The sequence below is a fragment of the Enterococcus sp. JM9B genome (assembly GCF_009933265.1).
In the GTDB taxonomy this organism is placed as follows: Bacteria; Bacillota; Bacilli; order Lactobacillales; family Enterococcaceae; genus Enterococcus_C; species Enterococcus_C songbeiensis.
Map to the genome: position 1 here is coordinate 115343 of NZ_MAEK01000028.1, position 57671 is coordinate 173013.

Here is a 57671-nt window from a genome sequence, read left to right on the forward strand (position 1 = left end):
GGTGAGTTGCCAAACCGCCTCGTGAATCATGGATGAATGGCATTACAAAACAATTAAAGTAGGTGACTTCCGAATTTGTTCCCGCACCATACAACACTCGACCCGCTGGAATCAAATTTTGTTCCACTAGTTGTTGATAAAAAGTTTGGAATAATTCTTCTTGTTTTTTACCATTTTCCATCTTTGCAATACCTGTCGCTACACGTTTTGCAATTTGTTCGAAATAAATTTCCATGGGTTTTTCTACTTCATTTTTGTGACGTTCAACCAGACCAGAAGCTGCTTCGAGAGGATCCGTCAACGCCATGCGAAATTCTTCTTCCACTTCGATGATTAATCGATCGTCTGTTTGATCCTGCACCACACCGATTCCTCTTGCCGGATATTGTGGATCTGGATGGGTCGTCAAAACAACCAAATCCCCTTTTGTGATCGTTTGACCGTTAGGATCTTTAAAGGCATAACGATCCAGCATAATCAGACGGGAAATCCCTTCAAAAGTCATGGTCATTTCTTTTTCGACGGGGAAGACACCAGAAAATTGTTGAATCGTTTGATTTAATTTTTCAATATATTGAAAGCTCAAGGCTTTTGGCACAAAAATCACTCCTAAATAAAAAAATTCGCGAACAGCACAATATCTTGTGTTCGAGAATAATTATCACACTATATATCGTATAATTCAACGTTGTAATTTATAATTTTTTTTGTTATAGTTGAGAATGTTTATCAGTTAAGCTTTTGTTTTTTCATAAAAAAAAACTCAGAATCAAAAAATTCTGAGCAAGTTTTTGCTATTAATTATTTTCTACCAAGAATAATTGTTTTGAGTAAACCGACGATAGGAATGCCGAACACAGCTGCCGTAGATAAGTAAAAAGACTCCCGCACCCACCGTGATGAAAAATCCTGAAATACCAATTGTTCCACCTGCATACATCGTCATTGATGCAAGAATTGGGAACAACGAGAATACACACAAACCGATTCCACCAATCAAAGAGAAACTAAAACTTTTACGATAAGCATCTTCTCTGAGTTGTGCTGCATGAATCACCTTCCCCGAAATCAATCGATTGCCTAAAAAACGATTCAATTCTGAATTTTTCATGCCGGCAACGATGAAAAAACCTACAGCAACAGCCGCTCCTAGAAATAAAAGCCCAAAAGCAATTGATAGTCCACCCAATCCGGCAAAAAAGAAGAAGCCGGCGATTGCTAAACAACTAATAAACACGCCACTAGCAATTTGAAAACTGGTTTTCTTCGCTTGACGCCAATATTCTTCTGCTTCTTCTAAGCTAATATTGTTCTCACCATCTGTTTCCGCAAATACCTTTTCTTTCTCCAAATTCATTTCATCCAGCAATTCATCGATGGAACCAAATGTTGCGATTACCGTACCAATTGCTTCGTGCTCATTTTTTCCTTCTTCAATTAGTTCATGATAATGATCTTCCATATTTGCCAATAAATCAGTCTTTAATTTTTCTGTTTCTCTGTTTCGTGGTACTTCAATAAAAAGACTTTCTAAATAATTGCGAATCGTATCCATTTAATTTCCCTCCATAAACTGATCAACAACTGCTTTTGTCAACTGCCATTCCTGTTTTTTGTCATTCAAATAATCCAAACCAACCTTAGTGATCTTGTAGTAGGTTCGTTTTTTCCCATGTGTCACCTCACCAGGATAGGAGGTAATAAGCTCATTTTTTTCCAATCGAGAAAAAACGGAGTACAGCGTGGTTTCTTTGATTACATATTTTTCCTTTGTCATTTCACGAATCGTTTTTGAAATTTCGTATCCATAGGAATCATTTTTTTTCAGGATTGACAAAATAATCGCATCATTGTAGCCGCGTATTCCATCGCTTGAGATCATTTTGATTCCCCTCCAAAAGTACTTCATCTGTCGTTGTAATTAGCATACTACGATTACCCCGACAGGTAAAGTACTTTTTTCTAAGACTTTAGTCGGATTTTTAGCTCTTGAATTTACATTCAAGTACAACAAAAAAGCCGAGAAATGGTTCTCGGCTTTTAAATAGAACAATTTGTTATTTACTCCCCATCAAGAAAATTCCATTGCATGAAATCTTCAAAGAGTTGTTCTTCCTGATTGCTTTGAAATTGCTGATCTTCCTCGTCGTCTTCTTCTGCTGCAAGCACAAACTCTTCCAACTCTTCTGATTCCTCTTCACCAAAGGGATCTTTTTCTTCAAAATCAGCTTCAAAAACTTCCTCGTTCATGGTTTCCCGCTCCTTTCAGAATTTGCTCCATTCTAAAAATCCCATTCTTCCGCTTGCTCAGCTTCAAACTTTTGATAAAGAACTTCTAAGAAAGCCATTGTCGTGACGGAATAATAAGGTACGACATAAAATCCAGCCAATCCATAGGTCATCCCATAAAGGAAAAACCAAAAATAAAAAGATGCTTGTAAAAATAGATATTCCAATTTATAACCCTTCATAATCTGCCGGCTCAAAGCGATTGCTTCCTTCGCAGATAATTCAGGTCGTTTTTCCAGCAGATAATTTGTCATTGCATAAGAAGCTTTTTTGATAATCCCTGGAATCACAAACAGCAATGACCATAAAAAAGTATACAGAGTAATCAATAAATTGGCCTTGATCACACGATTTTTCTGTGATTTCACAAAGTATTTGAAAATCTTTATACCATCAGCTTTTTGTCCTCTCAAAGTGAAAATACCGCTCCATTGAAGAACTGGTTCAATTTGACTTGAAAATAACAAAATAATCGCAAATAAAATCAGACTCAGCAATCCACCTATAAATAAATTAGAACCGGAATTAGACCGATCATATTCCACATAAGAATAACCCGAATAATCGCTGTAAAAATCATTTTCTGCGCCGAAATTTCCCATTACTAAAATCATCAAGAAAATAAGAACGACCAGCACAATACCGCAACCAATAATGGTCGGAACCCATTCTCCGTATCGACCGGACAGCTTTCTTTGCACTTCTTGTTTTAGCTCCGCTCGAGTAACCCCCAAACTGTTTGCTGCTTCCATTTGTAAAACGGTTGATTTCTCTTTCATTACCGGAGATAATTCTGCCTTGGAATTAGTCAAATCAAACCCACAATAGCGACAAACCTTATCACCCTCACTCACTTCTTTTCCGCAATTCGGACAATTACTCACTTCAATCCCTCCAGATTTATTATTTGTTTGATTATACTACGTTTGAAAAAAAGAAAAAACAAATACCCTCGCAAATCTGAATAGCCGGTCGCTACATTCCTAAGAAAAATATGACAGCTAAATTGCTTGAGCTTGTTTTACTGGTATTCTATTCTGAAATAATCTAGTTGTTTTTTAACCCTATCTTGAGCCGATAAGCAAGTATCCATCAGATATTCCTTATCCATCTCCCATTCCTTTAACCCACGATAGTAAAACAACTTTAGGTCTTCATTAATATAATATTGTTTCTCAAACATTCTTTGAACAATAGTAAACAACTTGACCGTTTCCATCTTGAAAAGGATGGGTAGAGTCAAATTCATCTGGTACCGTTTTTTAATAATGATAAAAATCATCCGTGTGCATATGAATACTTTTATCCAAAGTACTTGAATCTGCAACAAGTTTGGCTATCGTTGATTTTCCTGTCCCAGGTGCACCAGTAATAAGAATAATTCTTCCAGCCATAGCTTTAGCTCCTTTTAGTAAAAACAAAACCTATACTTTTTTTGCAGAAAAAATCAGCATCATTGGTCGGCGCATTTCCTCCATCATTCCTGGTTGATCCAGCATTTCTTTAGGAGGCATTGGTTCCACTAAATGTTTAATTTGAAAACCATTTTTTAGCAATCCTTCTGTATACGTTGTTAAACGAAAGTGAGTTTATTAATGATTAAGAGTATCGCAAGAGTAAAACCGGACTATAGGAAGCAGCGAATCGATTTTCGTGTCAGAGATTTAGTAGTAAGGTCACCACCATTATTTAGAGCAAACAAAAAAGGAAAGACAAGCCTTTCCTTTTCATGTAAGTTGTTTTTCAGCATATCTACAATCAATTTAATCAAAGCAATGGTAAACATGCCAAAACTTAGAATCAATTGAATTGTATCTAATGCGGACAAAAGGCTTTCTCCTTTCATAGATTTTAGCACTTATTCTCATAAGCACCACCACCCTTCAGAAGTAGCTACCGTCATAACTTTCTACTCTTGTTATTATACCATAAAAAAAGAAACTCAATTCTACGATTCCGACAAACTTTTGGCGTTTACTGGATAGAAAATCCCTGCCGCCTGGCAGTTTTTTTTACTATAGCTAATATCTCAATAACTCTACTGTCATAAGAAGTCTTTCAAAAAACTAAAAAGATAATTTCTCCACCGTCAAAATAATATCTTTTCTTAGTTGTGTATATCCTAAATATTCTAAGATATCTAATTCATTTTTGATGGAGTTAATTGTAAACGATTCTTTTTCCATATATATTTTGTAAAATATCAGATACGAGATTCTACCATACATATACACTAAATCTGTTGAGAGTTCTTTCAATTGTAGTAATACATCTTTATATAAATCAAATTTCCCTCTCTCAGTAAATAGGGTTGCGTCAAGAATTATGTGTAAATGGAGAATCCATTCCAGTATTTAAGTTAAAACATTGATTCTAATGTATCTTGAATTTCCTTAAATCCTTTATGCACTCTACCTAAAAACTTTTGGTTATATTGATTGAATTGAGAAACTAGGAATCTCTCCAGAGATTCTTCATTAGGAAATTGCTCTTTTCTCTTTGTATATTTTTTTAGTTGCTTGTTAAATCCTTCAATCAAGTTAGTTGAATAAATAGTTCTTCTAATTGATGGAGGAAAATTATAAAAAGTTAATATAGCAGGATTCATGAGTGATTTCACGACTCGTGGATACTGCTTTTTCCATTTATCTGTCATAAAAGCTATTTGAACAATCGCTTCTTCTTTTGAAGCCGCTTGATAAATGGTTTTAAAGTCATCGCAGATTTCTTTTCTATCCTTAACGCGAACTTTATGAGCAATATTTCTAGAGACATGGACACAGCATTGTTGAAATTGAGCATTTGGATAAACACTATGAATACTATCGTCAATACCACTTAAACCATCTGTTACGACTAATAAAACCTCTTCTAAACCACGGTCTTTTAGATCTTGAAGTATCTCTTTCCAAACATAAGCAGATTCAGTTGGAGCTATAGTAAATCCTAGAACCTCTTTAGTTCCATCCAACCTGATACCAATTACTATATAGACAGCTTCTTTTGATACGGTTTGTCTTTTTAAGGGAATATGAGTAGCATCCATAAAAATGACTGAGTATTTAGCTTCTAAAGTTCTTTCTTTAAATGCCGAAACATCTTCAGACACAATTTTACTCCTATTTGAAATAGTTTGTGGTGTGTAATAATGACCATACATTTTTTCGATTAGATCAGAGATTTCGGACATAGTAATTCCTTTTTGAAATAGCTGAATAATAGTCGTTTCCAAAGAGTCGTTCGTTCTTTTGTAAGCAGGTAAGGTTGGTTGAGAAAAGTCTCCATTCCTATCTCTAGGTATTACTAAATTCAATTCACCGTACTCTGTTTTAAAAGAGCGCGAATAATTCCCATTACGGGAATTACCTGAATTAAATCCAGCTCTATCATACTTTTCATAGTCAAGAAATACCGTTAATTCAGCTTGTAATAAAGCGCTAATAGCCAATTCTAGGTGACGACGAAACAAATCATCCAAATCACCTTTATTGAGTAGTGTTTCCATTATTTCTGTAGTAAAATTAGTCATGAGAAAGTCCTCCTATAAAATTTCGGTTGTGGTAACTTTAATTTTACAGAATGGACTTTCTTTTTTCCTATCCTAAACTTCTATTTACACAAAATATTTTACGCTATCTTCTTATCTGCGTCTAATACAGTTTCAACGTAATTGTCAATCATAGTTTTGATCTTTCATAAGCAAATTTATTATCTGTCAATTTCATTAGAATATCGATTTGATCTTTTGTTTGTCTTGAAATTTTTATATTGGAATCTTGGTTTTTACTACTAATTTTTACGATTTTTCTAGTTCTGTTCTGTAAAGATTGATTATTTTCTGAGGGCTGATTTGGCATAATTTAATCCCGCAACCTATAGCTCAAAGAAACTTCTAACTCAGTTCCTTCCCCATCATTAAAGTTTTATGGTATTTCGTCACCGGTTCTCCTAAAAAATGTGTGTGTCGCGGCCCTTCATAAAAATAATTATCTACTGGAAAATGGCAAATATTGCCCGCTTCGTCAGTTATCCACTCCTGAGAACCACTAGCGGTAAACACAGGATGTTCGACTGAGAAAATAAATTCACCTTCCTTCTTTAGAATGTGCTGAACTTTTTTGGCAATGTTTTCAAAAGAAGCTACATAATGCAGTGCAAGGGAACTAATAACGACATCAAACTGTTCTGCCGGAAAGTCAATATCCTCAATCGACCCTTGCAGATAGGTCACTTTATCACTTGTGTTTTTTTCTCTTGCAACAGCTAACATTTTTTTCGATAAATCAATGCCAATTACTTTTTCTGCCCCATGCTCTGCAGCATACAAACAATGCCAACCATAACCGCAACCCAAATCTAAAACACTCTTTTTTTCAAAGTCTGTAAAAGTTTTTTTAACGTTTTCCATTCACCGGCTCCTTCCAAACCTTTTTGGCTTCTGGTCATTTGACGATATTTTTCAAAAAAAGCTTTCTTATCGTATGGATTTTTCATTTCAGTCGCTCCTTGAATTCTTTTCTTCATTTTATCACTAATGTACTTACTGACGACCCATATTTTCTCCTAGCTCATTTGTAATCACAAAAAAAGCAACTGACCAAGTAGCAGTCAATTGCTTTAGAATTAATCAAGTTCCAGTGCACCAGTGTAGAGTTGATAATAGACACCTTTTTCTGAAAGTAAACTATCGTGATCTCCGCGTTCAATGATTCGTCCATGATCTAGAACCATAATCACATCTGAATTTTTGATAGTTGATAAACGATGGGCAATAACGAAAACAGTTCGTCCATGCATCAAGGAATCCATTCCTCGTTGCACGATTCCTTCTGTTCGGGTATCAATACTGCTGGTAGCTTCATCCAAAATCATGACTGGCGGATCAGCAATCGCGGCTCTGGCAATTGCCAACAATTGTCGTTGTCCTTGCGATAAGCCTTCTCCATCACCAGTAATAATCGTTTCATAGCCATTCGGTAGATTCGCAATAAAATCCTCCGCATTAGCTAATTTTGCCGCTTTGATAACCTCTTCGTCTGTTGCATCCAGTTTTCCATAGCGAATATTTTCTCTAACCGTTCCAGTAAATAAATGGGTATCCTGTAAAACGATCCCCAACGAATGGCGCAAAGATTCTTTTTTGATTTTTTTGATGTTAATCCCGTCATAACGGATTTTTCCTTCTTGAATATCGTAAAAACGATTAATCAAATTCGTAATCGTAGTCTTTCCAGCACCTGTTGCACCCACAAAAGCAACCTTTTGTCCAGGCTTGGCAAACAGATTGATGTCCTTCAAAATCATTTGATCATCCACATACCCGAAATTCACGGATTCAAACACAACATCCCCTGATACTTCTGTATACGTGATACTGCCATCTTCATGAGGATGTTTCCAAGCCCAAAGGCCGGTTCGATGAGGTGTTTCCACTAAAACACCGTTGTCCTCTTTTGCATTGACCAAGGTTACATACCCTTCGTCTGTTTCCGGTTGTTCATCCAGTAATTGGAAAATTCGTTCCGCTCCGGCTAATGCCATGATAACAAAATTGATTTGTTGGGAAATCTGTGCGATTGGATTGTTCAAAGATCGACTTAGTTGTAAAAAGGAAGCCAATTGTCCAATCGTCAATTGAATCGTTCCACGAACGGAAAGTAATCCACCAACCACCGCAATCAAACAATATTGGATATTCAACAAGTTCATCATGATTGGCATGAGGGAGTTGGCATGGACATTCGCATTCGTTGCATTGTCTCGCAATTCCTCATTTAGAGAATCAAAACCTTCGATTACTTTTTCTTCATGGTTGAAAACTTTCACGACTTTTTGTCCATGAACCATTTCTTCGATATATCCATTTAATTTCCCCAACGAATGTTGTTGAGCACCAAAATATTGACCTGCACGTCCTGAGATGACCCGAATTGTAGCCATCATCAGTGAAACCGACAAAATCACAAAAAATGTCATCGGTACACTAACTGAAAACATCGCAATAAAAACCGAAATAAATGTGACAAATGCCGCAAATAGGTTAGGAATACTTTGCGAAATCATCTGACGCAGTGTATCAATATCATTGGTATAGTAACTCATAATGTCACCTTGTGTTCGTTGATCGAAATAACGAATCGGCAGTGTCTCCATATGAGAAAACATGTCATCACGAATTTTTTTCTGAGTTCCTTGGGAGACCTTGACCATGATAATATTAAATGCCCAGGTTGCTAGAATTCCGACCAAATAAATAGCGCCCATTTGAATAATCGCTGTCATCAATCCAGAGAAATCTTGACTATTTCCTTGTAAAATCGGTGTAATGTACTCATCGATCACCGTTTGCAGGAATAAAGAACCACGAACATTGGCAAAGGCTGAAAGCAAAATACAAGCCACTACGACTAGCAAAGCCAATTTATAATCTTGCCACATATAACCAAATAATCGCTTTAATGTAGCGCCTGGCCGTTCAGAACGACGTGTATGGGTTTTAATTCGCTTCATAGCTTCCAAATCCTTTCTGCTGCGTTTCGTAGATTTCTTGATAAATGGCATTTGACTGCAGCAATTCGTTATGGGTTCCGATTCCGTTGATTTCGCCTTTATCCATAACAATAATTTTATCCGCATCTTCTACCGAAGAAACACGTTGAGCAATAATAAATGTCGTCGTTCCCGGAATCTCTTTCTTCAATCCTTGACGAATCAGTGTATCTGTTTTTGTGTCCACCGCTGAAGTTGAATCATCTAAAATCAAGATTTTCGGTTTTTTTAATAGTGCCCGTGCAATTGTTAACCGTTGCTTTTGTCCTCCAGAAACGTTTGATCCACCTTGAGAAATCGGTGCTTGGTATTTTTCTGGAAATTCTTGAATAAAAGAATCTGCCTGAGAAATTTTAGCCATTTTTTCAACTTCTTCATCCTTGGCTTGTTCATCTCCCCAGCGTAGATTGGAAGCAATTGTACCAGAAAATAAGACGTTATTTTGAAGAACCATTGACACACTATCCCGCAATGTAACCAAGTCGTATTCTTTCACATTGATACCTCCGACCAATACTTCGCCGTCAGTCACATCATACAATCGAGGAATCAATTGGACTAAGGAAGATTTCGAACTACCTGTTCCACCGATAATACCAATAACCTCACCGGTTTGTGCTTTAAAGCTAATATGTTTTAAAGCTAACTTTTCTGGATCATTTCCATAACTGAAGCTGACATTTTTAAATTCAACTTCCCCATCAGGAACATGAGTCAACGCATGCATCGGATTCGCCAAATCACTTTCTTCGTCTAAAACTTCTACAATTCGTTCACCACTTGCTCTGGCAATCAAGACCATCACAAAGATCATCGAAAGCATATTCAGACTCATCAAGGTTTGCATTGCATAGGTAAACATACTTACCAGTTCTCCAGTTGACATTTGATTCGCTACCACCAAATGCGCACCCAGCCATGACAACAAAAGCATTGTCGTGTACATACAAAATTGTAATAGTGGTGAATTGAAAGCCACCGTACTTTCAGCTTTGGAGAAAGTTTTGAAGATTTTCTCAGAAACTTTGTTGAATTTTTGTCCTTCATGTTCTTCCCGAACATAAGATTTCACCACGCGAATGCCTTGCAGGTTTTCCTGAACAACATTATTCATTTTGTCGTAAATCCGAAAAACTTTTTCAAATAATGGATGAGCGATTCGCACAACGACGAATAGACCAATCGCAAGAATCGGCAAGACAACAACAAAAGTTGAAGCCATTTCACCATTAATGGAAAAAGCCATGATTAATGAAAAAATCAACATCAACGGACTGCGAATTAGCATGCGAATCACCATTTGATACGCATTTTGAACGTTTGTTACATCCGTTGTCAAACGAGTTACCAGACTATTAGTTGAAAAACGATCAATGTTGGAGAATGAATAGCCTTGAATCTTTCTAAACATGGCTCCCCGCAAATTTTTGGCAAATCCTGCAGATGCAATCGCAGCAAAACGCCCCGACATTGCACCTAAAAATAGCGCTACCAGCGCACAAACAAGTAAGATCACGCCATAAAAAATAATTGCCTGCTGATTTCTTTCTTCGATCCCTTGATCAATCAGTGCTGCAATTACTAATGGAATAATAATATCTAACAAACATTCCCCTGTAACAAAAAGAGGGGTAATAATTGTTGCTTTTTTAAACTCTCCGACGTGTTGAATTAATTTTTTTACCATGATTTCCCTCCTTCTTCTTTAGTATAAACTATTTTTTCCTAAAACATCTAGGAAGAAAGTGTGAATTTTTTCCTTTTATATAGGAAAGAACTTTTTTAATCCCTAATTTTCTGTTTTTCGAAAAACTAAGTGCTGCCTACAATTATAATCATTTATTTTTAGCATTACTAAATAAAAGAAGCGTTCCTAGGCTTTTACTTGTTCGCTTTTCAAGTCTGTGCTACACTATCATTGAATTCAAAATGATATCAAAAAGATATCACAGGAGGAAAGAAAATGGAAAATAAAGCAGTTGAAGTAAAGGTTCCCACGGAAGAAATTATTTTTAACCCCCGCAATGGTCTTCCCATTCTTGTTTTAAACCTATTAGGCATCGTTTTATCAATTGTACTATTCGTGATGGGCATTTTATTTATTGAGGGTGGAGAAAATACTACTCTTGGCGGTCTTCTTATGGGTGTCTCAATTTTTTATTGGGCATTTCCTGTTTGGTTACTTTTTGCCGGACTAAAAGTTGTCCATCCAAATGAAGCATTGGTGCTGACTCTTTTTGGGAAATACGTAGGAACAATCAAAGGTGCAGGTATTTATTTTGTTAATCCTTTTTCAACAGCCGCACCGGTTCCAAGAGGTAGTATGCAAGAGTTGGCTTCCGTTCGTGACAATGAAACTGACCCTGTCACCGGAACGAAAAAAAGTAGTTCACAGCTTCCAAAAAAGCGGTTATCCTTAAAAACGATGGCATTAAGCAACAACAAACAAAAGGTCAACGATAAATTAGGAAATCCAATCATCATCAGTATTGTAGTTATTTGGCATATCCGCGATACTGCTAAAGCAATGTTTGATGTTGATAATTTTGTCGACTATTTGTCCATTCAATCGGATTCTGCTTTACGGAATATTGTTCGTTTGTATCCTTATGATGCAACAGATGATGAAGATGCGAATGAAAAGAGTCTTCGGGGATCTAGTCTTGAAGTAAGCGCAAAATTAACGGAAGAAATTCAAAGCAAGGTTAGCGTTGCTGGAATCGAGATTTTGGAAGCCAAGATTACTCACTTAGCTTATGCACCAGAAATCGCCGCAGCTATGTTGCAGCGCCAACAAGCCTCTGCCATTGTTGATGCACGTCAACTAATTGTAGAAGGAGCGGTTGGCATGGTTGAAATGGCAATTGAAAAGTTAAACGAACAAAGTGTTGTGGAATTAGATGAAGAACGTAAAGCGGCAATGGTCAGCAATCTTATGGTCGTCTTATGTGGAAATCGCGAAGCACAACCCATTGTAAATAGCGGTTCATTGTACTAAAATTTCAAGTAGATTCACAAGTCCCAAAAAGAAAGGAGCGGTATCTTGTGAGCGGGGAAAAAAGCAAAGGTAAAAAGCAAGTACCGTTGCGCCTTTCTGCTGAGCTGTACGAAGATCTTGCAGCTTGGGCTGAAGACGAGTTTCGTAGTGTCAATGGTCAAATTGAATATCTATTGAGTGAAGCAGTAAAAAAACGCAAGAAAAAAGAGCAGAAATCTTGACCCTTTACCTTACAGCGGCACCCTCATTGAGGTACCTGCTTTCAATTATTTTATCAAAAAAATTTCTCTACTAAACCCAACACATTGGAGGTGCAACAATGGACGAAAAAAATTATGCTTTTGAATCCCAGATTTATTTCTCAGAAGTGGGTAAAGGTGGCGCCTATGTAATTTTCCCATACGATGTTCGCGAGGAATTCAATAAGGGGCGCGTTAAAGTCCACGCAACGTTTGATGGAGAACCTTATGATGGCAGTATCGTAAATATGGGGCGAAAAAATGACGATGGATCAATTTGTTATATCATCGGTATTCGAAAAGATATCCGAAAAAAAATCGGAAAAGATATTGGCGATCAAGTAAATGTAACCATTCAAGAACGACTAGACTAAAAAACTTGCTGACGCACCTAGTGAAATGGTGGTCAGCAAGTTTTTTAGTCTATCTTAATTTAGCAACAATCATAAACCGATGCTCCAGATTATAAATATAGCCGTTTCGTTTCAATTCTTCTCGAAGAAAATACAGTTGCTCTTTATGCGTTGCCACTGAAAATCTGGGAAACTCCCACGGAATCGTTCGACAATAATAAATCAATCCGTCCATATCAAAAAACTTTTGTACCGGATAAGCTTCATTTTCGTACAAAATCTCAAACCCTTGTTCCGTTAATGATCGAACAACTTTTGATAAATGCAAATCAAAGCGCGGTTTTGTATAATCATCAATCAATTTTGTCGATAATGGCAAGCCATTCAAATCCCCCACTTGTTGCGTAATGAAATATCCTCCCGGTTTCAATACGCGCTTGACCTCCGAAAAATTAAAAAAAGCATGCGAGTTGCTCACAAAATCAAAGTGCTTATCCTTAAATGGTAACAATTCGCCGTCCTGAACAAACCGAACATCTACTCCTTTAGGTTGTAGCCGTTCCAATAAAAGGCGATAATTATTTCCCCAGCCTTCGGTTACAGATGTGCGTTTATAAGGATGATGGAAAGTTTCCAATAATTCACCGCCACCGGTCCCCATATCTAACAACTGCATTTCAGGTTGAAGATACCTTTTTACAAGCTCATAATAATTCCAAGGTGTTTCGTCTTGAGCATATTTATTTTCAAGATAAGAAAAATCCCACCCCGAAAAATTTTGTTGATTTTTTTCGCTTTGAAGCCATTCATTTTCTATTTGATTCATTTGACTAATATCCTCCTTGTTTACTCCTAATAAAAACGCGGCAAATGATATAGTCAATGTTGATAGGAAATCGTTTTATCTTGATATAGTGCCTACCAAACTCAACTATACCAAGTAGTTAATTCGTTTCATTCCCTTTCCCCCCTATTGATTTAAAGAAATAGCCTGTTGAATCAAGTATTTGATTGCTTGCGGCTGAATTTCTTCGAGTTTTTTTATACGAATATGACGCATCGTTTTTGCTTCCCCTTGTAATAAATGAGCTTGATCCACTGCCTCCAGCTCACTTCCCCGATGAAAGCCGAGGCTGACATGGGCTTTAGCAACCTGTATGAAACAAACCAAGCCATTGGAAGAATAATTGGGCATCGACCATTTGAATTCCTCAATGAGTTCTGGTGATGACTCAAAAATTAATTCTCGTAATGAAACAGCAATTTCTTTAGTAGCTGCGGGTAATTCTGCAATAAAGTGATTAACGGCAGAGATTTTACGATGGGTTGCCATGATGCTCCTCTTTTCTATCAATAAATTTTTAACGTTTTTTCAACGAATTACCTTGGTTTTTTACGATTCTTTTTTTCTGCTACAGCTTGCAATTGTTGGATTGCTTGTTCTATTTCTTGAAGTGCTTCAGGATCCTCTTCCTTCAACCGCAAAACTTCCAACTGAGTTAGCCATTCTTCTGGTTCACGATTGCCTAATCTTCCAATTGCCCAAGCCGCCGTCCCGCGAATCACCGGACGAACATCCTTTTGAGCACACACCAAAATTTCTGGTAATGCGCTGCGATCGCCAAGGTTTGCCAAAGCAATCAGGGCATTTCGTTGCAGTGGTTTTTTCCCTCGCCAAGAACCGGCTAGATGACCAAACTGTTGATTAAATTCTTTATTGGATAAATTCAACATTGGTTTTAATTTTGGATAAACTTCGTCAACTTTTGGCTCCATCTCTTCGTGAAAATGGAAGTCTTTTCCCTGATTATAAGGACATACCAACTGACAAATATCACAACCGTAAACGACATTTCGGATTTTCTTGCGGTATTCTTCCGGCATCATGCCTTTTGTTTGCGTTTGGTAGGATAGACAGCGCTTGGCGTTCATCCGACCATCTCCTAACAAAGCATTGGTTGGACAGGCAGTCACACATCTGGTACACTCTCCGCAACCAAAAGGAACCGGTTCATCTGCTTCAAAACGAATATTGGTGACAATTTCTCCCAAATAAACAAACGAACCATATTCTTCTGTAATCAACAGGCCATTCCGCCCGATAAATCCTAATCCTGCTCGTTGAGCAACAGCAACATCGACAAGTTCCCCGGTATCTACTTGCGGTGCAAAACGCCAATTTTCAGCTTCTTCTAAATCTTTTGCCTGTTCTTGGATGAAAGCAATCAGTTTTTGCAAGCGATCTCGCAAAATATCATGATAATCGATTCCCCATGAAGCTCGAGCAAACATTCCTCGTTTTTCATCATTGGGTATCTCTTCTCTGATTTTTGTTGGGTAAGCTAATGCGATCGCAATGATTGTCTGAGGATCTTCGAATGTCTTTTCCAGATAAATTCGTTCCTCAATAACTTTATGCTCAAACCCAGAATTATACCCCCGTGCTCGCTGTTCCTGCAACGAAGCCTCTAATTCATAAAATGGTTCTGCCGTAGCAAAACCGATTTTATCGATTCCAATTCGTTTACTTTCTGCAATAATTTTTTCCTTTAAAGTTGGCATGGTGTCACCTGCTTTTGTTTTTAAATCATTGAATTTTCTATCTTCAAAACGACATTATAATTACAGCCGTTCGCATTTCAAACTCTTGAAATTATTTTATCATATGTTCTGCTTTGACGATAGGTTGTAGACTTTTTCTGTAAAAAAAAGCTAGATTAAATTGACGACCCAAACTAGTTTTTATTCTAGTTCGAGAGTCACTTTAATCTAGCAGATGTTGTTATCATTGAGAAAATCTAATTAGCTACAGATAGCTCCTGAAAATTCTGCAACAATTGATAAGTAGTTCGATACCCTTCACAAGCATCTTCTGGTACTTCATAGTTATTGGTAACTTGAGCCAATCGAGTCAACTCGTTCGTCACGTCAGCTTCAGGATTCAAACGGGTCTTGTCTTTCATTGCGACAAAAAGTTCACGCACTTCCGCTAGTTCAGGATGATGTCCGCCATGAACTTTAAGGATTCGATCAGTAAAAAATGCTAATTTGGGAAATTCTTCTTCGATAAATTCTTGTTTTGTCATGCTGATTCCTTCTTTCTTCTTGTTGAATACAGCATACAAGATTTTCCGTTGAAAAAAATTGATTTCTATCAAGATTTGATAAAGAAGTTTTTTACACCTTTTCTTTATTTGTCAGCTTAACAAATGGTAGGTAGATCAAAATACCGATAAGAATCAAGACAACTTGTAATAAAGAAGCTCTCCAATCGCCGTTTGTTGCAAGATAACCAGAGATAACTGGCGGAGTGGTCCAAGGAATCAAAACAGATGTTTTTGCGATGAGTCCAAGAGAAGTTGCATAATACGCAATCGTTGTAGTAACTAATGGTACTACGACTAACGGGATCCCTAGTAATGGATTGAAAACAACAGGAATACCAAACATCATTGGTTCACTAACATTGAAAAGTGCTGGAATCGTTCCTACTTTGGTAATTGAACGATAATCTTCGCGTTTTGAGCCGATGTAGATTGCGACTACTAGACAGATTAGCATGCCGCCTCCGCCCATCCAACCAAAGGAATCTAAGAAAGGTTTCGTCACGATATTGGGCATGTCTGCACCATTTTTTAAGGCGTCCATATTTTGTTGCAAGGCAGTCAGCATGATTGGTTCTCCAACTGATCCTAAAATAAATGTTCCGTGTAGACCGAAAGCCCATAGTAAATTACTCAAAAAGACATAGAGTAAAAGACCACCAATCGATTGGAAAGATGCAACTAACGGTGCTTGGAAAAATTTTGCAATCAAAGCTGGAAGGTCAGTATGTGCTCCCCAAACGACCAAGACTTCGACCAGACCAAAAATCAATGTCACTAAGAATGCTGGAATCAAAATGTTAAATGATTTTGCAATGGAAGGCGGTACACTTTCAGGCATTTTAATTTTTAGCTTATCTAATTTAGAGAATTTGCAAAGTAAAGTTACTGAAAAAAGCGCAGCGATAATAGCCAAAAACATTCCTGTAGCACTTGTTTGAGTTTGGGTCAACACTGCACCTGCTGTCACAGTGTTTCCTTTGATATCTGTCAATGCCGTTTGTGCTGGTAAAACCAACACTGCAGAGATCAGACCCACAACTCCACCAAAGAGACCTTCTTCTTGATAGCTGACAGCTAATTTATAACCAATCGTCATAGCAATCAGTAAAGCAAGAATACCTAACGTCGAGTTGTACACTTGATTCCCTAGATCCATCCATTTTGCAGCGCCAGCAAAATTTTTCAGTAGACCATTTGTAGGACTTAAAACTAGGTTATTGATTAATACCCAAAAAGAAGCAATAATCGTTACGGGAATCAACGTGACAAAACCATCACGAATCGCAGTGATATGACGTTGAGATGAAAATTTGTTTGCAAAGGTTAACATTTTACCGATAAATTGATTTGAATCGTTCATTTTTTTCTCTCCTTCTTTTGAAAAACTCTAACATCACAATAAATTTCAAACATTCGATTCCATGGTGAAGATAATTTCTGTATTTCTAGAGATTGATTTGAAAAACTATTCGGCAAATAGATTTCTGCCATTGTCATCATCTTCTGATGAATCTGTTCCATTACTTTTGCTTCCTCAGTTTTTAAATCAAAATAGTTCAAGCCAAGACTGGGTAGTAGTGTTTTTGTCAGATCCATACGAATAGCAGCTTGATAGAATCCATCTTCAAAAATATTTGAGATCAAATTATCCATCATTGCTTTTTCATCCACTTCATTCTGAGCAAAAGTCAGGGCAGAAAGAGTGCTTCCCAATGAATTACAATTCGTATTCCACGCTTTGTAGCAGATCAATTGCTCGATTAAATTTTTCTGATCCAGCATCTGCAATAGCTCTAAATCTCCACCATTGGCAAAAGCGCTGTCACAAATGCCCACTTTTTTTCCTTTTTGAAGTGCTCTTTCGATTTGATCAACAAAGGTTAACAAATGCCGATAGCTGTCGTAAGTGACATCTTTATTCTTAAACTGATCCCAAGATTCCTGCATTTTTTTTCCAGGAACATTATAAGCTAGAATAAAATCGGCTTCCGATTCGTTATCGATCAGACGCATACCTGCAGCCATGACATGAGCTTTTAAACTTTCATTGATTATTCGGTCTTCATACAAAGGAACCAAGGTTGGACCTAATGTAGAAGCATACCGAACAAAAAGCGTTGGCTGTGTATTTCGCCAGTCATTATACGCCCGCGCTAGCAACGTGAAGCCTACCTCGTCTGCTCCAGGATAGACCATGACTTTGCCTTTTAATCCCAATTCCTGGATTGTTCCATAAACTTTTTTTTGATCAATTGCCGTGTAGCCATATGGGGCAGAATCGTCTTGCGGAATACTCAAGAAATCAATAATTCCCTCTTTTACCAATTGAATATTGGTTAAATTAGCGTTTACATTAAAATGCCGTCTCGTTTCATAATCTGAAATAACTTCTTGTGGCAGCTCTTTTTGTAAAGCTTCTAATTCCTGCTGTTCGCTTTCCATCAAATTTTCACGGTTTGCTTTATCAGACAACCAACCGAAGCGAAAAATTCTTTCCCCATAAACTTCATAATAGTCAGGCTCTTCATCTGAACTATTATATTTTGGTGTACGCATAATTAAATTTGATAAGAATAGTTTCTTTTCCGGATAGTTTTTTTTCAACGTTCGTAAATTGGATTCATATTCTTTTAAATCCGCAAGTGTCAAGTGATGCAACCTTGAAGGCAATAGTCCTCCATATAATAGCATTTCTACTGATATAATCAGATAATCAGTACGAGCGATTTCCTTTTGGATAAATTGCCAGATTCTATTTGTATCAGCGGCGTTTTTTTTATAGCCCATTTCTTCCGCCGGCAAAGAAATGACCTCTACATCACGAGCAACCTTAGCAGCTTTGATTGGGTAAACCGCATTGCATGGTCGCTCATCTAAAGGAACATAAAGTATACGCAAATTTTTTACACTCCCTTCACGTTTACGTAAATTTCATCGACAATATGACCCACCGTTTTTTGATAATGCCCTGCTTGTTCAATAATATCTGAATGTGCCTCTCTGACTGCATACGCATGGTCTGTTAAGTGAAACATGGAAACATCACTCTCCGCATCGCCGGCAACATAAACATTTTTTCTAGAAACTGCCAATTTTTCCATGATAAAAGAAACAGCATTTCCTTTTGAAACCTTTGCAGAAAAAACTTCCAAAGATGATGGACTTGTTTGCACAATGCCCACTTTGTCTTTTCCCAAATTCTTTTCGATTCGTTCCTTAATGGTAGTGAATTCATTTGTTGTTCCAAAAGTCAGATAAATCGTTGCTTTTCCGGCATGTTGTAAAACATAATCAGGCAAATTTTTAATGACGATAGAGGTATCGATAAATTCCGCCACATTTTCTGGATCTCTTGGGCTAGGAAATAATCGATTTTCCAATGTTGAAACCTCGGTTCGCAAGTTCATTCCAAAAATAGCTTGATTTAAAGAGGCGATATACTCACTTGGGATGCTTTCAAAGAAAACCGTTTCCTCTTTGGCGTTTTTTATGACAGCACCATTTTGGCTAATACGAAATTCGCCCTTAAATCCCAGTTGTTGTTCAACATATTGGATATCGCTGTCCATTCGACCGGTACAAATAACGAAATGTCCACCGTCTTCACAAAATTTTTTTATTTTTTCCAAGCTATCATGATCTACTTTTCCATTAGCATCCAATAAGGTACCATCTAAATCGCAGATCAATAATTGATTCTTCATTAATTTCAAAGAGTTTCTTCCTCCTGTGCTTTCTTTGCGGCTGCCACATATCGTGCTGTGATTAGTTGCGGACGAGTAATGATTGACCCAACTACCACCGCAAATGCACCTAATTTTAGTGCTTGGGTTACTTGTTCTGGCTGATCCGTATGCCCTTCCATAATTACAGGCACTTTGCTGTTTGCAATAATTTTTTGCAAGAGTTCAAAATCCGGTGTTTCTGTTTTTTTTGAATAGTCTGTGTAACCTGCCATCGTCGTTGAAATAAGATCAAAGCCAGTTTTTTCAGCAACCATTGCTTCTTCAAAAGTAGAAATATCCGCCATTGCTAATCGTCCTGCATCGTGAATTTGTTTTACTAAATCACTGATTTTTTCGTCATGAGGGCGTTTCCTTTTTGTGGCATCCAATGCAATGATTTCTGCACTTGTTGTTAATAATTCAGAGACTTCTTTTTTTGTTGCAGTGATATAAACTTCTGAATCCGAATAATCTCTTTTGATTATACCAATCAAAGGTAAATCAATTTCTTTCTTGATTTCTTGGATATCCTCTACAGAATTTGCTCGAATCCCTGCGGCACCACCCTGCTGAGCAGCTAAAGCCATTTTGCTCATAATAAATGAACTGTACAATGGTTCGTCTGATAAGGCTTGGCAAGACACAATAAGTTTACCTTTTAGTTTTTCCAGCATACTGACTCACCTCACTTTTCTATTTTTCTATACAAATCAATGATTTCCTTCGCCAAGTCGGTAAAAGCAATGGCAGTCATCAAATGGTCTTGACTATGGACTGTCAGCAGTGTAACTTCCATGTGATTGCCTTGCGCTTCTTGCGTCAACATATTGGTTTGGGAATGATGTGCTTCGACCAAAGATTTTTCTGCGTCTTTGATTTTTTCTTCCGCTTCCTCAAAATTGCCGGCTTTGGCAGCTTGGATTGCTTCCATCGCATCGCTTTTTGCATTACCGCCGTACATAATCAAGCCCATGATGGCTTCTAGATTTTTTTCATCCATGTGTCTTACTTCCCTTCAATCAATTTTTCTGCTTGTGCTAAGACCTTTTTACCGTCCATCATGCCATAATCTGCCATATTGATGACATCAAAGGGAATTCCTTTTGGCGCTAATTTTTCAGCAAATTGGGTTTTCATGAAGCGTACTTGTGGACCCAACAGTAAAACATCCACCGGTTTTGTTGCCAAATGATTGTCTGCATCTGAGGCAGCAACGGCGAAAATGTCTGCTTCCATCCCTTTTTCTTCTGCGGCTTTTTGCATTTTTGTCACTAATAAACTGGTACTCATGCCTGCCGAACAAACCAGCATAATTGTTTTCATATGCTCACATCCTTCTTATGGCATAATATTACACCTTTTTTTATTTTTTGTAAATGTTTTACATTATATTTTTTATTTTGGTTCGTTTTGCCATAATTCAAAATTCACCCACCCAGCAGGAAAATACTTCTTTCCTCAAGATAAACAGGCTATAATGGTACTAGCACATCGATTCACCATTTTTAGAAAAGAGGCAAATCATGGATATTTTAGCGATTATCAGCAGCTACCTCCCTTCCCTAAGCAAATCTGAACAAAAAGTAGCCCAGTATATTCTGAGCAATTCAGATGAAGTTGTAAATCTTTCCATCAACGAATTAGCATTATTATCTGAAGTTGGCGAAAGTACGATTGTTCGTTTCACTCGAAAAATTGGTTTTGCCGGCTTTCAAGATTTCAAAAAAGAATTGATTCGGTTTGAATCAATTCAAACCAAGGTTGATGATCAGCTTGATGACACACCAAAAGAAATAACCTATAGCCACATCCTCAAAAGTCTTACAGAGACCAAGGGATTCATCGATACAGAAGACATTGACAAGGCCGCCCAATTACTTTATTGCGCAAAAAAAATCTATATCTTTGCAGTCGGTACTTCAGGGATTACGGCACAACATATTAGTAATCGACTAAAACGATTGGGTATGACGGTGGAATATGTTCAAGACAGTCATCTGCAAAGTATTGATGCTGCTTTGACAAAAAAAGAGGATATTGCACTAGCTATCAGTACTTCGGGAAACACGAAAGATGTTTTGCAGTGTGTTCAACTATCAAAGCAGAATGAAACCACCATCATCAGCATAACTAATTATCTCAAATCTGCGATCTCTCAAGTCGCTGACATTTCCCTCGTCGCTTCATCCAAAGAGTTTTCGTCGGATTCTGGCTCATTTAGTGCAACGATTAGCCAGCTTTATTTAATCGACATCTTGACAAAATATATTATCGAACAAGACACCAGCTATTTTCATGAAATGAGACAAAAAACCAATCAGGCATTAATCAAGCGGATATAAAAAACCAAGTGATTTGATTCTTAAAAAATGGAATCAATCACTTGGTTTTTGCTGTTATTCATTTTAAAAACGTCTTACTCAAAACGTCCTACTTCACTACTATGAGTAACCTTACCTTCAGTTACTTGAATTTTTTTATCTTTTGCATCAGGAAAAACAACTAAAATCGTACTTGGTTTCCCTTGTTCGGCTAGAAAGTCTAAATCAATGGTTGCCAACTGGTCTGCTTCGCTGACTGCTTGCCCTTCAGAAACAAGGATTTCAAATCCTTGTCCTTTAAGCTCTACCGTATCAATTCCCATATGAACCAACGCTTCAGTACCATCTTTCATCAAAATGGTGATTGCATGCTTGGTTGGAAAAATCGCCGTAACTTTTCCACTCACTGGTGCAAAGACTGCTCCTTCTGATGGTTCAACACCAAAGCCGTCTCCCATCATTTTTTGAGAGAAAACAGGATCTTTGACCTTATCAATTTTAATCAAGTCCCCAGTAACTGGAGCAAATAGTGCGCTTTTTTTCTTATTGAATCCAAACATCTTAATTCCTTCTTTCTTCTTCTAATAATACATCAATTTGATCTAAAACAGCATGCTGATTGTTTGTTCCAATGATTTTATATGCAACATCTTTTAGTTCTTCTCGAGAATTTCCCATTGCGAACGAATAATTCACCAATTCAAACATCCCTAGATCGTTTAAATTATCTCCAAAAACTGCAATTTGATCTTTTTCCAACTGCCATCTTTTCATTAAGAAAGTCAGTCCCGCTTCTTTTCCCACACTAGGATCGATAAGATCAACTGCCTCATGGCCGCTTGTTACTGCTTTAACACGTTGAAATAGATTTTCCTGAATTGTCTGCACACAGGTACCCACTGTTTCAGCAGGGAAATTCAAAGCAAATTTATAGATTGTGTCTTCTACAGTGCGATAATCTTTTATCGCTTGTAATTCTTGGTAAAAAAATTGGGCTTTTTTCATATATTCGGGTGCAGATTCTTTATAGATATATGCATGTTTTTTTCCAGACATAACTAGACGAAAATCCTTTAAATCCTCGTTTCTTTCTAAAACATCCAATATATCGGTGATTACTACTTTAGGAAGTGCCCGTTCAAAAACGACCTTCCCTTTTTCTATGATACAAGCCCCATTTTCAGCGATAAACGTGATTTCCTCCGCAATTTCAGGAAAATACTTTTTCAAATGCCAATATTGATTTCCCGAAGCAACAATAAAAGCGATTCCGTTTGCTTTCATCTTTTCATATTGCTTTAAAAATCGTTGCTTATCATATTCTTTCTCATCTGTTAAAAATGTTCCGTCCATATCTGCTGCGATTGCTTTAATCATTTTGTTTCCCCCAATAAAAGACATTCGCCAAGGACGACGCAGTCAATCCGATATTTTTCAACGTTGTTTCTTTTTTCATCGCCTCTTCAAGAGAAACAGGCGATTGTTGGATACTAAAAACGCCTAAGAACAGTTCTGCTAATTCACCAATGTCTTCTGCCCGACTACCACATACTCCAATCACAGGAATTTGTTCTCGTGTTGCCAAAGTAGCTACTCCAAAAGGAACTTTTCCCTGTGCCGTTTGCGCATCCAATCGTCCTTCTCCTGTAAAAATAAGCGTTGCATCTTTTACTTTTTCTTCTAATCCTATTAAACGACTAATGGTTGTAAATCCTGGTTGAATTTTTCCGTCTAACGCTAGAATTGCACCGCCTAAACCGCCGGCGGCTCCGGCTCCTGCTTCATTGGCTAAATCAATTCCATATTTTTCAAGAATTTTCTCTGATACTTTTTTTGCCTGTTTGTTCATTTCCTTGATTGTTTCAGTTTCAGCACCCTTTTGAGGGCCAAAAATTTCAGCAAAACCATTTTCTCCCACGTAGGGATTCGTCACATCTGCCAATGCAATCAATGTAATGCCTGTAACTTCCTGACGAGCTGGTTCTAAGTCAAAATCTGAAATGGTTAATAATGGATTACCCTCACTTGCCGTCTTGATTTTTCCACCCAACCCCTGCAAAAGACCCAATCCTCCGTCAGAAGTTCCGCTACCACCTAGGGAAACATAAATTACTTGAGCCCCGTGCGCTATTGCATCTTTAATCAGTAAACCCAAGCCATAAGTGGAGCCCTGTCTTACTGCTTTATCAGAAGGTTGAACAAGATGGATGCCAATGATTGCCGCAGATTCAATGAAAGCCGTTTGTTGTCCTTTGAAGTCTGTCATTAAATACCGACTAACCACGGGTCTACCCAACGGATCTAGACTCGTGAAAGAAATCAATTCTCCTCCCAAGGCGTGTCTAAGAGCTTCGATGGTTCCTTCTCCCCCATCAGCAATCGGAACATTCAGTTTTTCGGTCCAAACATCAGCTGGCAAAGCACTTAAAACTGCCCTATTTAATTCTTCTGAAGATGCACTCCCTTTGAAGGAATCAATCGCTGCTACAACTTTCATTTATTTCACGTCCTCTTTTATCCAAACATAGTCATACGGATCTAATTCAAGCGTTCCCTCAATTCGTCTACCACTAACCAAATCAACACCACTGATTTGATTGACAGTAACAGGTGTATTGCTGACATTGGTCAATGATAAAATCGATTCTTGTTGATTTATCCGTCTTAAGGCAAATACCCGAGAATCCAATTTGATAACCTTTTGTTCACCATAAGGATCAAAAGCTGCTTGTTCTCCACGAATTTTAATTAATTGAGTAATCCCTTCATAGATGGCTTGTCGATAGCTATCTTCATTTAAGTCTTTTAAAAGTTTTTCTTTTTCTAGTTTTTCTCGATTGATTCGTCGATTAATACCTGTCTGCTCGACAGCAGCCGCATCATTTTTTGATCCAAAAATTGAATGGTAGTATATAGCAGGCACGCCAATGACTGATAATAAAATATGATGCGCTGCAATCATTCTTTTTTCGGTTGATACAACATTCGAATTATCTCTCAAGGCTTCACTATAATTGATATTCATTTCATAAACGGATTGGCTTCCATCGGGATTATTTTTATAGGAAATCTTTCCACCATTTTCAATGACACGATCTACTAACAGTTGTCTCTCTGCATCCGTTAAAATACCTTCTGTTGGCCTTAAGCCAATACCATCATGGGATGCCAGAAAATTGAAATAGGTACCTGTATCAGATACACGATGAATACTTTCTGCCCAAGTAGTTAGTTTATCAGCATTTCCAGTAATGAAACTAAATAGTGTCAAAGGTGGTAACGGAAATTGATACACTTGGTTCGCTTCGTCCTCTCCATTACCAAAATAGCTGATATTGTCCTGATGAGGCACGTTTGTTTCTGTAATAATTTGCATATTTGGCACTAATTCATCTAACATGGTCCGCCATAATTGAATAATTTCATGGGTTTGCGGCAAGTGCATGGAGGTTGTTCCGCTTTCTTTCCATAAAAAACCTATAGCATCTAGTCGAATTGAGGCAGCACCTTTTTTTGCATATTCTAATAAAACTCTTGTTAAACGAACAAGCATCTTAGGATCTTGCGCATTTACATCGACTTGATCCTCACTAAATGTTGTCCATGCTTGAATTTGTTCACCTGCTTTGTTCTCGTATTCATGGAACAACGGTGATGTCCGTGGTCTTGTGACGTTTTTGCTATCAAAGGTAGGATCAAAAGTGATGAACGCTTCCTTAAAGTCAGGATCATGTTCCAGAAAATGTTGGAACCATTCACTTGATTTGGACATATGATTTGCTACAAAATCAAACATTAATCGTTTTGAAGCCGCTAATTCAGCGATATTCGACCAATCACCTAGGTCCGGGTTGATCTTCAAGTAATCCACAACTGAAAAACCATCATCAGAAGTATAGGGAAACATCGGTAAAAGGTGAATATCAGTGATAGTATCTGATAACGTCTCAGATACTATTTCGTTCAATACATGTAATGGTGCTTGGCCTTTTTCATAGAAACTATCTCCATAGGTAATCAGGTAAACATTTTTTTCCGACAGACGTTCTTTTGCTTCGAAATCTTTTTTGTTATACTCTGTAAGTAATTCCTGAAAAAGCTTTTTTGCTGCTTCTAATTTCTGATCACTATAGATCTTTTCTAAGTGGCTAGTGATTGCTGTTTCTAGATTCATTTTAGTATGTCCTTTCATTTCAAAAAATTGAGGTGTGTCAATCATGTATTTTTACGAACTCTTAAAGAAAAATCGCCATCTTCTTAATGATAATGAAGAGCAGTTGCTAAGTTACTTCTTAGACCATGCAACGACTATACAGCAGCTGACGATTCGTGATGTTGCCAAAAAATTTTTTACTGCACCAAATACAATTACTCGTATGTGTAAAAAATTGGGCTTTATTGGTTACTCCGATTTTAAAGAGGCTCTTTATATCACCACTATTGAGGAACAAAGCTATTCTGATTTTACTTCTCTTGATGATCAGCTTGTCCGCACAAAGCAATTATTAAATTTGGATACCCTAGCTCAAATCAACAAAGTCATTTTTGAAGCAGAACAAATTTTAATCTTGGGCGTTGGATTATCCCGATTGCCTTCAGAAGAGCTTCATAATTATCTGAGTGTTTTAGGAAAAAAAAGCCAAATTTATCTTGATCCGCATTTGATGCGGCATGCTGCAAAAAAACTAACGAAAAACGATGTCGTGATTGCTTTTAGCATCAGTGGAGAAATCGAAAATATCATTAATCCGGTTCATATTGCTAAAGTATCGGGAGCCACAACGGTTAGTATCACTGGATTTTCCCAAAATCAGCTTTCGAAAATCACCGATTATCAATTATATGGAATGACCTCCCGAGTGATTATTGATGGTATCGATGTTTCTGATCGCCTAAGTTTTCATTATTTGGTAAATAAACTATTTACCGAATATCTAAAAACATACTACTCTTCCGCTTTTTAAGATTTAAGGTAAAAAGGATTAAGTCAGGATAGGCTTAATCCTTTTTACTATTAGTCATTCATATTTGCAGAATCTTTTACTTTCAAGGCAATTCCTTCTACCTGAGGTCCATAAACGACTTGAACATTTTTATCATCCAATTTCATGACACCGACTGCTCCAGTCGTTTTTAAGATGGCTTCGTCGATTTTATTTGTATCTACCAAAACTAATCGCAACCGGGTAAAACAATTATCGATTGATTGAATATTTTCCCGGCCACCGAGTGCGTTTACGATAATACTACCCAGTTCGGAAGGATCCGCTACCTTCGCAGGTGTAGACACTTCGTCTGTTTCTAATTCTCGACCAGGTGTTTTGACATTTCTTTTTAAAATAACGTAGCGGAAAACAAAATAGTAAGCAGCTGCGTAGAATATTCCGATTAAAACGGCAAAGAACCAGTTTGTACTTGTTCCTCTTAAGGCTCCAAAAACGATTAAATCGATCGCACCACCCTGAACATTTCCAATGGAGACGCCTAACAAACTCATCAACATAAAGGACAATCCTGACATCAATGCATGGAAAATAAATAAGATTGGTGAAACAAAGATAAATGAAAATTCGATAGGTTCAGTGATTCCCGTAGTAAAACTCGCAATGGCTGCTGCCAATAACAAGGCTTTGACCCGTTTCTTTTCCCCAGGACGTGCTGTTTGGAACATGGCAAAACAGGCTGCTGGTAATCCGAAGACCATAAAAGGAATTTTTCCTTGCGCTAGGAAACGAGTCGCTTCTCGCATCACAGACATATCTGGATTTGATTCTGTTAACAAGCGATTGAAAATATTTAACGCACCAACAATTTGTTCACCATCAAGCATTGCTACACCGCCAATTGGCGTAAAACGAACAAGCTGGTTTAAAATATGATGCAAACCTGTCGGTACAAGTAATCGTTCGATGAAACCAAACAAGAAGACTCCAAATGAACCTGATTCTGCAATAATATTTCCAATTCCTTCAATACCTTGCCCTAAGATTGGCCACACGTAATACATAAGAATACCAAGAATTGGAACTGTCACAGTAGTCATAATAGGAACCAATCGTTTTCCACCAAAGTAACTGATTGCCATTGGAAGTTCAGTCTTGTAAAACCGATTGTGAACTGCCGCTACAAGAATTCCCACGACGACTCCACCAAAGACGTTCATGCGGTAAGTAAAGACACCTAAGACCGTTTCATATAAAGAAGCTGTTCTTGTCGCTTCTAATGTAGAGCCTCCCCCAGCAACCAACGCATCGACAGACATCGTTGTTGCATTGATTTCATTAAGATTAAGAAAATAGCTGATCGTTATGTGGAATAAAATGAAACCAATGATTGCTGAAAATGCAGCCGTTGTTTTTTCTCCTTTTGCCAGTCCAATCGCCACTGAAGCGGCAAAAAGAATAGGCAGGTTTCCAAATAGTGCACCAACAATTGCTCGGATGAAACCAATTACATTTTGTACTGCACTCATTGATGTAAACATTTCTCCAACGATTGCTGGATTTTGTAACACTGAAGCTAAACCTAAGAAAATACCTGCTGCCGCAATAATTGAAATCGGCATCATTAATGATTTCCCTAATTTTTGTAAATATTCCTTCATGTTTTGTTGCTCCTTCCATTTGATAAATTGAGTATATAAGGAGTTGTAAGCAGATACAATAACTATAGATAAAATGCGAGAATGTGTACAGAAAATTATCTTGTACACATTCTTGTGTTTTTGTTAATTATTAACACTCTGTATCTAAATCCAATGCTAGGGTAACAAAGTCTTTCTCTCCTAATTTCGATATATCATTAAATTTTTTTTCATCTAAGGTCCTAATATGTTGTCTATATTCTACTGGAAGGGTTATTTTTCTATCTTCGGGATTAAAGAGCCTAATAATTATCTCCCCTGTATTCTCAGCTTTTTTTAGAGTTGCTACAAAAAATTCTTTAGGCACTTGATAAAATATTTTCTCACTAGGAAGATTGATCAGATTCTCTGGTTGAGGTAATTCAAATCGCTCAACTCGTTCTTCATAACTATTTAAATACTGAAGCTGATAGGTTAATTGCTGACAGGAAAAGTCTTCATAAGCGGTATATAATTTTTCTGGTTCAAGATTCTCATTTCCCCAACGATACCCTAAAGTAAATTGAAGTTCTCCCAACATCTGAGCATTGGGCGTTTCAATAGTCTTATTATTGATTCCAGAAGCCCTACCTGGGCGCCATGCTAAGTTGTCTTTACCCAGCAATCCGACACTTCGAAACAATGTAATAGCCAAACTTTCTCCTTTTGCCTCATATTCTTTCAACCCTTCTGTAAAAACTGTTACGTTTCCATCCTTTTCAGGTATCGAAACAAAGCGTTCAAGAGGGTAAATTGGCTGAGGTGCTTCAACAAAGCCCTTTGCTTTCCAATTATCTAAATAATCATTCTCATTGGTTCTCTTAATTAAGGAATATCCCTGATCTGCATAATTAACTTGTTCTTCGTTAGTAGTAAAAAAGCGCATTCGAACGCGATGATCTTTCATCTCATTATTTAATGTATGCTGAATACGAATCACATCAGAGCCTTTAATCAGTTTTAATTTTGATACAATTACTAACTTCTTCTTTTTTTCATCAAAATGTGCCAAGTCATTCGCTACATTAAGATTTGTTTCTACCGTAATTTCGCTTTCTTGAGCAGACTGTCTCACTTCGATTACTCTAAATAATGAAGAGTAATTAGGTTTATCATTAGCTAATGGAGAAAAGTCATAGGAATCTCCCGCATCTGCTCTATTTTCAAAATCAAATAGGTTCTTTTTCTTTTTCCCATCGAATCGTTCTACTTGAATTTGACCATTGATAACCTCGATTCTATAAAACTCGTTACTAATACTACCCGTTGAACATATTTTTGGAAGTTGATTCTTTTCATCAGAAATATTCAACCGACGATAACCAAATCCAGAAAAAGAAACTTGGGCAACAATACTCGTTCGGTAATACCCCGGTAAAGCAATTTGTTTTTCTCCATCGGCAGTAACTTGTACCTTTGTTCCACCTGAAATATATTCTTGACTTTTTATTACTTGTGAAAGGGTTTCTCCAAAATTGTCTTTTAAAAGGACATGCTTATTTTTTGTGAAGAGAATGAATTCTAGTTGCTTATTTATCGCTTTAGGTAATAAATTGAAGGCAATTACACCTTCTTGATTCTTTAAAATACCTCGACTAATTTGTTTTTTTAAGATATTTATATAGTCGTCTATGATTCGTTCTATTTTCCGTAAACGATTGATAATTTCGCCATTTGTCTCATCTGAGTTACAACCACCGATCGAATCATGGGCATGTACGTCAAATAGTAATTTCAAGCAATGGTTTATCCATGTTTGTGGATAATTCCCTCCAAGCTTTTTACTTAAAACAGCCAATGGTTCTAATAGTTTATAAAGCTTATCTTCAACACGAGAATTTAGTTGCTTAATATCGACCCTTTGGGATCGGATTGTATTATGGATTCTAGAATTTTGACTAGCAATCAGCTCTCCAGAAATTGTTTTTCGATTTGTATCCATCCATGCTTGCTCCATGAAACTTTCATAATCACTTAAAATAAATTCGTAATCAAGATTAAGATGATTTAACTCTTGAATAACTTTTGGAAAGTGAGTCCGTATGAATACTTGGTCTCCACCAGCAGGAAGAAGAACTGGTGAATCTTCCTTCGTTCTCATTTCTAATTTTTTCAACATGGGCAATAACGTTTCTTCAACATATTTTTTATCGCTTGCTAAAAATTTTCCTGGTCCATAACCCAAAAAAAGATTGTTGGTTGGAATCCTTTCTCCATTTGGAGATTGCCACCAAAAATTTAAATCATCCGAGAGTTGATTATTATAAATACCTCGTTGTAATATGCTGTACCCAATTCCAAATCGTTTAAAGATACTTGGGAGATAAGAATTTTGACCAAAAATATCTGGTAAGTAGCCAATATTCATAGAATGGCCCATTTTTTCAGCACCTTGTTTTCCTAATAAAAGATTACGAATGATCGATTCCGTTTGTACTAATAAGGTATCTCCTTGAGTGTACCATGGACCAATATGTAGTCTTCCTGATTTAATCAACCGGTGTACCCTTTGGCGGTCCTCAGGTTTATACTTTAAATATTCTTCAATTACTGAATACTGACCATCAAACGTATACGTTGGAAATTCCGAATGATTTTCTAAATAAGTAAGTAATTGAGACATGTTTTCCGTTAATAATACATTGGAATCTTCAATTGAAAAATACCACTCTCTATCCCAATGACTATGTGGAACTACAAATACTTTTTTCTTCATATAAAATTCCCACCTATCCTTGTAACTCTACAATCCATAAATCAAAGTCTACGACTGAAATAATCTTCATCTTTCAGTCGTAGTCTCTTTTTAGTTATATTTATTTTGCTTCTTCTCGTTTTAACAATGCATATCGAACAAAAATGTTTGCCAATGCAATAACTAAAACACCTATCGTAAGCCCAATAAGGTAAGCTGGCAAATGGGTAACCAATGGCCATCCCCAAACTGCAGGAAGTGGTAACCATTGGACTGCTCCTAATGCTACAGCTGTACAAGCACCTATGATCGATCCAATAATGTTAATAGGAATCGTGATAAGTGGATTTCTTAACATAAATGGAATTGCACCTTCAGAAATCGCTAGAAAACCTAATAAAAATGAAGTACCACCAACAACTCGTAAATCTTGAGGATAAACTCTCCGTCCAACAACAAAACGATCAATCATCGTAGATAAACCAAGACCTAGTGGTGGAATAACAATAGCAAGGACTCTAGGCGTCAATGGAAATATTTTATCTGCTGATAAGCCAATCGCAATTGCACCAGCGGCTTTATTTACTGGACCGCCTAAATCAAAAGCTGTTGCAGCGGCAATAATGGCTGACAAACCTAACTTACCAGAACCACTCATACTCGTGATACCATCAGAAATAATTTTGTTCAATCCACCAAAAATTGGATCAACAATGAACAGGTTCAATATAAAAATTAATAATACAGATAACCCTGGGATAAGGAACATTGGTTTCATAGCATTAAGATTTTTACTTAGCTTAATTTTTTCATTCAAAAATCGTGAAATATAACCAGCACTTATCCCTAATACTAATGCACCCAAAAATCCACTAGGAATTCCACCTTCAATTCCCCAAAAAGTATAATGCAATCCACCAGCAAATAAACCGCCAGCAAAACCAGCAATCAGTCCTGTACGATCAGCAATTGAATAGGCAGCAAACATAGAGAAAACTGGATAAATAAATTTAAACAACATATTTCCAAAATTATCTAATAAATGAAGAAAGCCAACTAGTCCATCCGAATTATTATATTTTACATCTCCAATTAATCCTGGATCCATACCTAATCCTAATATCCAAATCAATTTTGCTATTCCCAACATCAATCCAGCCGCAACAAGTAACGGAATCATATAGGAAATACCCGTCATCACAGCAGACATCAACTCTGATTTAAATCCTTTTTTATTTATTTCTTCTTTATTTTCTGTCCGTTCACCGTCAACCATTCCATCGGGAGAATTCAACACCCGGTCCAATAATTTTTGACTGTTCTTTAGTGGTTCTGCAACTTTTACTTGAACATATGGAACTCCAGCAAATCGTTCACGATCCTTGATTTTTGTATCGACAGCAAAAATAATTCCATCTGCCTTCTTAATCATTTCTGTTGTGATACGATCTTCTATTCCATTGGCACCCTGTTTTTCAACATGTATTGCTATACCCTTTTGATCTGCTGCTTTTTCTAACGCTTCTGCCGCCATGTAGGTATGTGCTATACCCGTCGCACAAGAAGTAATCCCCAAAACAAACTTTTTGGATTCAGCAAACTTTGGAGATGCCTTTTCCCCATTCTCAGACAAAAGTTCGTAGAATTGTTTTGCTGTTGAGGTGCTTTTTAATGAAGCAACAAACGAATCATCCATTAAACGAGTACTGAGTTCGGATAATAATTTTAAATGTGTTGTCCCAGCTTCTGTTTCAGGAATAGCCAATAAAAATATAATTTCAACTTGGTTCTCTGGATTTAGTGATGCCCATGCCTCTTTTTGGAGCGGTTTCGTTAATGTCATTGCTGCGAAGCCAGCCTTTTTAACTGCTTTGCTTTTTCCGTGAGGAATTGCTAGACCATTTTCCATACCAGTTTCAGAATGATGTTCTCTTTCGTATACTGCTCTCAAAAATTCTTTTGAATCTGTCACATAACCGTTTTCACTTAAACATTTTGTCAATTCTTCTAATATTTCTTCTTTTGTAGAAAAAGACTTTTGAATTTGCAATAATTCTGGTTGCGTCATCGTCTCAATTTTCATATTTTTTTACCTCCATATTTTCTTAACAAAGCAACTATAGCAATAAAATGAAATCCATTTCATTCAACAGTTGGATAATTATCCAGATTGATGTAGAATGAGAGAAATTAGTTTTTTAGGAGAAGGATATTATGGGTCTACTGATTGAAAATTATGGAAATAAACTTTCCGAATTGAGCGAGGCCGAGCGCTCTGCCTTTTATGAGCTGGATAATACTCCAGAATTAATTTCCCGATTAAATTTGACCGCTTTAGCACAAAAAATCGCCTCATCCAACTCGACAATCATACGTCTTTCTCAACGTCTAGGATTCCAAGGTTTCTCACAATTTAAGTATGAAATCAATCGACTTCTAACTCAAACCGTTTATATTAAAGAAAAAGATTTGCTCCTGCAATATCAAAATTTTTTCTCACATTCTCTTACCTTAATTACCCTAGAAAACCTTGAGTACTTTGCCAAAAAGATTCAAGAAGCAAATAATCTCTTTCTTGTTGGAGTCGGTTTAACAAAACCGATTGCTGAATACATGAGTAAACGTTTATATCAATTGAATCGTCCATCTATGTATATCTATGAGTCACATATGTTAGATCTTTTACCACAATTACTAAAATCAGATGATTTAGTTATTTTTGTCAGTATGAGCGGGGAAACACAAAGCCTGCTCGTTTCAGCAAGAAAAGTAAGGCAGAAAGGAAATACGATACTGTCAATCACCAACTCGCCAAACAATTCTTTAAACAATCTTACAAACAGAAATATAAATAGTAATATTCCTACAAATGTTTTTCACAATTATGATATTACATCAAGAGCCTTTTTAATGGTGCATGTTGATCTCATTCTTGAAATCTTTTTAAAAAGATACAGTGACCATGAAAAGTAAAAAAGATGAACGTTAATCAACCGAATGGTTGGTTAACGTTCATCCTAAGTATTTTTGTCTTTAACTCATAATTTTACAAATCATTTTCACGCATAATTCAACTGCCAATTTACACCAAAGCGGTCGGTGACCATGCCGTATAATTTTGCCCACGGTGCTTCATCCAGCGGCATTTCGACTTTTCCGCCTTCTGAAAGTTTGATAAATAATTGTTTCGTTTCTTCTTCTGTTTTGGGTTGAATAACTAAAGAAATATTATTTCCCACAATCAATTCTGGAGCGACCCCTTCAGGATTGTCGGCAAACATAACTAAGGTTCCGTTGATTTCCATACGGGCATTAATAATCATGTCCTTAACCTCATCCGATAGATGCATTTCTTCTGTTCCCGGCATTTCACCATACGTTGTGATGTCCGTAGCTTTGGTTTCAAAAGCTTTTTCATAAAAAGCAATTGCTTCACGGGCTTCCGCTTTAAAATTCAAATAAATATCCACTAGAAACAGCCCCTTTCTTGTTATCAAAATAGCATAAGAAAGCGTTTTTCACAACTGAGATGTCTCTAGAAGGAATCACTTATTCTTTCCCGACCGTTTGACCTGCGATTCGACCAAAGGTAATGATATCCGTGATTGCATTTCCGCCTAATCGGTTGCTTCCTTGGATAACACCTGTCAATTCACCAGCGGCATAGAGTCCAGGGATTGCCTTGCCATCTTCATCAAGTACTTCTGTTTTTTCATTGATGACAACACCACCCATCGTATGATGGATCGAAGGAACTGCTTTTTCTACATAATAAGGACCATCGGCTAAGGAAACTAATCCCCCACGATGATGGAAATCTTTATCATCTCCACTTTTTGCGTATTCATTGACTTTTTTAACTGTGTCTTTCAAATTATTAACATCAATATCGAAAAATTCAGCTGCTTCTTCCAATGTATCTGCTTTGACCAATAATTTTTCTTTGATTAATTCATCGTATTCATCTTTATGAGCAGCCTTTGTTTTAGAAATTGCATCGATATCGTCGTTCCAAATTTGGTAACAATATTTTCCAGTTTGTTCTAAAATAGCATTAGAAATCACATCTCGACGTTCCAATTCTTCGACAAACCGTTTGCCTTCTTGATTGACTAAAATTGCTCCGTCAAAACGGGTATCCGCTAATAAAGAAATCATGCCCGTCTTTGGATTGGCGATTGGATAAGTTTGAATGCTCTCCATATTGGTTAAGGCTGCACCGACATTTTCTGCCATGACAATCCCGTCCCCAGTTGTTCCTTCCGTATCCGTTGATTTATACCGTTCATCGTATTCTTTGTTATATTTTTTACGCATTTCCACATTCGAACCAAAGCCGCCGGTTGTTAAAATAACGGCATCTTTCCCATGGAAAGTAATTTCATTATCTTGATTGTCTTGTGCTTTCACGCCGGTTACTCGTCCATCTGCATCTTGGATCAATGTATTTGCCCGTGTATTCAATACGATTGGAATTTTTAATTCATCCGCTTTTTTCTTGAGTTTCGTAATCAGTTCTTGCCCAGTATGTCCTTCCGGAATCAATGCCCGTTTGTAAGAATGTCCCCCAAATTGGAACAATTGGTCATCCAAAAATTTTACGTGGATGTCATCTCTTAACCATTCAGCCGATTGCAATGCGCTTTCTGCCATAATCCGAACCATTTTAGGATCTCCTAGATTATCGCCGCCCTTCATTGTATCTTCGTAGTAGGCTTCAACAGAATCCCCTTTGATTCCCAAATCCTTTTGAACCCAATTTCCTGGTGCGTTCATTTCCCCACCAGAAATCAGTGTATTCCCACCGACTGTCGGCATTTTTTCTACGATCACAACATTTTTTCCTGCTTCTTTGGCTTCGATTGCTGCACTAAAACCAGCACCGCCAGAACCTACAACTACCACATCATAGGATTGATCTGTATCTACTTTGGCTTCCTTCGTTTTTTTTGCCTTAACAGCAGCTAAAGTCACGCCGGATTTTTCAATAGCATCTTTAACCGCCGCAATATACCCTTCACTTGTTGCACTAGATCCGCTGACAACATCAACATCGATTGAATTTCCAGCGATAATCGTATCTTTTAATTGATTATAGACAGGCTCAGATAAAACTTTATTCTCTCCTTGCTTAACTACTTTAATATCTTGAATCTGATCGTCCTTGAGCTTTACCTCAACTTTTATATCGCCATGCTTTCCTTCTCCAGTTCCTTCAACCGTTTGTTCTTTTGCCGATGAACCACAGCCGGCAATCAATAAAACAGTCATGAAACTTGCTAAAAATAGCCCAATCTTTTTCATTTGAAACGCTCCTTATCTTTTTGTGATACCATGAGTATAATTAGTTACCCCAAAATTTTCTTTGGACTTTTCCAACATTAGGTGGATATTTCAGTCCAAAGTGATAAATTACACAAGGAAGTGCCCCATGCGTTCTATAAAAAAACAACTATTTTTTCTCTTTATTTTTGTTGCGACGATTCTAACTCTCTTGATTTTTGGTGCCATGCGTTTTGAATTGTCACGAAATGTTTTGCCTTTGAATCAGTCCATCACACAACAGTTTGTAGATAATCGAACAAACCAAATCAACAGTTGGTTCGGTGAACGGATTGCGGAATTACGTTTAATCGCAGATTTACCTGCTCGTCACAGCTATACCCGTGAATCACTGTTTGATGAAACGTTTGCTCTTGAAAATCAAAATCAACGGAACTATTTATCAATTCGATTAGTTTCTCGTGAAGGAGTTTCTTATTCTCGATTTTATGAAAATTTCTCTGTTAAGGAACGTTCGTATTTTAAGGAATTGGTCCAACATCCTGAATTGGATTATACAGTTAGTGACCTATTGCATTCCAAAGAAGATCAACAGGCTGCAGTGATTATTCTCTATCGCTTAAATCGCCCATTACAAGATGGCACAAATTTTATTTCAGCGGCGATTCCATTATCAAACGTTCAGACACTAGCCAAAGATTTGGCGTTATATGATGGAAAAGGAACCTTAGTGGGCGCAGACAATCAATCACCAAAAATTAATGAAAAAAAGGAAATCCTTTTTACTAGCGGAATCGATCTCCTTCCAGATTGGAAAGTCAACTACATCGTTCCTAAAAAAAGTTTAGGAGGAACCACTAATCAGCTATGGCGTCTATTGTTCATCATTACGGTTATTGTCCTTTCCCTTCTAGCAATTTTACTATTGCTTTTATCAAGAAAAATCATTGCGCCGATTCTTGCACTAAGTAACACCATGGCTGAGGTACAAAAAGGAAATCGGAATATTCGTGCAGATATCCAATCACCTCAGGAAATTGCCCAGTTAGCAACGACCTTTAATCAAACCTTAGATAAGGTTTATGAAAACGAAGCGCTTTATCGCCAAGCCTCCGTTCAGGTGTTGCAGACGCAAATTCAGCCGCATTTTCTTTACAATACTTTGGATTTGATTCAGTGGCAGGTTTTAGGTAATGATATCGATCAAGCGGTTACGACGATCGAATATCTCAGTACTTTCTTCCGAAAAGGCTTGAATCGTGGGAATGAATTGATTACGATTGAAGATGAATTGGCGCATGTAGAAAGCTATTTACAAATCCAACAATTGCGTCACGAAGAGTTACAATCCTTTACGATTCATGTGCCAGAAGAATTACGACAACAAACCATGCTGCATTTTCTATTGCAGCCCTTAGTTGAAAACGCCATTAATCATGGGATTCGTCCCTTACGAGAACGTCCCTCTAGCTTAGCAATTGAGGTGACAAAACTGACAACTGAAACTATTCGGATTCAAGTAAAAAACACTGGCTTACCAATTCCGGAAGAGAAGCTAATTCAACTTAATTCATCAACAAAAACGCCAACTTCTACTGGCTATGGAATTGCCAATATCCGACAACGACTCCAACTTTTTTATGGATTAAATGCTCATCTACTCTTTTTTAGCTCTACCGAAGAAACCATTGCACAAATCGACCTACCAATAGAAAAGGAAGAAAAAAATGACGACACTATTAATCATTGATGATGAAAAAGCACTGCGGGAAGGATTAGCCGGCTATATCCGCACGATTCCTTCTCCTTTTCAACAAGTACTCACAGCAGCCGATAGTCAAGAAGCACTCACCCTTTTTGAAAAACAATCTGTTGCAGTCGCTTTTGTAGACATCAATCTTCCTGACATGAACGGGCTGGATTTGATCCACTTACTCAACCAGCGGTACCCGGACACGATTATCATCATCATCAGCGGATTTGACGATTTTGATTTTGCTCGACGGGCAATCACATTAAATGTCTATGATTATTTATTAAAGCCGATTCCAAAAACTGATCTAAAAAAAATTCTCACTCAATTGACACAGCTATTAAAAAAGCAACCTGTTACTGTTTCAAAACTTACTCTCCCACAGGAAGCAAAAATGATTATCGATACTCATTATTCAGAAAAAAATCTTGCCCTGAATACCGTTGCTGCTCGTTTATTCGTCAGTGATACTTATCTTAGTCGACAAATGAAGAAAGAATTGGGCTACTCTTTTTCAGAATATTTGATTCAGCTTCGGATTCAAAAAGCCAAGGAACTGCTTGCCGATCACCAGCTTCTTTATTCCATCTCTGAAATCGCAACAAAAGTCGGCTACGAAGATCCCCATTATTTCAGTCGAATTTTTCGAAAAAAAGTTGGTGTTTCCCCCATTGAATTTCAAAGAGAAAACAAAAAACTAGATAATTAGAACAACAACCCGTATCCAGCATTGCCATTGATTCAAGTAGGGCAACAATCTCATAACTTTATAAGGCAGTTTCTTTTTTCAACTTCATTGATTTTTTTGGCTTCAGTGATGCCTAAAGAAATGCAAAACAACCGCAATCACTTCAGATTACGGCTGTTTTGCATTTTTCATTAATCAAAATACGTCTCTTTTTTTATCCTTTTAGAATTTGTTGGATCTGCTTATTTTCTTCTGCAGATAACAAGGCGTTTTCTAATGTTTGTAAATTATCATCTAGATGATGCACCTTAGTTGCTCCCACTACAACAGAAGTGATTTCCTTTTGATTGAGCAGCCAAGCCAAGGCCAACTGAGAAAGTGTCTGATTCCGTTGATGAGCAATCTCAGCTAATTTCCGTAGTTTTTGTTGTGTTTTTTCTCTTGCAGGACCATCAAGAAGTTGCTTATTTGTGCGATGAATTGGTAAATCTTCAGAAATATGTTCACTCATTTTATCAGTAAGCAACCCTTCTGCCAACGGTCCATAAGCGATACTGCCAATACCATTCTCATCTAAAAATTCTAATAGTCCACTGTCTCTTGCTTCCCGATTCATCATATTATAAGACATTTGATGAATCACAAAAGGTGTTCTTCTTTCTCTAAATAGACGAACCATTTCAGCGGTTTCTGTTGGATTATAGTTAGAAATCCCCACATAATAAGCTTTTCCTTGCCGAACAATTAAATCAAGTGCCTCTGCGGTTTCTTCAAAAGGTGTATTGGGATCTGGCCGATGGGTATAAAAGATATCGACATAATCTAAATTCATCCGTTGCAAGCTGTGATCCAAACTGGAGGCAAGGTATTTTTTCGAACTCCATTCCCCATAAGGTCCAGGTCCCATATGAAAACCTGCTTTTGTTGAAATGACTAATTCATCCCGATAGGCAGCCAAATCTTCCTTCATGATTTTACCAAAAACTTTTTCTGCATCGCCAGGTGTCAGACCATAATTATTTGCCAAATCAAAATGAATGATTCCCTCATCAAATGCGTGCAATACCAATTCTCTTGTTTTTTCGTGGGTGGATAATGCGTGACCTCGCCACAAGCCTAAGGAAATCGGTGGCAGTAAAACGCCGGATTTTCCACTTCTAGTGTAGCTCATTTTGTTGTATCTTTGTGAATTTGCTTCATACATATTCTCATCCCTCTCCTTTTGATACTAAACAATAACTGCTTGAACACGGCTGATTTCTTGTGGTATTTCTGTAAAGTTCATTGGATACTCAAAAATAACAATTTTCTGATTTTTCACAACCAAAGGCCAATTAGCCAGTTTTTTATCCAGCAATACTGCTTCTCCTTGTGCATCCATATTTTTTAAATGGATCACATCCACATACTGGCTGACTTCTGCCCAGGCTTTTTCTGGATCTTCCTTCATAATCTGCCAATTTCCCAAATCAAAAGTATAATCAATCGGTAATTTTTCTGCCTTGATTGTTTCCAATACCCTTTTTACATTGGCCAGTTTTCCATTTTCAGGTGTCTGATCATTTTCAATTCTAAGCTGAATCCCAGAATCACCCATTTTTTGAGTGAACTGTTGTGCTGCTTCTTTTGATAACGTACAAAATTCACCCGTATTAACCTTCATGCTGATGCCCTCAAATGAAGCGAGTTCCTCCAGCCAAATATCCAGCTCCGGATTTATTCCTCTTGATAAAAATAAGGATTCTGGAACAGAATACATCATTTTCCAATCATACTTTTTCTTTAGTGACCGAACTGTTTCCATTTCTTCTTTTCGTTTTGCAGCATCTGCTGAAAACATTTCTCTACGAACTTCTACACCCGCAATTGGTAAATTTTCCTCTCCTAAGCGGCTCAAAAATTCAATTTGACTAGTGCCCGGTTCGCCCTCTTTTACAATCGTGTTTATCAACAGTTCCGTCATGTATTTACTCCCTCGAATCAAGAAATTTTTATTTATTGAACCCAAAATAATTCTCCGCATTCGTATAAGCAATTTTTGCCAACTTCGGTCCAAGAACAGTGACGTCACTTGGTAATTGGTCCTGTTCGACCCATTCACTGACTAATTCACACAAGATTCGGCGGAAATACTCATGTCGTGGGTAGGAAAGAAAACTGCGAGAATCTGTCAACATACCGACAAAATTGCCTAAAATTCCACCTTCCGCAAGCGTTGTCAATTGATGCCTCATGCCAGAATAACTATCATTGAACCACCAAGCTGCCCCCAACTGAATTTTTCCTTTAACATCTGATTGGAAACATCCCATCAATGTTGTCAGAGAGATAAAATCTTTTGGATTCAAGGAATACAAAATGGTTTTTGGTAATTTGTCTTCCCGATTGACATAATCAAATACCTTTGCAATGGCAGCAACGATTGGTTCATCATTCATGCCATCTCCACCAACATCTGGCCCAAGTTTTTCAAACAATTGGCTATTGTTGCTACGGGTTGCCAATAAATGCAATTGACAGGTCCAACCTTGTTCAGCATACAATTTCATTAAATCACAAAGTAAACCAAAGTGATAGTTTGCGATCTCTTTCTCGGTTAAAGATTGATTGTTGCAGCGTTTTGCAAAAATTTCTTCTAAATCCTTTTGAGAAACATCTGCCCCAACCAATGCGGTAAAGCTATGATCCGACAAACGACAACCTGCATCATGAAAGAACTGGATTCGATGCTTCAAAGCGGCAATCATTTCTTTATAGGTAGTCACAGAATGACTCGTTAATTCCGCCAATTTTTCCAAATAAGGAATAAACTCTTCGGCATCAATAGCAATTACCTTGTCTGGACGAAAGGTAGGAAATACTTGAAAAGCTGATTCTTCTTCCGCCAATTTTTTATGATAAGTCAAATCTGAAATTGGATCATCCGTCGTACAAATAACTTTAACTTGCATTGCTTTGATAATATTTCGAGTCGTCATTTTTTCAGAAGCTAGGGCTAGATTCGCTTTTTCCCAAATTGTTGGTGCTGTTTCCTTCGTTAGAAGTTCTTCAATCCCAAAAATTCGTTTCAATTCTAAATGGGTCCACACGTATAATGGATTGCCAATACATTCTTCAATTGTTTCTGCCCAAGCCAAAAACTTGTCATAGTCAGAAGCATTTCCTGTAATCAGCTCTTCATCTACCCCATTTGCACGCATCAAGCGCCATTTGTAGTGATCGCCACCTAACCAAGCCTGTGTGATATTCTTAAATTTCCCATTGTCATAGATCTCTTTTGGCTCTAAATGACAGTGATAATCAATAATCGGCATTTTTTCCACATAGTCATGATACAATTTTTTCGCCGTATCATTTTTCAATAAAAAATCTTGATCTAAAAACATAACGATTCCTCCTACAAAGCTAGACTAGATAAATTGATTGCCCAATTCACCTAGCCTGTTTTGATTATTTCGTTTTTTCTAATGCTTCCCATAAACCAATCAGATAAGAAGCTCCGATTGCCCGGTCGTACAGACCATATCCCGGACGTCCAGTCTCACCCCAGATCATCCTACCATGATCTGGCCGAATGTACCCATCAAACCCGTTGTCATGCATTGCTTTTAAAATTTCAAACATGTCTAACGAACCTTCTGTTGAAAGATGTGGTGCTTCATAAAAATCTTTTTCTTTGCCTAAATATTTGATGTTACGAATATGAGCAAATGGAATCCGATCTCGTTTACAAAATTCTGCAAGAATTTCATAAACATTATTTTGTGGATCTTCGCCAATTGAACCAGTACATAGTGTAATCCCATTTGAAGGACTGTCCACGACGTTGCAGATCCAGTCTAAGTCTTCTCTATTTTTTACGATTCGTGGCAAATCGAAAATGGAGTAAGGCGGATCATCTGGATGAATTGCCATTTTAATGCCAACTTCCTCACAAACCGGAATGATTGCTTTCAAAAAATAGGCCAAATTTTCCCGTAGTTTTTGATCATTTACGTCTTTATAGACTTCAAATAATTCTTTCACATGGACCAGCCGTTCCGGTTCCCAGCCTGGTAAAGAATAATCACCACTAGAAGCTTCGACATCCTTAATAATTTCTTCCGGACTGCGTTCAATTCCAGCTTTTTCAAAAGCCATCGTGATGGAGCCATCCGGTAACACATATTCCAAATCTGTTTTGATCCAATCAAAAATCGGCATAAAATTATAACAGATTACTTCAATTCCATATTCTGCGAGGTTGCGGATCGTTGTTTTATAATTTTCAATGTATTGATCTCGGGAAGGCAAACCAATTTTGATATCGTCATGGATATTGACACTTTCAATTACTTTTAACGTCAATCCAGCTGCTTCAACTTCTTCTTTTAATGCTTTGATTCGTTCCTTTGGCCAAACTTCTCCTGCCGGAATATCAAACAAAGTCCCTACAATTCCCTTCATTCCGGGAATTTGACGAACTTCTTCTAACTTTATTTTATCATCATTATGTCCATACCATCGAAATGTCATTTCCATCGCTTATTTCTCTCCCAACTCTTTTTTTAATGTTTGGCGGACTGCCCCAGGTGCTGCTAAAAGTTTAGTGACATATCCTTCAATCACTTCTCCTAAACCTGCCTCATAGAGATCCACACCAAAGATTTGTTCATTGCTTAAGATTGGTTGGATCGTTTCTTTTACAAGCAAAGCACTGGCGCCAAAGGTCAATTGACTGGTTCTCGCCTGCAAATCCGACAATAGTGGATCCGGGCTTAAAGGAAAGGCTTCTCCCAAATCATCCAATCCAACTAAATAACGGATCCAACCAGCGATTGCCAATGGAATATAGGTCAATTGACTGCTATCTTTTTCTGGATCTTCCATATATTTTCGAATGGTTTCTCCAAAACGGATCGCCACTTTTTGGGATGTATCGGTAGCAATTCGCTGTGGTGTATCAGGAATCATTGGATTTGGCAAACGCTTCGTGATTAATTCATCAATAAAGTCTTGTGGATGAATGATTTTTGGATCATCAACGACTGGCAACCCTTCTATATAGCCGACTCCTTTGATTAGTTTTACTAATTCTACATCTTTCATTTCCTCAGCGATTGACTGGTACCCAAGCACACAACCATAAACCGCTAACGTAGTATGCAGCGGATTTAAACACGTGGTCACTTTCATAGCATCTGCCTTATCCACCGTGTCACGATCAGTCAAAATCACGCCAGCTTTTGTAAAATCTGGACGTCCATTAGGAAAACTATCCTCAATTACTAAATAATGGGTTTCCTCAGTATTTGAAAATGTTGCAATGTTCGTCCCCTTTTGTGTATGAAAAATTTGGGTTTCTTCGACTCCCGCTGCTTTTAATTGTTGAGCCACTTTTTCTGACGGAGCGGGTGTAATTCGATCAATCATCGTCCAAGGAAAACTTACTTTCTGATTATTCATTACATAATCGATAAATTCAGCTTCCACCAAATCATTTTTTTGCCATACCTTGGCAATCGTTAAAATAGCCTGCTGGAATTTCAGCCCATTTTTAGAAAAATTATCTGTTGAGACTAGTGCGATCGGCGCTTGATTTTTTTTGTATCGAGCAAACAATCCACCAGCGATGATACTCATCGTATGAAATGCGCTGCTTGGCCCTTTAAGCATATCTTTTTCAACAACACCGATAAAGTCCCCTGTAGCATTCACTAATGAATAACCTTTTTCCGTAATCGTAACTGTCACCAGCTGCAAAGAAGGATTTTCAAAAATTTCTTGCACAGCCTGATACTCAGCAGGACGATCAGGAACAGCAAAATAACTTTCTACTGTCGATAAAAGCAGTGTTTTTTCCAGCACGTCATGGTCTTTCATTACGACTTCAAGAATTTGATTTCCATATGGCTGGTAGACGTTATCAATGACTTCCTCATCAAACGTTTCACAAACAACCACACCACTAGAGAGTTCCCCTGCTTCAATCAATTTTTGAGCAATTTCTGCATGGAATGCTCGGTACAAATTTCCTCCGCCAAAATGCAGCCACTTAGGTGAAATTGCGGTTTCCTTTTGCAATTCGTCTAGTGTTATCTCCGGTACATATACGCCGGCTTGTCTTAACTGATCAAAGGTTTGATTTTTTTCTTCCATTATATTTATTTCCCCCTTTACAAAATAAATAGCAATTTTATTGCTAATCGTTCTATTCTTTCCATTAAATGAAATGCTATAATGTTATCAATCTACTGATTATAAACAAGAGAGGCTAACATATGGCAAGCAACTTACAACAGCAAGCATTTAAAGCTATACGCAAACAAATTATCTACTCTGAATTAGAACCCGGAACAAAAATTTCCGAAAAAGAATTGGAAGAACGTCTCCAAATTGGCAGAACACCGATACGGGAGGCTTTGATTCAATTAAGAAACCAGGAATTGATTTATGCTGTTCCCCAGTCGGGTACGTATATTTCACAAATAAATATCGAATCTGCTTCACTTGCACGGTACACCCGAGAAATCTTGGAGAAAGCTATTTTACCTGAATGCAGTGCTAAACTTACTCCCAAGGGACAAAAAGTTCTTGAAGCAATTCTGGAAGAAACAGAGCAGGCTGCTTTAGCAAAAAATAAGAAAGACTTCTTCCAACTAGATACAACTTTTCACCGAACTTGTTTCGAAATCGCCGGAAAAGGTGAAATTTGGGATTGGGTAGAAAACTATGCCACCCATCTTGACCGTTTCCGTTGGTTACGATTAAGTATAACTGAACTTGGCTGGGAACGAGTAGTAGATGAGCATCAGACGCTTCTTCAAGCAATCGTCAATCACGACCTGGATGAAATCAGTTTTCTTTGCTCTGTCCATCTGCATATGATTATTGAGGAACAAGAATACGTAATGCATAAGTACCCTTCCTATTTTACTCCCAATACGGTAATTATTTAGTCTCATCTTCCAAAAGACTTTTTACCTCATTATATAATTTCACTGTCTGCTCTTGGTCATAAGGCCAAACAAGAACAAGTTCTAGCAAATAGGGTGAAAAATCAAGTTGATTGAATTCTTTGGAAAAGCTCATTGCTGCAATTTCACTTAATGCTCGGACATTGGAACGATACGTATAAAACAAAAATTTCCACAAATCGATTTTTGTTTTCTGCGTATAAATTTCTGAGTCATGACTTTCAATATGATGAAAAAGTTCATGACTCAAAATATAGTTTTCTATTTGCTCTTGATTAAACCCTGTTTGGTCAGAAAATTCACTGAACTTCTTAATAGGATTATCCATGAGTAAAACTCCACGATCGGGATCATATAAAGCAAACAATAACCGATTGCCAATTTGTTCCTCATCCGAATGTCGAATCGAAACACCCATTTCATCAAAAATTTCGCTGCTGGATTTCTTCCCATACTCTCTGCGGATTTTTCTAGCCGTTGCAATCCCACACGCAATAGAAGAGGCGATCATTTGCCTCTTCTGCTGCTGTGTTATTTTTTTATTAAGAAGATCTCGTTGAAATTGGTACTTCCCCCAAACCACATCTGGAACTTGTTTCAGTTCCAGAATGATTTGTTCAAGATTAGGTTTGCTTAATGTTTCCGGCAATGACAAGGACCTCCTCGTCTGGTTCCAAGGTAGACACTTCCAGTTCAGTCAATAATTGTAATTGATCTAGCTCTGTTGCAGAGAAATCAGCCACTCGCGCACCTAAACATAAGTAATATTCAGGTCGAGCAATCAATTCTGTTTGATATACTGCCATTTCATCCCACAGATTTAAAATTGCATCCATATATTCTGCAGCAGTTTTCTTCATGCACATTGCATTTCCCCGCTGAACTTTGATAAAGCCTTTTTTATCTACAATTCGGATATTCCCAGCTTTAGTGGTACAGCCGTTTTCCCCAAAGACATAGAAAAATTTACTTTTGGCCAATAAAGTGATGTCAGCAGTTTGTAGTCGCATATCTTCTGCCGCAATTTCCATTGCTTCTTTTTCATCGACTTCTTTCGTTAAATCAGTTGCTTTGACTTCTGTTGAGCCCGTAGCAATCGCAGATACTTTCGAAGTTTGTGGATCAATCTCCACGTGGATTTCAATCGATTCTGGTGTTGCTCCCGACTCAATGGCTTTATTCATTGCTTCATTTTTAATTGCCCGAATATCTTCTTTGCTTGGAGAAGGAATGATTCGTTCTACTACATCTCGAACCATAGCCAGTGCCACCCCGATGGAAGAAATTACTTCTGCATTTTCGGGGATTGAATATTTTACTCCCATCTTATTACTGAAGTAAACGATTAAGGAAGCTGCTCCGCCACCAACTCCAACAAGAGAAATTTGATCTTTTTCTAATTTGTATTTATCCGCCAGCTCCAAAATGACCGGTTCAATTTTGGCATAGGCTTTTTCCATGATTTGATTGGCGATGTCTTCCACCGTCGTGCCGCAATAATCCGCCAATGCCTGCATTGCTTTTCTCGCTGAGTTAACATTTCCATAAGAGAAATGTTCCGGTTGGACCAAGCCCAGTACGTTTGCTGCACAAGAATTGGTGATGGTCACTTCTTCTCCTGTACCTAAAATGACTTTGACATAATCTGCCGGGTCCCCTTCTCTTGGAGAGAAAAATTCTACCCGTGGTTCTTGAATTTCATCTTCTGGTGTGAAGACTGCATAATCCAATCCGGCGATATGGGCTGACCGGGGTCCCACATCAATGATCCCATTTTTATCCGCCCGAACCATCGAACCGCCAGCAACGCCTAATACCCGAACATCCAAGGAAGAAATGTATGTTGGATGGCCGCCAACGATGGAATAGTCGATAGCAGGACGGCCATTTTTGATAACACCGATATTGGTAGTGGTACCCCCAACTTCAAAGTACACACCATTTGAAGCTCTTAGATACATCAATGAACCCATCACGGACGCAGCGGGACCTGACAACATGGTCAAGACGGGGCGTTTTTTCATTTCAGAGATTTCCATTACTCCGCCGTCTCCCCGCATAATCATCAACGGAACGTTAACACCGGCTTCTCGAACAGAGGCTTCCGTAGAATTGGCAGTATCCAGCATTTTTGGCAAAATTGAAGCATTGATCGCTGCCGTTCTTGTCCGACGGGTCAACCCATACAATTTGGTGATATCTGATGCCATCGTTGTTGGAATGTTCATTTCTGATGCAGCACCATAAACGATTTTCTCAGGTTCTCCATTATCAACACCAAAAGCCATCGATGAAACTAAAACTTTTGCTCCTTCATTTTCGAGATTCCCGATTGTTTCTTCTACTCGATCCATACTCAATTGTTTCACTGGAATAAATGAATTGATAATTTCAATCTTTTTATTATTTCCGAGATCAATATCATTTAACCGTGTTTGGCGCTTGGCAAGAAAGCCTTCAATTCCACCTTTTGACATTCCAATTACGCCGACTTTTGCAACATCGCCTTCAATCAAGGCGTTAGTTGCCTGCGTAGTGGAATGGGCAACAAAAACAACATCGTCTGGACTGATATTATTTTCTTTTAGACAATTTTGAAAAGATCGGACAACACCTGCAGCTACTCCTCTTGGATCAGCGTGAGTTGTTTTAACAGAAGATTTTCCAATAATTTCATGCGTTGCATTATCAATTGCAACGGCTTTTGTATGGGTACCACCTACGTCGATTCCCATTCTGACTGAGCGTTTCATATGTTTCTCCCCCTATTACTTATTTTTAGAAACGACCGTACAATACGAAAACAGTTGCACAAACAATAGCACCGATGATCCAACCTGTTGGAATTGATTTCTTCATATAATCACGTGATGAAACTTTTGTATATCCAAGTCCCCATGCTACCCAAGATTGAGTGATATCCAAATGTTGTGGGGCAATCGTTGTTGTCGCAAACAATGGATATAAGAAAGCTACGGGCATTGTTGGGTTAACCGCTAATACAACAGCTAATATTGCTGAACCGGAACCAACTAAGTTCATTGGGCCGCGGAAGAATCCAAGTGGTGTTAAGATAGCAAAAGCAATTGCCAAAATAATTGGTGAAGTTGGAATGAAATCTCCTAAAATCGCTGAGAAATAAGGTGCTGCATAAGCAGCTGCATTATTAAACATTGCCAATGTCAATAAGAAACCAACCATTGGAGCAACGTCTATTGCGCCATCCGTGAATAGTTTCGCAAAACGACGACAAACCTCTTTGTATCCGCCACGAAGTTTTCCTGTAAACAGCATTGCATAGATTCCAGATAAAATGAAACCAAGAATAATCGGAACATTCAAAAGGACAACACCTAATACTGGTAAAACAACTGCTAACCAAGAAATTGCTGGTGCTTCTGCATTTGGATCTACTTTCATTTCTGCAGCCATTGAATAGGCTTTCTTTTTATTCATTGTTAAGTTAGCAACTGTTAATACAACAACTAAGCTGACAACCATACCGATCATACCAATTTGGAAATAATCATTGTATGTGTAATCTGCAGCTGCTGGATTAAAACCGGCAAAGATTGCTTGATACTGTTTGAAGTTAACAATATTTGCAAAAATCCCTGCCATGATTGATCCCATAAATGAGAACATAGCAACTGGTGCTGAAATCCCTAACGAAAGCAAAATTGGTAAAACAATGACCGCAATCGAGATTACTGGTCCAATCCCTGTCATTGACATGAAAATAACTGCTGTCACAATGCATAAAAGACTCATTGTAATCCGTGGTTTGTCTCCGCCTAATTCAACAACTTTTCTAATCAGGGTGGCAGCAATCCCTGTATCAACTAATACCCGACCAAAGAATGCACCAAAGAATACATTAACCAAAATCGATTTGGCATATTCTGCAGGTCCTGTTGCAAAGATGTACTCAAGCACGTCAATGACTCCTTGACCTTCCATTGCCGGATTAGGTGAAAATGAATTTCCTATAAGTGCAAGAATCATCCAAACCGTAGCCATAACCGCAAAGCCGACCATTAAATTAAATCCTTTGACACAGTACCACACCATAAAGAAGAATGATGCAATCAATAAAATACCGATAATAATATCACTCACTTTTGTTCCTCCATTCGCTTTTCCATTTTAATTGATATATCCTAACTGATATATCAACAAAATAAGTATAACGCTTCCATTTAGTGTTTATATTAAATTATAATACGAATTAAATTAGTTTTTATTAATTTTTTAGCCCAATTATCGAATAACTAGCGTTTTTAATGTGTTCAGATTCACAATACTAATATTTTAGTTTTAGGTGTTTTGTTTCTTTTTATATAAAAAGAACGTATTTATTAAAACAAGAGAGAATAAAAAAGAATATCTAATATATCTGTTTCTCCTCATCCATTATTTTTTTCATATTGACAGAACTACTTTGAAAAGATAGCATTAGCAATGACAACGTGTGCAAAGTTGCTATTTTTGTTGTTAAACATAAGGAGATGTTCTATTTGCGAAGCCCTGTTCCAAAGAAAGAAAGATATCCTCGATTAAAAGCTTTTTTCTCAGGTCGGGATATTTCTTACCATTTTGTGCTATCTCTTGTAATTCCCGTAGTTATCGATCAATTTTTTCTAGTCGGTTTCAATTTTTTCAATACTGCAATGATTAGTTCAGCCGGAACCGCAGCTGTAAGTGCGGTAAGTATGGTAGGTAGTCTTCATTTTTTCTTGGTGAATATTTTTACTGCTGTTGGTTTAGGTGGCACAGTCCTAATATCTCAATATTTTGGAAGAAAAGAAATGAAACAACTCAGCAAAGTCTGTAGTGGAACCATATTCGGTGCTGTCTTCATGGCTTTATTCGTGAGCATCTCTGTATTTTTGGTACATAATTCATTGCTTCAATTGCTTTTTGGTCATGCAGAAAAAATGGTACTGACAAATGCCCGGATTTATTTACTTGGATTATTGGCTTCTTACCCAATGCAATCCATTGTTGAGGGAACAAATGGTAGTTTGCGTGGCATCGGCAGAACTAAATCCTCCCTAAAACTTTCCTTACTAATGAATTTTATTTATATTCTTTTCAACATTCTCTTTATCAGCATCCTACATATGAACATGGTGGGTTTAGTGATTTCGCTAGTCATTTCTCGATTCATCGGAATGCTTTTTGCCTTTTACACATTGTACGTCAATCGTGGTCTTTTCATGTTGAAAAAAGAAGACTTTTTACATATTCATTTTGGATTGATAAAAAAAGTATTAAAGGTAAGTTTCCCATTTGCCGCAGAGTCGTTATTCTTTAATGGAGGAAAGATTATTATCCAAACGATGATTGTCAGTCTTGGAACAAACGTGATTGCAACAAATGCGATTGCCTCTTCTTGGACCCAAATTTCTGAAATTATCCCCAGTGCTTTAGCTACTTCCCTTGTCCCAATTGTTGGTCAATGTATCGGTAGACGAAATGTTGCGGATGCGAAAAAACTTACAAAATCATTCATCATTGCCGGCATGATTGCCTTCATTCTTGTTGATTTAAGTTTACTGCCATTTTTCTCCTTAGGAATGAAGCTGTTCAATCCACCGGCAGCAATACTTCCAGCCATTTTTAGACTTTATACTATCGCTATTGTGATGCATTTTTTAACCTGGAGTTTTGGTTTTATTCTTCCATCGGCTTTACGGGCCGCCGGAGATGCAAACTTTACTACGGTAGCATCTTTGCTTTCTATGTGGATTTTCCGAATAGGTATGGGGTACCTGATTGGAATCTTATTAGGGTATGGTTTGACAGGTATTTATTTCGTCATGACAGTTGAATGGGGTGTCCGGGGATTAATTTTCTTTCTTCGATTTAAGGGAAAACGTTGGTATCAGCATAATTTGATATGAAAGAAAACATTGATTCTCCATTACTTTTTTAATAATTCCTGTTCATTAAAAAATAGAATATGTTTTCAACCAGTACAAAAAAACTTCAGATATTCTTGAAAATCAAGTATTATCTGAAGTTTTTTATATTCACATAAATCTTATTATGAAGCTCTCTAAAAAATTATTTCCTACGTAGTTTATATTCTAGCGTTTAAAGTTTTCTACTGTCTAAAATTTCTAGGAGTATGATCTCAACGTTCGTAACTATGGCTTTTTTCTTGCGTTTCATTTCTTATGCATACTGACATGTTCTCGAATACGATGTTTCGCACGCCCATTACTTTTCCAAATTCAGTGACTTCAAGAGTGCAATTGTTAAATTTTAGATTTTCAATGGGTACTTCTGGATTTCCTTCGATAAATAACCCACATGACAATGAAAGGTCATTGAAAGAAGCAGTAACGTCCTTGATAGTGATATTTGATACTCTTGTCAGACCTTGTGGGCCTTTTATGTCTGCAATTATTTTTTTCCAATGATCTGGCATCTGATCGATATTTTTTCCCGCATTGCCATAGCTATATTCAGGAAACCAATCAAGCATCAAACGAAATGGATAGGAGACATTTTGCATCTCTAACTTAGAAACAAGAATATTACGAATATAACCTCCACGATTTCTGGAAGATTTTATTCTAAACCCAACTCCAGTACCCTCAAAGGAATTATTCATTATTTGAATATCTTCAATTCCACCAGAGACTTCACTACCCAGAGTGATTCCAGACCCCGCTCCAAGACGACAATTCTTAATGACTATTTTTTTGCTGGGCAAATTTTGGGCTAGTGCTTCTTCGCCTCTCCCACTTTTCACGCAAATATTGTCATCATTACATGCAACATGACAGCCATCGACTATGACATCCTCTGAAGAATCAATATCGATTCCATCCGTGCTAGGTCCTTCACCATTTTTTATTGTCAGATCTTTTAGTACTACATGCTTAGAGTAAACAACCTGTAGATTCCAAAAACCCGAATCATAGGAATGAATACCTTTAATAGAGACCTGCTGGCTATTTTGAATTAAAATATTCCTAGGTCGCTGACAATCATAATCAACATTCCATCGCCACCCTCTTTCTGTGTATTCTTTAAGCATTCCGCTCTGTTTATCTTCTCCCCAGAATTTCATCCACCAAACTTTTCCTTGACCATCAATCTTTCCTTCACCGATTATCTCAACATTCTTGCAACCAATACTATTGATTACTGCTGCTGGCCACTCCATATTTATTCCAGCAATTCGAGAATACAGTAACGGGTAGTCATCCAGAGTTTTACTTCCCTCCAGTATGACATCCTTATTAAGTTGAAGAGTCATGTCATCCTTTAAAAATAAAGAACCGACTTCATACTTACCTGGTGGAAAAATCACAGTCCCATTTTTTGGGCATTGGTCAATTAAATCTTGTAGATATCTTGTTTGCTCAGCTATAGTCATTGTATATCCTCCGACTTCTCTCCACTGTTTAAGCCTTTGTGAAGAAAAGTAATCGTATGTTCATTGGAAAGTATTTCCGAAAAGAAAGTTAGTGCTAATCCCTGTCCCCATCCTTGTATCCACTTTTTCGAAATTAAATTATAGTCAGATATCGCTGTCATTACTGCCGTCCCTGCAGATACATTCATTACTCGGCCGTCAGTAGCAATATTTTTTAAAATACCCCTAAGAGCTTTCTTAATGTATTTTCGATGAAGAGGGTTGTCGTTAACAACCATGCTGGCTGCAATTCCAGCTGACGCAGAAATCTCCTCATATGAATCCAAATCATCAATCACTGTTCGCCATAATCCTTCCTTACTCTGGAATAGCTTTATTGCAGATAACTGATCTTCTAAAGAAGCCTGAACATCCATAAATTTAGGATAAAGGTAAGCCTTTGGTAATTGTGATTTAACTTGCGACATCGTATATGCCGCCCAAGCATTTGCTCTCCCCCAGTAGCAACTCGATAAATTGGACTGTTTCAAATGATCGTAACCATGATAGAATAATCCGGTGTCTTGATTTTGCAAATACATAATATGCCAGTAATACTGGTGAAGTGCATCATCAATCAACTCTTCATCCTTTATTAGAATACCAACTCTTAACATTAAAAAAGCAGCCATAAATAGGGTGTCCGCCCATGCTTGCTCTGGAAAATCATTTTCTGAAGAAACGGTGTGCTGTAAAATATTATCCCCAAAACGCAACGCCCGATTTTGTAGGTAATCAATCTTTTCCATTACCAAATTAAAATACTTCTGATCTCCAGTTTTTTGGTAAAGCGTAATCAAACAATGTCCCATCGCACATTTATTCACTGTCCAATCCCCATCAAAACCTAAATCAATCATTTCATCAATGCGATTTATTAAATTTTCAATGATTTTATCATCTTGAAGTACTTCATAGGCTCTACAAATTCCGTAATAGGCTACTCCACAACTCCAATCCCAGGTAAGATCCATTCGCATTGTTCGTTCAATAATTTTTTCTATCTTTATTTGTAATTGTTGCTCACCAATCATAGCTACATTAAAACCTCCATTTTTATTCTCTTTATAAAACTAACTAACACAATAGAAAAATCTATTGTGCTAGTTTTGTCTATTCAATTATTTCAAACCGGTTGTACTGATTCCTTGAACAATATATTTTTGGAACATGAAAAATATAATCAATACTGGAACAAGCGATACGACCGACATAGCGAACATTGCTCCCCAGTTTGAGCTACTTGATGAATCAAGAAATTGCTTCAAAGCAATGGAAACTGTGTAACTTTCAGGCTTGGTCAAATAAAGCATAGGACCAATCAATTCTTCCCATTTCCAATAAAAGGAGAAAATTGCTGATGTAGCTAATGAGGACTTCAACAGTGGCAATATGACTTTAAAGAAAATCCCAATTCGTCCACAACCATCCATTTTTGCAGCTTCATCTAATTCTACTGGAATTCCTTGAATGAACTGATTCATCATAAAGATAAAGAAAGCTTGACCGAAAAATGAAGGAACGGTAACTGGTAAAATCGTGTTGATCCAGTTTAATTTTCCAAACCATAGATATTGAGGAACCATGATAATTTCTTGCGGCATCATCATAGTAACCAGTACACAGGCAAACCAGAATTTTTTTCCTTTAAAAGGAATTCGTGCAAAGCCATAAGATATTACAGCTGAAGAACAAACAGCTCCAATTGTTGCAATAATGGCGATTCTCAAGGAGTTAAAAATATAGGTAATAAACGGTACCCCGGCAATTCCTTCAAATCCCTTAGTAAAGTTGTCTAACGTCCAATTTCTTGGAAATAACTCTGTTGCGGTCTGAAATATATCCGAATTTGGCTTCAACGAACTAAAAATAAGCCAGAATATTGGATACAGCATAATGACCGCTACAATTAAGATAACAATGTCAAATAAAATATTTTTCCTACGCATAGCAACCATCTTTAGCCCTCCTTCGATTCAGAAAATACCCAATATTTAGATGTTGCAAAGAAAATCAGGGTAATAATCGCGATAATCAGAATCAAAATCCATGCTAGTGCAGATGCATACCCCATCTTGAAATCAGAAAAAGCTTTCTGATAAACATAAAGAGAATAAACTAATGTACCATTACGTGGAGAACCTGTTCCATTTGTAATAACAAATGCCGGTGTAAAAGTTAAAAATGATTGTATTGTTTGCATAACTAAATTGAAGAAAATAATTGGCGTTAAACAAGGCAATGTGATAGAAACAAACTGTCTAAATTTACTAGCTCCGTCAATTTGAGCCGCTTCATAATAATCATTTGGAATATTTTTTAATCCAGATAAAAAGATCAGCATTGATGAGCCAAACTGCCAGCCAGCCAATAGGATCAAGGTGAAAAGGGCCGTTCCAGGATTCTTGAAAAAGTAAATTGGATCTATTCCAATCGTCTCCAAGATACCATTGATCAAACCACTATCCCCAAAGATGTTTCTCCACATGATTGATACTGCTACACTCCCCCCAATAATGGAAGGAATGTAGAATAGTACCCGGTAAGTACCAGACAATTTAGAAGGACGATTAATCAACATTGCTACTGCTAAAGCAATAATCAATCTTAGCGGTACTGCTGAGACAACATACTTAAACGTAACTAATAATGCTTGCCTAAATTTAGGATCGTCTAAGAAAATCTTTTTAAAGTTATCAAAACCGATATACTCCGCTTTTGTTAACATGTCATAATTGTGAAAGGACATGAACAATGAGATGCCCATTGGTACAACGATAAATAATAAAAATCCTAAAATGAATGGTGAGATAAATAGATAACCAGCAAAACCATCCTGTTTTTCACTACTTTGACTTTTGAATCTTGCTAGCAGACTATTTTTATTTTTAGTCGTAGTTTTCATCAAAAATCTCCTTTGCTTTTGCTGTATAGCTTTCATATGTTTCTTCTGGAGTCATCGTTCCATAGGTAATTTCAGCAAATAGTTCTTTAAAGTGAGTATTTAATTCTGAGAATCCAACAGGAAGTACTGGTGAAGCTTCTCCAACATAATCAGCAATTTTATCTAAATAATCTGATGCTACCTTTTCCTCATCTGTCATATCATCATAAATTGTTTCTTTAGCAGCATTACTTGCGGGAATTCCTCGTTCAGTGCCGATAATTTTATTTGCTTCTTCATTATTTACTAGGAAATCTGCAAATTTTGCTGCCGCCTCTTTGTGCTTAGACGATTGTGCAACGGAGTAAAAGAAACTAGGTCGATAGAATAATGCACCATCTTTTGCATCATATGGTAATTCCAATGAAAATTCCACGCCGTCAGCAGCTGATTGTGTATAAGTAACGTATTGATTATTCCAGTTTTGATAGTAGGCTACTTTTCCTAACGACAACGGATTCTCATCAAAACTCTTGATGTTGCTTGCTACTTCAGCCGTTGGAATTGCTTTTGATTTTGCTAACTTACTAATTTCATCCATGAAGGTCACAAAATTTTCTTTGGTGAAAGCAAGCTCAGGTTTACCATCTTTATTATATTGTAGTAATTCTTCTCCTTGTGTTCTCAAGTAATACTGAAGTAAAACATAGTTGTCGACAACATCGATCATCCCATACTCATCTGTCTCTTTTTTTACTTTATCGATGGAGCCTACCCAATCTTCAAAAGTATAATTTTCATAATCAAGTGTTGCACCCGCTTTATCTGTCAATGCTTTATTTGTAATCATCGACATAGCATTTACCGCTGGAGCAATTGCAAAAAATTTATCCCCTAACTTCCCAGAATCAATAATAGACTCATCAATTTCGCTCGTATCGATAGTTTTTCCATCACCAGTAAATTCCGTTAAATCAGCTAATTGGTTTTTTTCTCCATACTGAGCAAGATAACTCCCGTCCATCTGCATAACATCTGGTAATTCACCAGCCGCTGATTTCGTTGCTAATTTTTTCCAATAATCATCCCAAGAAGCATATTCATATTCAACATCAATGTCAGGATTTTCTTTTTCAAATGCTTCAATCGCTTTGATGTACTTTTCATGACGAACCTCTGCACCCCACCAAGTAAAGCTGATTTTTGTTTTGCCATCAGCGCTGCCTGAATCCTCGTTTTTAGCTCCCCCACAACCTGCTAATCCCAAGGCTAACACCCCTAAGCTAGCTCCTAACAATAGTAAAGATTTCTTTTTCATAACTATCTCCTCCATTTGTGTTTTCGCTTACATTGCTGATACTATAGTATTTTACTCTTTAAAAAAATAGAAAAAACCGAACAAAAATAGAAAAAAACCGAAATACCGCAAATCCGGTTTTTAAGATATGCTATACTACATTTGTAAACGGTTACTAGGAGGAGTTTTAATATGACAACAATAAAATCAACCATTATGGATCTATTTTCTTACATTGCTTACTTTTCTTACATTAATATTTTATGGGTACTTTTTACTCTTCTCGGTCTAGGAGTATTTGGTATAGCACCAGCTACCTCTTCAGTGATTCGTCTGATGAGAGAATTTAGAGAAGAACAGAGATACGGAAACCTTTCCAAATTTTGGAATTATTATAAAGAATCTTTTTTTAAAACAAATATCTATTCTCTTATCTTTATAGCTGTTTGGGGACTTCTATTATTGAATGTAAGAATTACT

General features: G+C 37.3%; 52 protein-coding genes and 2 pseudogenes (2 of these 54 running past the window's edge). 11 read left to right on the plus strand and 43 right to left on the minus strand.

Annotated elements, in window-relative coordinates; genetic code table 11:
- From BAU16_RS08080 to BAU16_RS08135, 11 genes and pseudogenes are all read right to left on the minus strand, one after another.
- A protein-coding gene (locus BAU16_RS08080; protein ID WP_442896822.1) for a vitamin B12-dependent ribonucleotide reductase crosses the window boundary here: on the minus strand, nt 1–586 show its start. Its footprint begins 1889 nt before the window's first position; the window shows 586 of its 2475 coding nt (coding positions 1–586); its start codon is at nt 584–586; the stop codon falls past the left edge of the window.
- Between the two features lie 222 nt (nt 587–808).
- Nucleotides 809–1555, minus strand: a complete 747-nt coding sequence (locus BAU16_RS08085; protein ID WP_048603429.1) for a permease prefix domain 1-containing protein — start codon at nt 1553–1555, stop codon at nt 809–811.
- Nucleotides 1556–1882, minus strand: coding sequence for a PadR family transcriptional regulator (locus BAU16_RS08090; RefSeq protein ID WP_048603428.1), 327 nt, complete (start codon nt 1880–1882; stop codon nt 1556–1558). It lies immediately after the preceding gene.
- A gap of 179 nt (nt 1883–2061) precedes the next feature.
- A complete protein-coding gene (locus BAU16_RS08095) occupies nt 2062–2250 on the minus strand; it encodes a hypothetical protein (protein WP_161526883.1) in 189 nt (62 codons plus the stop codon).
- A 32-nt stretch (nt 2251–2282) separates the two neighbouring features.
- Complete coding sequence (locus BAU16_RS08100; RefSeq protein WP_161526884.1) at nt 2283–3173, minus strand: DUF975 family protein; 891 nt, start codon at nt 3171–3173, stop codon at nt 2283–2285.
- Nucleotides 3174–3551: 378 nt separating this feature from the next.
- Complete coding sequence (locus tag BAU16_RS08105) at nt 3552–3683, minus strand: zeta toxin family protein (protein WP_161526885.1); 132 nt, start codon at nt 3681–3683, stop codon at nt 3552–3554.
- 341 nt (nt 3684–4024) lie between these two features.
- Nucleotides 4025–4135: pseudogene (locus BAU16_RS13770) on the minus strand (putative holin-like toxin); the annotation flags it as partial.
- A 513-nt stretch (nt 4136–4648) separates the two neighbouring features.
- A complete protein-coding gene (locus tag BAU16_RS08120) occupies nt 4649–5818 on the minus strand; it encodes an IS256 family transposase (RefSeq protein WP_161526888.1) in 1170 nt (389 codons plus the stop codon).
- 387 nt (nt 5819–6205) lie between these two features.
- Nucleotides 6206–6783: pseudogene (locus BAU16_RS08125) on the minus strand (class I SAM-dependent methyltransferase); the annotation flags it as partial.
- 129 nt (nt 6784–6912) lie between these two features.
- Complete coding sequence (locus tag BAU16_RS08130) at nt 6913–8799, minus strand: ABC transporter ATP-binding protein (RefSeq protein WP_161526889.1); 1887 nt, start codon at nt 8797–8799, stop codon at nt 6913–6915.
- Complete coding sequence (locus BAU16_RS08135) at nt 8786–10525, minus strand: ABC transporter ATP-binding protein (RefSeq protein WP_161526890.1); 1740 nt, start codon at nt 10523–10525, stop codon at nt 8786–8788. The genes BAU16_RS08130 and BAU16_RS08135 overlap by 14 nt, the downstream gene beginning before the upstream one ends.
- Before the next feature lie 276 nt (nt 10526–10801).
- Here BAU16_RS08135 and BAU16_RS08140 point away from each other — a divergent pair, with 276 nt between their 5' ends.
- The 3 genes from BAU16_RS08140 to BAU16_RS08150 all read left to right on the plus strand — a co-directional run bounded on the left by BAU16_RS08140 (nt 10802) and on the right by BAU16_RS08150 (nt 12449).
- Nucleotides 10802–11836, plus strand: a complete 1035-nt coding sequence (locus BAU16_RS08140) for an SPFH domain-containing protein (RefSeq protein ID WP_161526891.1) — start codon at nt 10802–10804, stop codon at nt 11834–11836.
- A gap of 47 nt (nt 11837–11883) precedes the next feature.
- Complete coding sequence (locus tag BAU16_RS08145) at nt 11884–12057, plus strand: ribbon-helix-helix domain-containing protein (protein WP_161526892.1); 174 nt, start codon at nt 11884–11886, stop codon at nt 12055–12057.
- Nucleotides 12058–12155: 98 nt separating this feature from the next.
- Nucleotides 12156–12449, plus strand: coding sequence for a DUF1905 domain-containing protein (locus BAU16_RS08150; protein ID WP_161526893.1), 294 nt, complete (start codon nt 12156–12158; stop codon nt 12447–12449).
- A 49-nt stretch (nt 12450–12498) separates the two neighbouring features.
- On the opposite strand, the gene BAU16_RS08155 is transcribed toward BAU16_RS08150, so the two are convergent.
- From BAU16_RS08155 to BAU16_RS08200, 10 genes are all read right to left on the minus strand, one after another.
- On the minus strand, nt 12499–13254 hold the full coding sequence (locus BAU16_RS08155) for a class I SAM-dependent methyltransferase (protein WP_161526894.1): 756 nt from the start codon (nt 13252–13254) through the stop codon (nt 12499–12501).
- Between the two features lie 144 nt (nt 13255–13398).
- Nucleotides 13399–13761 (minus strand): DUF1801 domain-containing protein, encoded by a 363-nt coding sequence (locus BAU16_RS08160; RefSeq protein WP_048603418.1) that lies wholly within the window; start codon nt 13759–13761, stop codon nt 13399–13401.
- A 47-nt stretch (nt 13762–13808) separates the two neighbouring features.
- The gene (gene queG, locus BAU16_RS08165) at nt 13809–14990 is read right to left on the minus strand and encodes a tRNA epoxyqueuosine(34) reductase QueG (RefSeq protein WP_161526895.1); all 1182 of its coding nucleotides are present in this window, start codon (nt 14988–14990) and stop codon (nt 13809–13811) included.
- A gap of 236 nt (nt 14991–15226) precedes the next feature.
- Entirely contained in the window at nt 15227–15514 is a 288-nt protein-coding gene (locus tag BAU16_RS08170; RefSeq protein ID WP_161526896.1) for a hypothetical protein, read from the minus strand.
- Nucleotides 15515–15605: 91 nt separating this feature from the next.
- A complete protein-coding gene (locus BAU16_RS08175) occupies nt 15606–16895 on the minus strand; it encodes a PTS sugar transporter subunit IIC (protein WP_048603405.1) in 1290 nt (429 codons plus the stop codon).
- Nucleotides 16892–18433: a DUF4127 family protein gene (locus tag BAU16_RS08180; RefSeq protein ID WP_161526897.1), complete on the minus strand. Its 1542-nt coding sequence runs from the start codon at nt 18431–18433 to the stop codon at nt 16892–16894. The genes BAU16_RS08175 and BAU16_RS08180 overlap by 4 nt, the downstream gene beginning before the upstream one ends.
- A 5-nt stretch (nt 18434–18438) precedes the next feature.
- Nucleotides 18439–19239 (minus strand): HAD-IIB family hydrolase, encoded by an 801-nt coding sequence (locus tag BAU16_RS08185; protein WP_161526938.1) that lies wholly within the window; start codon nt 19237–19239, stop codon nt 18439–18441.
- A gap of 5 nt (nt 19240–19244) precedes the next feature.
- Complete coding sequence (locus tag BAU16_RS08190; protein ID WP_048603403.1) at nt 19245–19934, minus strand: N-acetylmannosamine-6-phosphate 2-epimerase; 690 nt, start codon at nt 19932–19934, stop codon at nt 19245–19247.
- Between the two features lie 11 nt (nt 19935–19945).
- Nucleotides 19946–20260 carry a PTS lactose/cellobiose transporter subunit IIA gene (locus BAU16_RS08195; RefSeq protein WP_161526898.1) on the minus strand — a complete coding sequence of 105 codons (315 nt, stop codon included), beginning with the start codon at nt 20258–20260 and terminating at the stop codon, nt 19946–19948.
- A 5-nt stretch (nt 20261–20265) separates the two neighbouring features.
- Nucleotides 20266–20583 (minus strand): PTS sugar transporter subunit IIB, encoded by a 318-nt coding sequence (locus BAU16_RS08200; RefSeq protein WP_161526899.1) that lies wholly within the window; start codon nt 20581–20583, stop codon nt 20266–20268.
- Between the two features lie 200 nt (nt 20584–20783).
- Here BAU16_RS08200 and BAU16_RS08205 point away from each other — a divergent pair, with 200 nt between their 5' ends.
- Nucleotides 20784–21602: a MurR/RpiR family transcriptional regulator gene (locus BAU16_RS08205; RefSeq protein WP_161526900.1), complete on the plus strand. Its 819-nt coding sequence runs from the start codon at nt 20784–20786 to the stop codon at nt 21600–21602.
- A 74-nt stretch (nt 21603–21676) separates the two neighbouring features.
- Here BAU16_RS08205 and BAU16_RS08210 read toward each other — a convergent pair whose 3' ends face one another.
- Genes BAU16_RS08210 through BAU16_RS08225 form a run of 4 tightly spaced genes read right to left on the minus strand, consistent with a single transcriptional unit; the run spans nt 21677 to nt 25755 of the window.
- Nucleotides 21677–22141: a PTS sugar transporter subunit IIA gene (locus BAU16_RS08210; protein WP_161526901.1), complete on the minus strand. Its 465-nt coding sequence runs from the start codon at nt 22139–22141 to the stop codon at nt 21677–21679.
- 1 nt (nt 22142) lies between these two features.
- Nucleotides 22143–22958: a Cof-type HAD-IIB family hydrolase gene (locus BAU16_RS08215; protein WP_048603698.1), complete on the minus strand. Its 816-nt coding sequence runs from the start codon at nt 22956–22958 to the stop codon at nt 22143–22145.
- A complete protein-coding gene (locus BAU16_RS08220) occupies nt 22951–24078 on the minus strand; it encodes a glycerate kinase family protein (protein WP_161526902.1) in 1128 nt (375 codons plus the stop codon). Before BAU16_RS08220 ends, BAU16_RS08215 begins: the two co-directional genes overlap by 8 nt.
- On the minus strand, nt 24079–25755 hold the full coding sequence (locus tag BAU16_RS08225; protein ID WP_161526903.1) for a sugar phosphorylase: 1677 nt from the start codon (nt 25753–25755) through the stop codon (nt 24079–24081).
- Between the two features lie 43 nt (nt 25756–25798).
- Here BAU16_RS08225 and BAU16_RS08230 point away from each other — a divergent pair, with 43 nt between their 5' ends.
- Nucleotides 25799–26545, plus strand: a complete 747-nt coding sequence (locus tag BAU16_RS08230; RefSeq protein ID WP_161526904.1) for a MurR/RpiR family transcriptional regulator — start codon at nt 25799–25801, stop codon at nt 26543–26545.
- Nucleotides 26546–26595: 50 nt separating this feature from the next.
- Here the strand turns inward: BAU16_RS08230 and BAU16_RS08235 are convergent, their stop codons facing one another.
- The 3 genes from BAU16_RS08235 to BAU16_RS08245 all read right to left on the minus strand — a co-directional run bounded on the left by BAU16_RS08235 (nt 26596) and on the right by BAU16_RS08245 (nt 32981).
- Entirely contained in the window at nt 26596–28185 is a 1590-nt protein-coding gene (locus BAU16_RS08235) for a PTS transporter subunit EIIC (protein ID WP_161526905.1), read from the minus strand.
- 130 nt (nt 28186–28315) lie between these two features.
- On the minus strand, nt 28316–30919 hold the full coding sequence (locus BAU16_RS08240; protein WP_161526906.1) for a glycoside hydrolase family 38 C-terminal domain-containing protein: 2604 nt from the start codon (nt 30917–30919) through the stop codon (nt 28316–28318).
- A gap of 100 nt (nt 30920–31019) precedes the next feature.
- The gene (locus BAU16_RS08245) at nt 31020–32981 is read right to left on the minus strand and encodes a fructose-specific PTS transporter subunit EIIC (RefSeq protein ID WP_161526907.1); all 1962 of its coding nucleotides are present in this window, start codon (nt 32979–32981) and stop codon (nt 31020–31022) included.
- A gap of 131 nt (nt 32982–33112) precedes the next feature.
- Here BAU16_RS08245 and BAU16_RS08250 point away from each other — a divergent pair, with 131 nt between their 5' ends.
- A complete protein-coding gene (locus tag BAU16_RS08250) occupies nt 33113–33871 on the plus strand; it encodes a MurR/RpiR family transcriptional regulator (protein WP_161526908.1) in 759 nt (252 codons plus the stop codon).
- 86 nt (nt 33872–33957) lie between these two features.
- Here the strand turns inward: BAU16_RS08250 and BAU16_RS08255 are convergent, their stop codons facing one another.
- The gene (locus BAU16_RS08255; RefSeq protein ID WP_048603691.1) at nt 33958–34368 is read right to left on the minus strand and encodes a VOC family protein; all 411 of its coding nucleotides are present in this window, start codon (nt 34366–34368) and stop codon (nt 33958–33960) included.
- 79 nt (nt 34369–34447) lie between these two features.
- Nucleotides 34448–36202 carry a flavocytochrome c gene (locus BAU16_RS08260; RefSeq protein ID WP_161526909.1) on the minus strand — a complete coding sequence of 585 codons (1755 nt, stop codon included), beginning with the start codon at nt 36200–36202 and terminating at the stop codon, nt 34448–34450.
- A 127-nt stretch (nt 36203–36329) separates the two neighbouring features.
- On the opposite strand from BAU16_RS08260, the gene BAU16_RS08265 reads away from it, so the two are divergent.
- Both BAU16_RS08265 and BAU16_RS08270 read left to right on the plus strand, forming a co-directional pair.
- Complete coding sequence (locus BAU16_RS08265) at nt 36330–37931, plus strand: sensor histidine kinase (protein WP_161526910.1); 1602 nt, start codon at nt 36330–36332, stop codon at nt 37929–37931.
- Nucleotides 37909–38643 carry a response regulator transcription factor gene (locus tag BAU16_RS08270; protein ID WP_161526911.1) on the plus strand — a complete coding sequence of 245 codons (735 nt, stop codon included), beginning with the start codon at nt 37909–37911 and terminating at the stop codon, nt 38641–38643. Before BAU16_RS08265 ends, BAU16_RS08270 begins: the two co-directional genes overlap by 23 nt.
- Nucleotides 38644–38836: 193 nt before the next feature.
- On the opposite strand, the gene BAU16_RS08275 is transcribed toward BAU16_RS08270, so the two are convergent.
- The 5 genes from BAU16_RS08275 to BAU16_RS08295 form a co-directional block, all read right to left on the minus strand.
- Nucleotides 38837–39826 (minus strand): aldo/keto reductase, encoded by a 990-nt coding sequence (locus tag BAU16_RS08275; RefSeq protein ID WP_161526912.1) that lies wholly within the window; start codon nt 39824–39826, stop codon nt 38837–38839.
- Nucleotides 39827–39850: 24 nt separating this feature from the next.
- Nucleotides 39851–40585 carry a hypothetical protein gene (locus tag BAU16_RS08280; protein WP_161526913.1) on the minus strand — a complete coding sequence of 245 codons (735 nt, stop codon included), beginning with the start codon at nt 40583–40585 and terminating at the stop codon, nt 39851–39853.
- A 28-nt stretch (nt 40586–40613) separates the two neighbouring features.
- Nucleotides 40614–42008: a glucuronate isomerase gene (gene uxaC / locus BAU16_RS08285; protein WP_161526914.1), complete on the minus strand. Its 1395-nt coding sequence runs from the start codon at nt 42006–42008 to the stop codon at nt 40614–40616.
- A gap of 64 nt (nt 42009–42072) precedes the next feature.
- Nucleotides 42073–43143, minus strand: a complete 1071-nt coding sequence (gene uxuA / locus BAU16_RS08290; protein WP_161526915.1) for a mannonate dehydratase — start codon at nt 43141–43143, stop codon at nt 42073–42075.
- Nucleotides 43144–43146: 3 nt separating this feature from the next.
- A complete protein-coding gene (locus tag BAU16_RS08295) occupies nt 43147–44760 on the minus strand; it encodes a mannitol dehydrogenase family protein (RefSeq protein WP_161526916.1) in 1614 nt (537 codons plus the stop codon).
- Nucleotides 44761–44882: 122 nt separating this feature from the next.
- On the opposite strand from BAU16_RS08295, the gene BAU16_RS08300 reads away from it, so the two are divergent.
- Nucleotides 44883–45560, plus strand: coding sequence for a GntR family transcriptional regulator (locus BAU16_RS08300; protein ID WP_048603682.1), 678 nt, complete (start codon nt 44883–44885; stop codon nt 45558–45560).
- Here the strand turns inward: BAU16_RS08300 and BAU16_RS08305 are convergent.
- Genes BAU16_RS08305 through BAU16_RS08315 form a run of 3 tightly spaced genes read right to left on the minus strand, consistent with a single transcriptional unit; the run spans nt 45553 to nt 49697 of the window.
- Nucleotides 45553–46227, minus strand: coding sequence for a hypothetical protein (locus tag BAU16_RS08305; protein WP_161526917.1), 675 nt, complete (start codon nt 46225–46227; stop codon nt 45553–45555). The two genes, BAU16_RS08300 and BAU16_RS08305, sit on opposite strands and share 8 nt — an antisense overlap.
- Entirely contained in the window at nt 46202–48331 is a 2130-nt protein-coding gene (locus BAU16_RS08310) for a hydantoinase/oxoprolinase family protein (RefSeq protein ID WP_048603680.1), read from the minus strand. Before BAU16_RS08310 ends, BAU16_RS08305 begins: the two co-directional genes overlap by 26 nt.
- A 25-nt stretch (nt 48332–48356) precedes the next feature.
- Nucleotides 48357–49697 (minus strand): hypothetical protein, encoded by a 1341-nt coding sequence (locus BAU16_RS08315; RefSeq protein WP_048603679.1) that lies wholly within the window; start codon nt 49695–49697, stop codon nt 48357–48359.
- Between the two features lie 398 nt (nt 49698–50095).
- Between BAU16_RS08315 and BAU16_RS08320 the strand changes: the two genes are divergently transcribed.
- Nucleotides 50096–51484, plus strand: a complete 1389-nt coding sequence (locus BAU16_RS08320) for an MATE family efflux transporter (protein ID WP_237579229.1) — start codon at nt 50096–50098, stop codon at nt 51482–51484.
- Between the two features lie 233 nt (nt 51485–51717).
- On the opposite strand, the gene BAU16_RS08325 is transcribed toward BAU16_RS08320, so the two are convergent.
- The 5 genes from BAU16_RS08325 to BAU16_RS08345 form a co-directional block, all read right to left on the minus strand.
- Nucleotides 51718–52971 carry a glycoside hydrolase family 28 protein gene (locus BAU16_RS08325; protein WP_161526918.1) on the minus strand — a complete coding sequence of 418 codons (1254 nt, stop codon included), beginning with the start codon at nt 52969–52971 and terminating at the stop codon, nt 51718–51720.
- The gene (locus BAU16_RS08330) at nt 52968–54044 is read right to left on the minus strand and encodes a glycoside hydrolase family 88 protein (protein ID WP_161526919.1); all 1077 of its coding nucleotides are present in this window, start codon (nt 54042–54044) and stop codon (nt 52968–52970) included. The genes BAU16_RS08325 and BAU16_RS08330 overlap by 4 nt, the downstream gene beginning before the upstream one ends.
- 87 nt (nt 54045–54131) lie before the next feature.
- Complete coding sequence (locus BAU16_RS08335) at nt 54132–54968, minus strand: carbohydrate ABC transporter permease (protein ID WP_161526920.1); 837 nt, start codon at nt 54966–54968, stop codon at nt 54132–54134.
- 2 nt (nt 54969–54970) lie between these two features.
- Entirely contained in the window at nt 54971–55915 is a 945-nt protein-coding gene (locus tag BAU16_RS08340) for a carbohydrate ABC transporter permease (protein WP_161526921.1), read from the minus strand.
- Nucleotides 55899–57212 carry an ABC transporter substrate-binding protein gene (locus BAU16_RS08345; protein ID WP_237579230.1) on the minus strand — a complete coding sequence of 438 codons (1314 nt, stop codon included), beginning with the start codon at nt 57210–57212 and terminating at the stop codon, nt 55899–55901. Before BAU16_RS08345 ends, BAU16_RS08340 begins: the two co-directional genes overlap by 17 nt.
- Before the next feature lie 171 nt (nt 57213–57383).
- On the opposite strand from BAU16_RS08345, the gene BAU16_RS08350 reads away from it, so the two are divergent.
- A protein-coding gene (locus BAU16_RS08350; protein ID WP_161526923.1) for a YesL family protein crosses the window boundary here: on the plus strand, nt 57384–57671 show its 5' portion. It continues 330 nt past the right edge of the window; the window shows 288 of its 618 coding nt (coding positions 1–288); it begins with the start codon at nt 57384–57386; its stop codon lies beyond the right edge, outside the window.

Coding starts and splice junctions, on each gene's coding strand:
- BAU16_RS08085 (WP_048603429.1), bottom strand. CDS start 1,555: ATGGATACGATTCGCAATTATTTAGAAAGTCTTTTTATTGAAGTACCA.
- BAU16_RS08090 (WP_048603428.1), bottom strand. CDS start 1,882: ATGATCTCAAGCGATGGAATACGCGGCTACAATGATGCGATTATTTTG.
- BAU16_RS08095 (WP_161526883.1), bottom strand. CDS start 2,250: ATGAACGAGGAAGTTTTTGAAGCTGATTTTGAAGAAAAAGATCCCTTT.
- BAU16_RS08105 (WP_161526885.1), bottom strand. CDS start 3,683: ATGGCTGGAAGAATTATTCTTATTACTGGTGCACCTGGGACAGGAAAA.
- BAU16_RS08120 (WP_161526888.1), bottom strand. CDS start 5,818: ATGACTAATTTTACTACAGAAATAATGGAAACACTACTCAATAAAGGT.
- BAU16_RS08130 (WP_161526889.1), bottom strand. CDS start 8,799: ATGAAGCGAATTAAAACCCATACACGTCGTTCTGAACGGCCAGGCGCT.
- BAU16_RS08135 (WP_161526890.1), bottom strand. CDS start 10,525: ATGGTAAAAAAATTAATTCAACACGTCGGAGAGTTTAAAAAAGCAACA.
- BAU16_RS08140 (WP_161526891.1), top strand. CDS start 10,802: ATGGAAAATAAAGCAGTTGAAGTAAAGGTTCCCACGGAAGAAATTATT.
- BAU16_RS08150 (WP_161526893.1), top strand. CDS start 12,156: ATGGACGAAAAAAATTATGCTTTTGAATCCCAGATTTATTTCTCAGAA.
- BAU16_RS08155 (WP_161526894.1), bottom strand. CDS start 13,254: ATGAATCAAATAGAAAATGAATGGCTTCAAAGCGAAAAAAATCAACAA.
- BAU16_RS08160 (WP_048603418.1), bottom strand. CDS start 13,761: ATGGCAACCCATCGTAAAATCTCTGCCGTTAATCACTTTATTGCAGAA.
- queG (WP_161526895.1), bottom strand. CDS start 14,990: ATGCCAACTTTAAAGGAAAAAATTATTGCAGAAAGTAAACGAATTGGA.
- BAU16_RS08170 (WP_161526896.1), bottom strand. CDS start 15,514: ATGACAAAACAAGAATTTATCGAAGAAGAATTTCCCAAATTAGCATTT.
- BAU16_RS08175 (WP_048603405.1), bottom strand. CDS start 16,895: ATGAACGATTCAAATCAATTTATCGGTAAAATGTTAACCTTTGCAAAC.
- BAU16_RS08185 (WP_161526938.1), bottom strand. CDS start 19,239: ATGAAGAATCAATTATTGATCTGCGATTTAGATGGTACCTTATTGGAT.
- BAU16_RS08190 (WP_048603403.1), bottom strand. CDS start 19,934: ATGCTGGAAAAACTAAAAGGTAAACTTATTGTGTCTTGCCAAGCCTTA.
- BAU16_RS08195 (WP_161526898.1), bottom strand. CDS start 20,260: ATGGATGAAAAAAATCTAGAAGCCATCATGGGCTTGATTATGTACGGC.
- BAU16_RS08200 (WP_161526899.1), bottom strand. CDS start 20,583: ATGAAAACAATTATGCTGGTTTGTTCGGCAGGCATGAGTACCAGTTTA.
- BAU16_RS08205 (WP_161526900.1), top strand. CDS start 20,784: ATGGATATTTTAGCGATTATCAGCAGCTACCTCCCTTCCCTAAGCAAA.
- BAU16_RS08210 (WP_161526901.1), bottom strand. CDS start 22,141: ATGTTTGGATTCAATAAGAAAAAAAGCGCACTATTTGCTCCAGTTACT.
- BAU16_RS08215 (WP_048603698.1), bottom strand. CDS start 22,958: ATGATTAAAGCAATCGCAGCAGATATGGACGGAACATTTTTAACAGAT.
- BAU16_RS08220 (WP_161526902.1), bottom strand. CDS start 24,078: ATGAAAGTTGTAGCAGCGATTGATTCCTTCAAAGGGAGTGCATCTTCA.
- BAU16_RS08225 (WP_161526903.1), bottom strand. CDS start 25,755: ATGAATCTAGAAACAGCAATCACTAGCCACTTAGAAAAGATCTATAGT.
- BAU16_RS08230 (WP_161526904.1), top strand. CDS start 25,799: ATGTATTTTTACGAACTCTTAAAGAAAAATCGCCATCTTCTTAATGAT.
- BAU16_RS08235 (WP_161526905.1), bottom strand. CDS start 28,185: ATGAAGGAATATTTACAAAAATTAGGGAAATCATTAATGATGCCGATT.
- BAU16_RS08240 (WP_161526906.1), bottom strand. CDS start 30,919: ATGAAGAAAAAAGTATTTGTAGTTCCACATAGTCATTGGGATAGAGAG.
- BAU16_RS08245 (WP_161526907.1), bottom strand. CDS start 32,981: ATGAAAATTGAGACGATGACGCAACCAGAATTATTGCAAATTCAAAAG.
- BAU16_RS08250 (WP_161526908.1), top strand. CDS start 33,113: ATGGGTCTACTGATTGAAAATTATGGAAATAAACTTTCCGAATTGAGC.
- BAU16_RS08260 (WP_161526909.1), bottom strand. CDS start 36,202: ATGAAAAAGATTGGGCTATTTTTAGCAAGTTTCATGACTGTTTTATTG.
- BAU16_RS08265 (WP_161526910.1), top strand. CDS start 36,330: ATGCGTTCTATAAAAAAACAACTATTTTTTCTCTTTATTTTTGTTGCG.
- BAU16_RS08270 (WP_161526911.1), top strand. CDS start 37,909: ATGACGACACTATTAATCATTGATGATGAAAAAGCACTGCGGGAAGGA.
- BAU16_RS08275 (WP_161526912.1), bottom strand. CDS start 39,826: ATGTATGAAGCAAATTCACAAAGATACAACAAAATGAGCTACACTAGA.
- BAU16_RS08280 (WP_161526913.1), bottom strand. CDS start 40,585: ATGACGGAACTGTTGATAAACACGATTGTAAAAGAGGGCGAACCGGGC.
- uxaC (WP_161526914.1), bottom strand. CDS start 42,008: ATGTTTTTAGATCAAGATTTTTTATTGAAAAATGATACGGCGAAAAAA.
- uxuA (WP_161526915.1), bottom strand. CDS start 43,143: ATGGAAATGACATTTCGATGGTATGGACATAATGATGATAAAATAAAG.
- BAU16_RS08295 (WP_161526916.1), bottom strand. CDS start 44,760: ATGGAAGAAAAAAATCAAACCTTTGATCAGTTAAGACAAGCCGGCGTA.
- BAU16_RS08300 (WP_048603682.1), top strand. CDS start 44,883: ATGGCAAGCAACTTACAACAGCAAGCATTTAAAGCTATACGCAAACAA.
- BAU16_RS08310 (WP_048603680.1), bottom strand. CDS start 48,331: ATGAAACGCTCAGTCAGAATGGGAATCGACGTAGGTGGTACCCATACA.
- BAU16_RS08325 (WP_161526918.1), bottom strand. CDS start 52,971: ATGACTATAGCTGAGCAAACAAGATATCTACAAGATTTAATTGACCAA.
- BAU16_RS08330 (WP_161526919.1), bottom strand. CDS start 54,044: ATGATTGGTGAGCAACAATTACAAATAAAGATAGAAAAAATTATTGAA.
- BAU16_RS08335 (WP_161526920.1), bottom strand. CDS start 54,968: ATGGTTGCTATGCGTAGGAAAAATATTTTATTTGACATTGTTATCTTA.
- BAU16_RS08340 (WP_161526921.1), bottom strand. CDS start 55,915: ATGAAAACTACGACTAAAAATAAAAATAGTCTGCTAGCAAGATTCAAA.
- BAU16_RS08345 (WP_237579230.1), bottom strand. CDS start 57,212: ATGAAAAAGAAATCTTTACTATTGTTAGGAGCTAGCTTAGGGGTGTTA.